Source organism: Lentzea sp. NPDC059081 (assembly GCF_042738015.1).
GTDB lineage: Bacteria > Actinomycetota > Actinomycetes > Mycobacteriales > Pseudonocardiaceae > Lentzea.
Genome location: NZ_JBHYGW010000026.1, coordinates 1 through 55042, shown reverse-complemented (window position 1 = coordinate 55042; position 55042 = coordinate 1). Strand labels below are relative to the sequence as shown.

Annotated in this window: 58 protein-coding genes (1 of these 58 cut by a window edge); 25 read left to right on the top strand and 33 right to left on the bottom strand. The window is 70.2% G+C overall.

All coding sequences use genetic code 11. The features are described from left to right. Nucleotides 1–1962, bottom strand: the 5' portion of a protein-coding gene (locus tag ACFWV3_RS36640) for a helix-turn-helix domain-containing protein (protein ID WP_382418407.1). Its footprint begins 1722 nt before the window's first position; 1962 of the gene's 3684 nt are visible here — the first part of the coding sequence; the start codon lies at nucleotides 1960–1962; its stop codon lies beyond the left edge, outside the window. 127 nt (nucleotides 1963–2089) lie between these two features. Continuing rightward, on the bottom strand, nucleotides 2090–2815 hold the full coding sequence (locus ACFWV3_RS36635; RefSeq protein ID WP_382418405.1) for a M50 family metallopeptidase: 726 nt from the start codon (nucleotides 2813–2815) through the stop codon (nucleotides 2090–2092). A gap of 123 nt (nucleotides 2816–2938) precedes the next feature. On the opposite strand from ACFWV3_RS36635, the gene ACFWV3_RS36630 reads away from it, so the two are divergent. After that, complete coding sequence (locus ACFWV3_RS36630) at nucleotides 2939–3280, top strand: iron chaperone (protein ID WP_382418403.1); 342 nt, start codon at nucleotides 2939–2941, stop codon at nucleotides 3278–3280. On the opposite strand, the gene ACFWV3_RS36625 is transcribed toward ACFWV3_RS36630, so the two are convergent. Next, entirely contained in the window at nucleotides 3277–4530 is a 1254-nt protein-coding gene (locus ACFWV3_RS36625; protein WP_382418401.1) for a LuxR C-terminal-related transcriptional regulator, read from the bottom strand. The two genes, ACFWV3_RS36630 and ACFWV3_RS36625, sit on opposite strands and share 4 nt — an antisense overlap. Nucleotides 4531–4669: 139 nt before the next feature. Here ACFWV3_RS36625 and ACFWV3_RS36620 point away from each other — a divergent pair, with 139 nt between their 5' ends. Then, nucleotides 4670–5575 carry an NADP-dependent oxidoreductase gene (locus ACFWV3_RS36620; RefSeq protein ID WP_382418399.1) on the top strand — a complete coding sequence of 302 codons (906 nt, stop codon included), beginning with the start codon at nucleotides 4670–4672 and terminating at the stop codon, nucleotides 5573–5575. Here ACFWV3_RS36620 and ACFWV3_RS36615 read toward each other — a convergent pair whose 3' ends face one another. After that, complete coding sequence (locus ACFWV3_RS36615; RefSeq protein WP_382418397.1) at nucleotides 5576–6421, bottom strand: polyprenyl synthetase family protein; 846 nt, start codon at nucleotides 6419–6421, stop codon at nucleotides 5576–5578. Nucleotides 6422–6599: 178 nt separating this feature from the next. Between ACFWV3_RS36615 and ACFWV3_RS36610 the strand changes: the two genes are divergently transcribed. Next, entirely contained in the window at nucleotides 6600–7565 is a 966-nt protein-coding gene (locus ACFWV3_RS36610; protein ID WP_382418395.1) for an aldo/keto reductase, read from the top strand. Between the two features lie 4 nt (nucleotides 7566–7569). On the opposite strand, the gene ACFWV3_RS36605 is transcribed toward ACFWV3_RS36610, so the two are convergent. The 8 genes from ACFWV3_RS36605 to ACFWV3_RS36570 all read right to left on the bottom strand — a co-directional run bounded on the left by ACFWV3_RS36605 (nucleotide 7570) and on the right by ACFWV3_RS36570 (nucleotide 14495). Next, a complete protein-coding gene (locus ACFWV3_RS36605; RefSeq protein ID WP_382418393.1) occupies nucleotides 7570–7725 on the bottom strand; it encodes a hypothetical protein in 156 nt (51 codons plus the stop codon). Between the two features lie 60 nt (nucleotides 7726–7785). Further along, nucleotides 7786–8976: an acyl-CoA dehydrogenase family protein gene (locus ACFWV3_RS36600; protein ID WP_382418391.1), complete on the bottom strand. Its 1191-nt coding sequence runs from the start codon at nucleotides 8974–8976 to the stop codon at nucleotides 7786–7788. After that, nucleotides 8976–9806, bottom strand: a complete 831-nt coding sequence (locus tag ACFWV3_RS36595; RefSeq protein WP_382418389.1) for a 3-hydroxyacyl-CoA dehydrogenase NAD-binding domain-containing protein — start codon at nucleotides 9804–9806, stop codon at nucleotides 8976–8978. The genes ACFWV3_RS36600 and ACFWV3_RS36595 overlap by 1 nt, the downstream gene beginning before the upstream one ends. Next, on the bottom strand, nucleotides 9803–10522 hold the full coding sequence (locus tag ACFWV3_RS36590; protein WP_382418387.1) for an acetoacetate decarboxylase: 720 nt from the start codon (nucleotides 10520–10522) through the stop codon (nucleotides 9803–9805). Before ACFWV3_RS36590 ends, ACFWV3_RS36595 begins: the two co-directional genes overlap by 4 nt. A gap of 2 nt (nucleotides 10523–10524) precedes the next feature. Next, entirely contained in the window at nucleotides 10525–11268 is a 744-nt protein-coding gene (locus ACFWV3_RS36585; protein ID WP_382418385.1) for a crotonase/enoyl-CoA hydratase family protein, read from the bottom strand. After that, nucleotides 11265–12413, bottom strand: coding sequence for a CaiB/BaiF CoA transferase family protein (locus tag ACFWV3_RS36580; RefSeq protein WP_382418383.1), 1149 nt, complete (start codon nucleotides 12411–12413; stop codon nucleotides 11265–11267). Before ACFWV3_RS36580 ends, ACFWV3_RS36585 begins: the two co-directional genes overlap by 4 nt. Before the next feature lie 110 nt (nucleotides 12414–12523). Beyond that, on the bottom strand, nucleotides 12524–13429 hold the full coding sequence (locus ACFWV3_RS36575) for a LysR family transcriptional regulator (protein WP_382418382.1): 906 nt from the start codon (nucleotides 13427–13429) through the stop codon (nucleotides 12524–12526). Between the two features lie 31 nt (nucleotides 13430–13460). Then, nucleotides 13461–14495, bottom strand: a complete 1035-nt coding sequence (locus tag ACFWV3_RS36570; protein WP_382418380.1) for a methyltransferase — start codon at nucleotides 14493–14495, stop codon at nucleotides 13461–13463. A gap of 105 nt (nucleotides 14496–14600) precedes the next feature. On the opposite strand from ACFWV3_RS36570, the gene ACFWV3_RS36565 reads away from it, so the two are divergent. Together ACFWV3_RS36565 and ACFWV3_RS36560 are read left to right on the top strand one after the other, a co-directional pair. Beyond that, the gene (locus ACFWV3_RS36565) at nucleotides 14601–15578 is read left to right on the top strand and encodes a hypothetical protein (protein WP_382418378.1); all 978 of its coding nucleotides are present in this window, start codon (nucleotides 14601–14603) and stop codon (nucleotides 15576–15578) included. Between the two features lie 16 nt (nucleotides 15579–15594). Then, on the top strand, nucleotides 15595–16968 hold the full coding sequence (locus ACFWV3_RS36560) for an FAD-binding oxidoreductase (protein WP_382418376.1): 1374 nt from the start codon (nucleotides 15595–15597) through the stop codon (nucleotides 16966–16968). Here the strand turns inward: ACFWV3_RS36560 and ACFWV3_RS36555 are convergent. After that, nucleotides 16878–19412 carry a BTAD domain-containing putative transcriptional regulator gene (locus ACFWV3_RS36555; RefSeq protein ID WP_382418374.1) on the bottom strand — a complete coding sequence of 845 codons (2535 nt, stop codon included), beginning with the start codon at nucleotides 19410–19412 and terminating at the stop codon, nucleotides 16878–16880. The two genes, ACFWV3_RS36560 and ACFWV3_RS36555, sit on opposite strands and share 91 nt — an antisense overlap. Nucleotides 19413–19528: 116 nt before the next feature. Here ACFWV3_RS36555 and ACFWV3_RS36550 point away from each other — a divergent pair, with 116 nt between their 5' ends. Both ACFWV3_RS36550 and ACFWV3_RS36545 read left to right on the top strand, forming a co-directional pair. Beyond that, nucleotides 19529–19993 (top strand): hypothetical protein, encoded by a 465-nt coding sequence (locus tag ACFWV3_RS36550; protein ID WP_382418372.1) that lies wholly within the window; start codon nucleotides 19529–19531, stop codon nucleotides 19991–19993. Continuing rightward, on the top strand, nucleotides 19990–20721 hold the full coding sequence (locus ACFWV3_RS36545; protein WP_382418371.1) for an alpha/beta fold hydrolase: 732 nt from the start codon (nucleotides 19990–19992) through the stop codon (nucleotides 20719–20721). Before ACFWV3_RS36550 ends, ACFWV3_RS36545 begins: the two co-directional genes overlap by 4 nt. Here the strand turns inward: ACFWV3_RS36545 and ACFWV3_RS36540 are convergent. Beyond that, nucleotides 20691–21290: a TetR/AcrR family transcriptional regulator gene (locus ACFWV3_RS36540; RefSeq protein WP_382418369.1), complete on the bottom strand. Its 600-nt coding sequence runs from the start codon at nucleotides 21288–21290 to the stop codon at nucleotides 20691–20693. The two genes, ACFWV3_RS36545 and ACFWV3_RS36540, sit on opposite strands and share 31 nt — an antisense overlap. An 81-nt stretch (nucleotides 21291–21371) precedes the next feature. Between ACFWV3_RS36540 and ACFWV3_RS36535 the strand changes: the two genes are divergently transcribed. Next, the gene (locus ACFWV3_RS36535; RefSeq protein WP_382418367.1) at nucleotides 21372–22316 is read left to right on the top strand and encodes a beta-ketoacyl-ACP synthase III; all 945 of its coding nucleotides are present in this window, start codon (nucleotides 21372–21374) and stop codon (nucleotides 22314–22316) included. Between the two features lie 937 nt (nucleotides 22317–23253). Here ACFWV3_RS36535 and ACFWV3_RS36530 read toward each other — a convergent pair. The 4 genes from ACFWV3_RS36530 to ACFWV3_RS36515 form a co-directional block, all read right to left on the bottom strand. Then, nucleotides 23254–24630, bottom strand: coding sequence for an NAD(P)/FAD-dependent oxidoreductase (locus ACFWV3_RS36530; protein ID WP_382418365.1), 1377 nt, complete (start codon nucleotides 24628–24630; stop codon nucleotides 23254–23256). Beyond that, nucleotides 24627–25454, bottom strand: a complete 828-nt coding sequence (locus ACFWV3_RS36525; protein WP_382418363.1) for a 4Fe-4S domain-containing protein — start codon at nucleotides 25452–25454, stop codon at nucleotides 24627–24629. The genes ACFWV3_RS36530 and ACFWV3_RS36525 overlap by 4 nt, the downstream gene beginning before the upstream one ends. A 166-nt stretch (nucleotides 25455–25620) precedes the next feature. Next, nucleotides 25621–26355 carry a DUF4142 domain-containing protein gene (locus tag ACFWV3_RS36520; protein WP_330853957.1) on the bottom strand — a complete coding sequence of 245 codons (735 nt, stop codon included), beginning with the start codon at nucleotides 26353–26355 and terminating at the stop codon, nucleotides 25621–25623. Between the two features lie 37 nt (nucleotides 26356–26392). Beyond that, entirely contained in the window at nucleotides 26393–26989 is a 597-nt protein-coding gene (locus tag ACFWV3_RS36515) for a hypothetical protein (protein ID WP_382418360.1), read from the bottom strand. A gap of 114 nt (nucleotides 26990–27103) precedes the next feature. Between ACFWV3_RS36515 and ACFWV3_RS36510 the strand changes: the two genes are divergently transcribed. From ACFWV3_RS36510 to ACFWV3_RS36495, 4 genes are all read left to right on the top strand, one after another. Further along, nucleotides 27104–27673, top strand: a complete 570-nt coding sequence (locus ACFWV3_RS36510) for a sigma-70 family RNA polymerase sigma factor (RefSeq protein WP_090055807.1) — start codon at nucleotides 27104–27106, stop codon at nucleotides 27671–27673. After that, a complete protein-coding gene (locus ACFWV3_RS36505; RefSeq protein ID WP_382418358.1) occupies nucleotides 27670–28407 on the top strand; it encodes an anti-sigma factor family protein in 738 nt (245 codons plus the stop codon). Before ACFWV3_RS36510 ends, ACFWV3_RS36505 begins: the two co-directional genes overlap by 4 nt. An 88-nt stretch (nucleotides 28408–28495) precedes the next feature. Beyond that, nucleotides 28496–28915 (top strand): hypothetical protein, encoded by a 420-nt coding sequence (locus tag ACFWV3_RS36500; protein WP_382418357.1) that lies wholly within the window; start codon nucleotides 28496–28498, stop codon nucleotides 28913–28915. 48 nt (nucleotides 28916–28963) lie between these two features. Then, nucleotides 28964–29482, top strand: coding sequence for a YkvA family protein (locus ACFWV3_RS36495; protein ID WP_382418355.1), 519 nt, complete (start codon nucleotides 28964–28966; stop codon nucleotides 29480–29482). Here the strand turns inward: ACFWV3_RS36495 and ACFWV3_RS36490 are convergent. Then, a complete protein-coding gene (locus tag ACFWV3_RS36490) occupies nucleotides 29369–29854 on the bottom strand; it encodes a GNAT family N-acetyltransferase (protein WP_382418512.1) in 486 nt (161 codons plus the stop codon). The two genes, ACFWV3_RS36495 and ACFWV3_RS36490, sit on opposite strands and share 114 nt — an antisense overlap. A 66-nt stretch (nucleotides 29855–29920) precedes the next feature. On the opposite strand from ACFWV3_RS36490, the gene ACFWV3_RS36485 reads away from it, so the two are divergent. Genes ACFWV3_RS36485 through ACFWV3_RS36475 form a run of 3 tightly spaced genes read left to right on the top strand, consistent with a single transcriptional unit; the run spans nucleotide 29921 to nucleotide 33016 of the window. After that, complete coding sequence (locus ACFWV3_RS36485) at nucleotides 29921–31066, top strand: PP2C family protein-serine/threonine phosphatase (RefSeq protein ID WP_382418353.1); 1146 nt, start codon at nucleotides 29921–29923, stop codon at nucleotides 31064–31066. Next, nucleotides 31063–32583, top strand: coding sequence for an ATP-binding protein (locus ACFWV3_RS36480; protein WP_382418351.1), 1521 nt, complete (start codon nucleotides 31063–31065; stop codon nucleotides 32581–32583). Before ACFWV3_RS36485 ends, ACFWV3_RS36480 begins: the two co-directional genes overlap by 4 nt. Beyond that, nucleotides 32576–33016 (top strand): response regulator, encoded by a 441-nt coding sequence (locus ACFWV3_RS36475; protein WP_382418349.1) that lies wholly within the window; start codon nucleotides 32576–32578, stop codon nucleotides 33014–33016. Before ACFWV3_RS36480 ends, ACFWV3_RS36475 begins: the two co-directional genes overlap by 8 nt. Before the next feature lie 57 nt (nucleotides 33017–33073). Here ACFWV3_RS36475 and ACFWV3_RS36470 read toward each other — a convergent pair whose 3' ends face one another. From ACFWV3_RS36470 to ACFWV3_RS36450, 5 genes are all read right to left on the bottom strand, one after another. Next, nucleotides 33074–33505, bottom strand: a complete 432-nt coding sequence (locus tag ACFWV3_RS36470) for a ClpX C4-type zinc finger protein (RefSeq protein WP_382418347.1) — start codon at nucleotides 33503–33505, stop codon at nucleotides 33074–33076. Between the two features lie 62 nt (nucleotides 33506–33567). Then, the gene (locus ACFWV3_RS36465; protein ID WP_382418345.1) at nucleotides 33568–33717 is read right to left on the bottom strand and encodes a hypothetical protein; all 150 of its coding nucleotides are present in this window, start codon (nucleotides 33715–33717) and stop codon (nucleotides 33568–33570) included. Next, nucleotides 33714–34439, bottom strand: coding sequence for a lysophospholipid acyltransferase family protein (locus tag ACFWV3_RS36460; protein WP_382418343.1), 726 nt, complete (start codon nucleotides 34437–34439; stop codon nucleotides 33714–33716). The genes ACFWV3_RS36465 and ACFWV3_RS36460 overlap by 4 nt, the downstream gene beginning before the upstream one ends. Beyond that, on the bottom strand, nucleotides 34436–35428 hold the full coding sequence (locus tag ACFWV3_RS36455; protein WP_382418341.1) for an MBL fold metallo-hydrolase: 993 nt from the start codon (nucleotides 35426–35428) through the stop codon (nucleotides 34436–34438). Before ACFWV3_RS36455 ends, ACFWV3_RS36460 begins: the two co-directional genes overlap by 4 nt. 35 nt (nucleotides 35429–35463) lie before the next feature. Then, on the bottom strand, nucleotides 35464–35733 hold the full coding sequence (locus ACFWV3_RS36450) for a GNAT family N-acetyltransferase (protein WP_382418339.1): 270 nt from the start codon (nucleotides 35731–35733) through the stop codon (nucleotides 35464–35466). A 39-nt stretch (nucleotides 35734–35772) separates the two neighbouring features. Here ACFWV3_RS36450 and ACFWV3_RS36445 point away from each other — a divergent pair, with 39 nt between their 5' ends. From ACFWV3_RS36445 to ACFWV3_RS36430, 4 genes are all read left to right on the top strand, one after another. Then, entirely contained in the window at nucleotides 35773–36750 is a 978-nt protein-coding gene (locus tag ACFWV3_RS36445; RefSeq protein ID WP_382418337.1) for an LLM class flavin-dependent oxidoreductase, read from the top strand. 46 nt (nucleotides 36751–36796) lie between these two features. Then, nucleotides 36797–37279: a hypothetical protein gene (locus tag ACFWV3_RS36440; RefSeq protein WP_382418335.1), complete on the top strand. Its 483-nt coding sequence runs from the start codon at nucleotides 36797–36799 to the stop codon at nucleotides 37277–37279. A 172-nt stretch (nucleotides 37280–37451) separates the two neighbouring features. Continuing rightward, entirely contained in the window at nucleotides 37452–38270 is an 819-nt protein-coding gene (locus ACFWV3_RS36435; RefSeq protein WP_382418333.1) for an ABC transporter ATP-binding protein, read from the top strand. A gap of 16 nt (nucleotides 38271–38286) precedes the next feature. Continuing rightward, nucleotides 38287–40782 carry an ABC transporter permease gene (locus ACFWV3_RS36430; RefSeq protein WP_382418331.1) on the top strand — a complete coding sequence of 832 codons (2496 nt, stop codon included), beginning with the start codon at nucleotides 38287–38289 and terminating at the stop codon, nucleotides 40780–40782. A 62-nt stretch (nucleotides 40783–40844) separates the two neighbouring features. Here the strand turns inward: ACFWV3_RS36430 and ACFWV3_RS36425 are convergent, their stop codons facing one another. The 3 genes from ACFWV3_RS36425 to ACFWV3_RS36415 form a co-directional block, all read right to left on the bottom strand. Continuing rightward, nucleotides 40845–41669 (bottom strand): hypothetical protein, encoded by an 825-nt coding sequence (locus tag ACFWV3_RS36425; RefSeq protein ID WP_382418330.1) that lies wholly within the window; start codon nucleotides 41667–41669, stop codon nucleotides 40845–40847. A gap of 3 nt (nucleotides 41670–41672) precedes the next feature. After that, the gene (locus tag ACFWV3_RS36420) at nucleotides 41673–42449 is read right to left on the bottom strand and encodes a hypothetical protein (protein WP_382418328.1); all 777 of its coding nucleotides are present in this window, start codon (nucleotides 42447–42449) and stop codon (nucleotides 41673–41675) included. 172 nt (nucleotides 42450–42621) lie between these two features. Further along, on the bottom strand, nucleotides 42622–43461 hold the full coding sequence (locus tag ACFWV3_RS36415) for a dienelactone hydrolase family protein (protein WP_382418326.1): 840 nt from the start codon (nucleotides 43459–43461) through the stop codon (nucleotides 42622–42624). 275 nt (nucleotides 43462–43736) lie between these two features. Between ACFWV3_RS36415 and ACFWV3_RS36410 the strand changes: the two genes are divergently transcribed. Beyond that, the gene (locus ACFWV3_RS36410) at nucleotides 43737–45659 is read left to right on the top strand and encodes a hypothetical protein (protein ID WP_382418324.1); all 1923 of its coding nucleotides are present in this window, start codon (nucleotides 43737–43739) and stop codon (nucleotides 45657–45659) included. On the opposite strand, the gene ACFWV3_RS36405 is transcribed toward ACFWV3_RS36410, so the two are convergent. Then, nucleotides 45643–47352 (bottom strand): discoidin domain-containing protein, encoded by a 1710-nt coding sequence (locus ACFWV3_RS36405; RefSeq protein ID WP_382418322.1) that lies wholly within the window; start codon nucleotides 47350–47352, stop codon nucleotides 45643–45645. The two genes, ACFWV3_RS36410 and ACFWV3_RS36405, sit on opposite strands and share 17 nt — an antisense overlap. A gap of 217 nt (nucleotides 47353–47569) precedes the next feature. Here ACFWV3_RS36405 and ACFWV3_RS36400 point away from each other — a divergent pair, with 217 nt between their 5' ends. The 3 genes from ACFWV3_RS36400 to ACFWV3_RS36390 are packed head-to-tail and all read left to right on the top strand — an operon-like array spanning nucleotide 47570 to nucleotide 49838. Further along, nucleotides 47570–48403: a DUF1996 domain-containing protein gene (locus ACFWV3_RS36400; protein ID WP_382418320.1), complete on the top strand. Its 834-nt coding sequence runs from the start codon at nucleotides 47570–47572 to the stop codon at nucleotides 48401–48403. Further along, nucleotides 48400–48861, top strand: coding sequence for a hypothetical protein (locus ACFWV3_RS36395; RefSeq protein WP_382418319.1), 462 nt, complete (start codon nucleotides 48400–48402; stop codon nucleotides 48859–48861). The genes ACFWV3_RS36400 and ACFWV3_RS36395 overlap by 4 nt, the downstream gene beginning before the upstream one ends. 5 nt (nucleotides 48862–48866) lie before the next feature. After that, a complete protein-coding gene (locus tag ACFWV3_RS36390) occupies nucleotides 48867–49838 on the top strand; it encodes a LacI family DNA-binding transcriptional regulator (RefSeq protein ID WP_382418317.1) in 972 nt (323 codons plus the stop codon). 8 nt (nucleotides 49839–49846) lie between these two features. On the opposite strand, the gene ACFWV3_RS36385 is transcribed toward ACFWV3_RS36390, so the two are convergent. From ACFWV3_RS36385 to ACFWV3_RS36375, 3 genes are read right to left on the bottom strand one after another with little or no spacing between them, the layout of a single operon-like run. Next, entirely contained in the window at nucleotides 49847–50503 is a 657-nt protein-coding gene (locus tag ACFWV3_RS36385) for a hypothetical protein (protein ID WP_382418315.1), read from the bottom strand. Continuing rightward, nucleotides 50500–51375 (bottom strand): ATP-binding cassette domain-containing protein, encoded by an 876-nt coding sequence (locus ACFWV3_RS36380; protein ID WP_382418313.1) that lies wholly within the window; start codon nucleotides 51373–51375, stop codon nucleotides 50500–50502. Before ACFWV3_RS36380 ends, ACFWV3_RS36385 begins: the two co-directional genes overlap by 4 nt. Continuing rightward, nucleotides 51375–51740: a GntR family transcriptional regulator gene (locus tag ACFWV3_RS36375; protein WP_382418311.1), complete on the bottom strand. Its 366-nt coding sequence runs from the start codon at nucleotides 51738–51740 to the stop codon at nucleotides 51375–51377. The genes ACFWV3_RS36380 and ACFWV3_RS36375 overlap by 1 nt, the downstream gene beginning before the upstream one ends. A gap of 65 nt (nucleotides 51741–51805) precedes the next feature. Between ACFWV3_RS36375 and ACFWV3_RS36370 the strand changes: the two genes are divergently transcribed. After that, on the top strand, nucleotides 51806–52624 hold the full coding sequence (locus ACFWV3_RS36370; protein WP_382418310.1) for a hypothetical protein: 819 nt from the start codon (nucleotides 51806–51808) through the stop codon (nucleotides 52622–52624). Next, nucleotides 52621–53301: an SDR family oxidoreductase gene (locus ACFWV3_RS36365; RefSeq protein WP_382418308.1), complete on the top strand. Its 681-nt coding sequence runs from the start codon at nucleotides 52621–52623 to the stop codon at nucleotides 53299–53301. Before ACFWV3_RS36370 ends, ACFWV3_RS36365 begins: the two co-directional genes overlap by 4 nt. Here ACFWV3_RS36365 and ACFWV3_RS36360 read toward each other — a convergent pair. Together ACFWV3_RS36360 and ACFWV3_RS36355 are read right to left on the bottom strand one after the other, a co-directional pair. After that, nucleotides 53291–53485 (bottom strand): MbtH family protein, encoded by a 195-nt coding sequence (locus tag ACFWV3_RS36360; protein ID WP_382418306.1) that lies wholly within the window; start codon nucleotides 53483–53485, stop codon nucleotides 53291–53293. The two genes, ACFWV3_RS36365 and ACFWV3_RS36360, sit on opposite strands and share 11 nt — an antisense overlap. A 10-nt stretch (nucleotides 53486–53495) precedes the next feature. After that, the gene (locus ACFWV3_RS36355; RefSeq protein ID WP_382418304.1) at nucleotides 53496–54743 is read right to left on the bottom strand and encodes a lysine N(6)-hydroxylase/L-ornithine N(5)-oxygenase family protein; all 1248 of its coding nucleotides are present in this window, start codon (nucleotides 54741–54743) and stop codon (nucleotides 53496–53498) included. Between the last annotated feature and the right edge of the window lie 299 nt (nucleotides 54744–55042).

Here is a 55042-nt window from a genome sequence, read left to right as displayed (position 1 = left end):
CGGTGACAACGCCAGCGCGTAGACCACCGCGCTCGCCGACTGCCGCGGCACGATCCGCCGCGCGCGGTTCAGTCCCTGCCCGCTCCTGGTGAACAGCTGCACGGTGCCGTCGGTGGCGTTGCTGACCGCCACCACGCTCCCGTCGGCGGAGGCGTCCAGCGCGGTCGGACCGGCGCCGCCGAGGTACCGGGCGGGCAGCACCTCCGCCGACGACTCCAGCAGCGCCGACCTGGCTTCGGTGGTCCGCGCGATCCCGTACCCGGCGATCGACAGCTGCGCCGCGAGTCCGGGATCGGTGTCGCGCAGCTTGCCCGCGGTGAGCGCGAGCTGCCGTGACAACGCGTTGTTGCGCGCCTGCAACGCCTCGGTCCTGGCGTTGCCGGCCACGACGGCGAGCACCCCGGCGACCACAGCGCAGACGACGGCGAACGCGGTCACCGTGCGCAGCCGCCGCGACCGCCGGCGGACCGCGGCCTCGGCCCGGCGGACCTGGGCGGTGCTCTCCTCGACGAACGCGCGCTCCTCCTGGCTGAGCCGCACCGGAGCCGTGTCCGACCCGGAGTAGGCGCGGAACAGCTCGAGCCGGGCGCCGGTCGCGAGCGTCGTGGGGTCGTGCCCGTGCTCCGACCAGATCCTGGTCGCCTCGACCACGGACCGGTGGACGCGCAACGCGTCGCGGTGGTCGTCGATCCACCCGCGCAGCCTCGGCCACGCGGTGAGCACGGCCTCGTGCGCGATCTCGACGGTGTCCAGGTCGACGGTGACGAGCCGCGCACACGCCAGCCGGTCGATCACCACCTCCGCTTCCGTTGCCACGCCGAGGAGTTCGGCGAGATCGACCCGGCGGCGGACCGCCGTCCCGGTGCCTTCGTCGAGGGTGAGCAACCGCAGCAGCAGTTCGGCGGCCAGCCCGTGCACCGCGGGGTCGAGCGCCCCGAACGCGGTCTCCGCGGTGCGCGCCACGGCGGCGTTGATGCCCCCGGCCGCGGCGAACCCGGCCGCGGTCAGCACGTCACCGCGCCGTCGCCGCCACGTCTCCAGCAACGCGTGCGACACCAGCGGCAGCACTCCCGCCTGCCCCTGCGCCTCGTTGACGACGGTGACCAGCAGCGCCCGTTCGACCGACAGCCCCACCGCCAGCGCGGGCCTGCTCACCGCGGCGCACAGCTCCTCGCGCCCCATCGGCCCGACCAGGACCTGGTTGTCCCGCAACACGTCGATCAGGCCGGCGTGCTCGGCGCACCGCCCGTAGAAGTCCGCGCGCACCCCCAGCACGACCCGGACCCGCTCCCCCGCGAGCGCCAGCAGCCCGTCGATGAACCCGGCCCGTTCGTCCGCGTCACCGAGCGTGTAGAGCTCCTCGAACTGGTCGACGACGACCAGCACCTCACCGTCCGGCAGCGCCTCGGCGACCGCGGCGAGACCCGCCAGCGGACGGCTGCCCGGCGTGAGGACGACCGATTTCATGCCGGTCTTCCGCAACGCCGGCAGCACACCGGCCGCGAGCAACGAGCTCTTGCCCGCTCCCGACGGCCCGAGCACCACCGTGACGGGCCTGGCCGCGATCCGGTCGACCACCTCCGCCACGAGCCGCTCACGCCCGAAGAAGAGATCCGCGTCCTCGGTCCGGAAACTGCTCAGCCCGCAGTACGGCGGCCGGCTTTCCCCGCTCGACGACCGCGCGGCCCTGCTCTCCGTCGCGGCGAGCGAGGCGCTCTGCCATTTCGCCGCCCATTCCTCTTTGTCACCCCCGCACGCCATCGCATAGGCGAGCGCCACGTCCAGCGTGGGCAGCCGCCGTCCCCCAGCCGCTTCCGCCACGGTCGACACGGCATAGCCACTGCGTTCGGCGAGCTGCCGGTAGGTCAGCTTTCCCGCGCTTCTGCGCAGCTCGCGCAGGTCGGCGGCGAAGTGCTGCACCGAGTCGCGGGCAGCGTCCAGCGGTCGTTCCGGTCGAGGCATTTCGACCCCCCACGAGTACGTGCGCCTCATTTCCCCATCGGCGACCATAGCCAGTTCGGGCTAATCCGACTACGCGGACGAGCGCATTCCAGGGGTCGCGAATAATTGCCACGCAGGATGGAATCTCTTACGGCCAGAGCAGCGGGACTGCCTTCCACAGCGACCAGACGAGCAGCGCGACCCAGGCCGCGATCCACAGGACGGCGGGGATGCCGGTCTTGCCCGCGAGGCTGCTCGCGTCGTCCGATCCGGGGTCCCCGGCGCCGCGGAAGCGGTTGCTCAGGAGCGCCCACAGACCTGCGCCCTCACCGAAAAGGAGCATCCACGCCTCGGTGTAGGCGACGCCGTGCTGGAGCCCCACCGTTCCCCAGCGCAGGACGGCGAACGCGACGAGGCCCACCGCGACGACGCTCACGAGCGTGATCAGGTCCCGTGTCACCACCAGGACCAGCGCCATGACCACGACGGTGATGGTCAGCACCATCGGCGCGTGGCCGCGGCTGAGCAACGAGGCGGCACCGAGCCCGGCGAGCGGCGGCACCGCGTAGCCGGCGGCGGTGGTGACGATCGAGGAGAACGCCGAGTAGTGCCACACGCTGGTGCGGCCGGAGTCGGGCGTGTAGATCTCGATCACGCGCACGCCCCCGCCGGTCGCACAGCAGGCCAGCGCGTGCCCTGCCTCGTGGAAGATCGTGCTCAGCACCGTCAGCAGGAACATCACGCGACGGACATGGGTGATCCTGGGCACGACCGCCGTCGCGGTGAGGAGCAGGGCCGCGGTCCCCGTCGCCGACACGAGCCACGACTCCGGCAAGCCGGTCGGCGCGGTGACGCTCCACTCGGTCTCGCTCATGGCCGTGGCTCCACGACGGTCGCAGGTACGTCCGGCGCATCGTACGGATCCGTACGGGCGACGCGGCGGCCTCCGGTTCACATCACCACGAACGGACGCGCTCCGGACGGGTAGCGTGCGCCCATGACCGCCGTCGACGACTACTTCGCCGGCCTCGACGCCCCGGCCCGAGCCGCCTTCCAACGCGTCCGCGCGCTCGCCGAGGAGTCCGCACCGGACGCCGAGCAGGGCACGAGCTACGGCATGGCCGCGTTGCGGCACAAGGGAAAGCCGCTGCTCGGCTTCAAGGCGGCGAGGGACCACCTCGCCGTGTTCCCGTTCAGCCCGGCGGCTGTGGACGCGGTGCGCGACCGGCTGGCCGGTTTCTCGCTGTCGAAGGGCACGATCCGGTTCACCGCGGACACGCCGTTGCCGGACGACGTGGTGCGCGACCTGGTCCGGCAGCGGCTGGACGAGATCGGTTAGCGGACGGCGCCCCATTCGTGTGCCAGCGCGGCTGCTTCGCCGCGCGAGCCGACGCCCAGCTTCTCCAGGATCTTCGCCACGTGGAACTTCACCGTGGACTCGCTGATGTGCAGGTCGCCCGCGATGTCGCGGTTGCGCCGGCCGCGGGCCAGCTGGCCCAGGACCTCCAGCTCACGGGCGCCCAGCACGGTCAGCGGGTCTTCGCGCGGGGTCTCCGGCGGGCCCAGCGGCACCTCGATCAGCACGGTCGTGCCCCAGCCCGGTACGGCGTCCACCTCGGCCTTGCCGCCGAGCGGGCCCAGGCGTTCGGCGGCGTGGCGGCGGTCGAGGCTACCGCACGACAGGGTGCCGGGGCCGTCGTCGCGCACGGTCGCCCTCAGCGCCGTGCCGACGACCTTCCAGGTGACGTGGACGCGGGTGACGTCGCGCTGGTCGTCCAGCATGGCGTGCACCGCGGACCGGACCACGGCGCCGGCCGTCGCGGCCACCTCGGTCGGCACGAAGCGGTCCGCGCCCTCCTCGGCGCCCGGTGTCCCCAGGTCCAGTCGCACGCCGCGGCCGCGCAGGACCCGGCGCAACGACTCGGCGAGGCGGCCGAACGCGTCGCCCGCCCGCTCCTCCGTCAGCGACCGCTCGATCTCGGCGCGGGACCGCAGCTCCGCCAGTGCGGTGACGGCCAGGTCGATGGCTCGCGACCGGGCAGAGGCGTCGTCCAAGGTGCGGTCGCGCAGCACGCCGAGCAACGCCGTCAGCGCGGTGCCGTGCGCGTCGCCCAGGTCCGAGAGGGTCATGGCACGCGCTGCGGCCGCTGCTCGCGACACCGCCAGCGTCGCGGGGATCGCCTCGTTGCGCAGGCCCTCCGAGTGCGCGGTCACCAGGTCCCACAGGGTGTGGGCCGGAGCCAGCACCTCCTCCGGCAGCGGCGTGTCGTCCTCCCGGATGAGCACCAGCAACGAGCTCAGCTCGGTGACGTCGCTCGTCAGCACCACCAGCGGGAACTCCACGCCGGCCAGGACCGCCCTGCCCTGCCACGCGCCCGTCGCCGGTACCCGCGGCCGCAGGGCGTCGATGTCGGCGATGGTGATCTGGGCACCGGGTGACCGGCCGCGGAACTTGAACGGCGCGAAGGTGCAGTTCGACAGCTCCGCCACCCCCCGGTGCGGGATCGTCTCGCCCAGCACCGACGACAGCCGCTGCAGCGTCTCGCCCAGGGGCGCCTGAATCACCTCGACGGCCGTCTTCAGGTCCATGACCTGAGCCTAGCTCGCCCGTCCGGGTGGCCGGCTGGCCTTTCGGCTAGCTGGAACTGTCCGAACGACTGGCACACCTCCGGTCCGCCGATGGCCACGGTTGACATGTCACCAAGACGAACGAGCACGGGAGCTGGACATGAAGGCGATCACCTACACCGAGTTCGGCGGACCCGAGGTCCTGCGGCTGGACGAGGTCGAGGAGCCGCACGCCGGGCCAGGACAGGTGCGGCTGAAGGTCGTGGCGGCGGGGGTCAACCCGGTCGACTACAAGATCCGCAACGGGTGGATGCCGCCGCAGATGACGCCGCCGTTCCCGGTGGTCCCCGGTCTGGAGCTGGCCGGTGTCGTCGACGAGGTCGGCGAAGGCGTCACCGGTGTCGCGGTGGGCGACGAGGTCCTGGGCTTCGCCGCCGGCGGCTCGTACGCGGAGCACGCGCTGTCCGCCGACTTCGGTCTGAAGCCCGCGGACCTCGACTGGGACCTCGCCGCGGCGCTGCCCGTAGCCGTCGAGACCTCGGTCCGCGTGCTCGACGCGCTCGGCGTCGGCGAGGGCGACACGGTGCTGCTGCACGGGGCAGCGGGTGTGGTCGGCGCCGTCGCCGTCCAGCTCGCGGTCGCCCGCGGCGCCACGGTCATCGGCACCGCGTCTCCCCGCAACCACGACTACCTGCGGTCGCTGGGCGCGATCCCGGTCGCCTACGGGGACGGGCTCGCCGACCGGGTCCGCGAGGCCGCTCCGCAGGGCGTCGACGCCGCGCTGGACGCCGCCGGGCAGGACCTGGACGTCCTGGTCGAACTGCGCGGCGGCACCGACCGGCTCATCACCATCGTGAACGCCGCCGCGGCCGAACAGGGCATCACGTTCTCCGGCGGCGGTGGCGGCGAGCCGTTCGGCGGCAGGCTCACCGAGTACGCCCGTCTCGCCGCCGACGGCAAGCTCACGGTGCGCGTCGCGCAGAGCCTGCCGCTGGCGGACGCCGCGAAGGCGCACGAGGTGAGCGAGACCGGTCACGCCGCCGGGAAGCTCGTCCTGCGGCCGTAGTCAGTCCCCGGTCGGCTGGACCGGGACGACGGGGGCGCACCGCGCGATGGTGACGGACCTGGCGAAGCGGGCCAGGTCCTCCGCCTCCCCCAGGCCCGCCTGCCGCAGGTGGCCGAGGGCACGGGCGTGCAGCAGGTCCGCCTGCTGCACGCACCACGCCCGCCCGTCCTCCGCACCGGCAGCCGCGGCCACGACCGGGAGGCCACCGGCGTCCTCCCCCTGGTCGAGCACGTCGTCCACGTGCTTGCGCGCCAGGCCGATGTCGTCGCCGAACTCCCGCAGGTGGTCCGCCCGGCTCCGGCTCGCGCCCGCCGCCAGCGCACCGAGCCGGCACGCCGCCGCCGTCAGCGCGCTGTGCTTCGCGGCCGCGACCCCGAGGTGCTCGGACAGGTCGGTGTCGTCGCGTTCGCCCATCTCGATCTCCTGGAGATATCCGTCCACAACGGACATCAGGGCGACGTTGAGGATCAGCGCCTGGGACTGGTCGAGCCGAGCGAAGGCCAGGCAGAGCAACGCGTCGGCGGCCGACACCACCCGGTCCCTCCCGAACTCCGCCCGCGCACCCGGCCGGCGCGACCGCGTCATCAGGTCCGCGTGCAGGCGTTCGTGCAACGAGGCGAACTCCAGCGCGGTCGCGGCGGCGGTCACGTCCGCGCCGCCGCACGCCTCGGCGGAGAGCAGCACCAGCGCGGCCGTCGAGAAGTCCTGCCGCCGCAGACCGGACTCGACCACCTCGCGGGTCTCGTCCGGCAGCTCCTCCAGCGCGGCCCGCACCGACGGCTCGACCGCGGCGCGAACCCGCGCCAGCACGTCCTCCTGCGGAGCGACCAGCTCGACGACCGTCATGCGCGTTCCTCTCAGACCCCGGGACAGCGACGCTAAACCCGCTGGTCAACCGCACAGGTCCGAATTCCACTGTCGTGTCCATTACGGGCACGATCCGGCGAGCCGGACTACGTTGATGTTGAACGGGTTGTCGCCACCATCACCCGACCGTGACCGTCGTTTTCCTGAGGGGCTGACCGTGCGCTACACCAAGCTCGCCGGCATGGACGTGTCCGAGATCTGTCTCGGCATGATGAGCTACGGAGATCCATCGCGGGGCAACCACGCGTGGTCGTTGCCGGAGGAGGAGTCCCGGCCGTTCATCAAGGCCGCGCTCGACGCCGGGATCAACTTCTTCGACACCGCGAACGTCTACTCCGCCGGGTCGTCCGAGGAGATCACCGGACGCGCCCTGCTCGACCTCGCCCGCCGCGAGGACGTCGTGCTCGCCACCAAGGTGCACGGCCGCATGCGCGAGGGGGCCAACGGCGCGGGCCTGTCCCGCAAGGCGATCCTCGCCGAGATCGACGCCTCGCTGCGGCGGCTGGGCACCGACTACGTGGACCTGTACCAGATCCACCGCTTCGACGCGTCCGTCCCGCTGGAGGAGACGCTGGAAGCGCTGCACGACGTGGTGAAGTCCGGCAAGGCGCGCTACATCGGCGCGTCGTCCATGTACGCCTGGCAGTTCGCGAAGGCGTTGTTCACGCAACGGCAGCACGGCTGGACGCGGTTCGTGTCGATGCAGAACCACTACAACCTCCTCTACCGCGAGGAGGAGCGCGAGATGCTGCCGCTGTGCGCGGACCAGGGCGTCGCCGTGATCCCGTGGAGCCCGCTGGCCCGCGGCCGCCTCACCCGCGACTGGGACGCGACGACCGCGCGCACCGAGACCGACGAGTTCGGCTCCACCCTGTACGTCGAGACGGACCGGGCGATCGTCGAGCAGGTGGCCGCGGTCGCCTCGGCACGGGGCGTGTCACGGGCGCAGGTCGCGCTGGCTTGGCTGCTGCGCAACCCCGTCGTGACGGCACCGATCATCGGCGTGACCAAGCTGTCGCAGCTCGACGACGCGGTCGCGGCGCTGGACGTGGACCTGACCGACGACGAGGTCGGCTCGCTCGAGGCGGCCTACGCACCGCACCGCATCGCCGGGCACTCCTAGGAGCTCACCGCACGTCGTGCTCGGCGGCCAGTCTCCGCAGGTTGGCGAGGTCGGCCTGGTGCACGTCGGCGGCGTAGGCGTCCTGCTGTTCCTCGGCCTGGCGCACGGCCTCCTCCGCCTGCTCGATGCGGGCGAGGAGGTTGTCCCTGAACTCGTTCACGCGGCACGACCTGTCGAATTGAAGGAGTCCTCAGTTCGACAGGTTACGCGCATGTTCCGGTCAGACGAACGCGCTCTGCCCGGTGATCGCCTTGCCCACGATCAGCGTGTTCATCTCGCGGGTGCCCTCGAACGAGTAGATCGCCTCGGCGTCGGCGAAGAACCGCGCCACGTCGTGGCCGAGCACGATGCCGTTGCCGCCGAAGATCTCCCGCGCCCAGGCCACGACCTCGCGCATCCGGGAGGTGACGAACGCCTTGGCGAGCGACGAGTGCTCGTCCCGGAAGACGCCGGCGTCCTGCAGGCGGGCGAGCTGCACGAGCATGCCCCACGACGCGGTGATGTTGCCGAGCGCCTGCACGAGCTTGTCCTGCACCAGCTGGAAGCCGGCGATCGGGCGGCCGAACTGCTCGCGTTCCTGCGCGTAGGCGAGGGCGAGCTCGTAGGCGCCGATCATCACGCCGAGCGCCTGCCAGGCGACACCGCCGCGGGTGGCGCGCAGGATCTCCGCCACGTCGCGGAACGAGGTGATGCCCTGCAGGCGGTTCTCCTCGGGCACGCGGACGTCGGTGAGGGTGATCTCGGCGTTCTCGACGATCCGGAACGCGATCTTGCCCTCGATCTTCTCCGCGACGAAGCCGGGCGTGCCCTTCTCGACGACGAACCCCTTGACCTGGTCGTCGTCGAGGTCGCGAGCCCACACCACCACGTAGTCGGCGAAGGTGGCGTTGCCGATCCACCTCTTGGCGCCGTTGAGCACCCACGCGTCGCCGTCGCGCTTCGCCGTGGTGCGCATGCCGCCCGCCACGTCGGAGCCGCCGAGCGGTTCGGTCATCGCGAACGCGCCGATCTTGTCCATCGCGGCCATGGCGGGCAGCCAGCGGTCGCGCTGCTCCTGCGAGCCGCCGGAGTAGATCGAGTACATGGCCAGTCCGTTGTGGACGCCGAAGAACGTCGCGACCGACGCGTCCGTGCGGGTCATCTCCATCGCCAGCATGCCGGTGAGGAGGTTGCTGACGGCGGCGGGGTGCTCGCCGTAGCCCTCGTACGACAGCGCGGTGAGGCCGGCGCCCTTGAACTTGCCGATGAGCTCGTGCGGGAACTCGCCCCTGGCCCAGTACTCGGTGACCAGCGGCTTGACCTCGGTGGTCATGAAGTCGCGGGCCTTGAGCAGGATCTTGCGCTCCTCGTCGCCCAGCAGCGCCTCGTAGTCGTAGAAGTCGGCGGTCAGCTGGTCTTCCAGGCGGTCCATCAGTTCTCCTCCACTGCGGTCAGAACGGCGAGCTGCCTGCGGTCGCGCGACTCGGCGAGCGCCGAGCGCGCGGAGGAGCCGTAAGCGTCTTCCACTGCCTTGATCAGCCGTTCGGGATCTTCGGACGGGGTGCCCGGCGTCAGGCCCCTCATGGAGGTTCCGATGTGCCGGGCGAGGTGGCGGTAGCCGCCGGGGCCACCGCCGAGGTGGGCACCGAGGAACGGTCCGACGGTCGCCCAGCGCGGGCCGAGCGAGCCCGTGACGACGGCGTCGAGCTCCTCCGGCGAGACGACGCCCTGCTCGACGAGGTAGGCGGCCTCGCGCGACAGCGCGGCCTGCAGCCGGTTGCCGACGAAACCGGGGATCTCCTTGCGTTCCACCACGGGCTTGCGGCCGAGCGAGCGGTAGAACGCGACGGCGCACGTGACCGACTCCTCCGTGGTCTGCTCCCCCGGCACGACCTCGACGAGCGGGAGCACGTGCGGCGGGTTGAACGGGTGTCCGATCAGGACGCGCGAGCCGTCGACGCCCTTCGTGAACGCGGTGGACGGGATCGCGGACGACGAGCTGAGCAGCAGCGCGTGCTCAGGGGCCGTCTCGACGAGCTCGGCGAACAGGGTCTTCTTGAACTCCAGGTCCTCGGGACCGTTCTCCTGCACGAAGTCCGCGCCCTCGACGGCTTCCGCGACCGTGCGCGCGATCCCGGCGCCCTCCGGGACGTCCAGGTCCTGGCGGGGGTCGAAGACGCGCACGGTCAGGCCGTGCTCGACGAACAACCTCGTCCAGGACAGTCCGATGACACCGGCACCGATGACCGCGACGGTCGTCATGCTTCCTCCAAGTAGTCGTGAACCGGCTTGGCGGGAGCGAGCGTCAGGTCGGTGATGAGATGGCTGGCGGAGACGACCTCCAGCACGGGGAGGTCGGCGAGCGGCGCGAGGACGTGCTGGAACAGCTGCAGGCGCGCGGGGCCGGTGTAGGCGGCCTTGACCACGACGTCCGTGATCTCCGTGCGCACGAGCTCCTGCACCCGCGGCGATCCGTCATGGTCGAGGATCGTCTTCAGCATGAAGGTCGGAACCGTGATCTCCGCCTCAGCCCGGCGGGTGTCCAGTTCGCACTGCTTGTAGCCCATCGTGGCCGTGGCCACCCGAACGGTGCCGTAGTCGAGCGTGCCGACCAGGGCGCCGTTGTCGGCGTAGAGCGTCGGCGAGCCCATGACCTTCGGGTAGGCGCCGACCTCGCGGCCGGCCGCCGTGGCGGCGAAGCTGTCGAGGTACATGGCGTGCAGGTACTCGCCGCGTTCGCCGTCGAGGACGACCTGGACCGCCTGCCCGGCCTCGGTGTACGGGCCGTAGCCGGTTACGTCGTTCATCCTCATGACCTCGAACCGGACGAGCGGCTCGTCGACCTCCAGGGGTGCGGGCACGACGGCCCGCAGCGCCCCGGGATCGGTGCGGTAGACGATGTTCAGGTACTCGCGGTCGAAGAACCGGGGCCGCACCGCGGGAAACGCGGGCGCGCCCAACGGGGTGATGCCGGGCATGGTCACTTCCCTGTCCACTGTGGAGCGCGACGCTCGGCGAAGGCGGTCATGCCCTCGCGGCCGTCGGCGGTGGTCATCAACCGGGCGTTCTCGGCACGTTGGGCCGCCCACGGGTCCTCCGACCGCACGACGGCCTTCACGGCGGCGAGCGCCAGCGGGGCGTTCACCGCGATCTGCTCCGCGAGCCGGAGGGCGACCGCGACGGCCTCGCCGGTCGGGACGACCCTGTTGGCCAGGCCCAGTTCCCCGGCACGGCGGCCGTCGACCGGCTCACCGGTCAGCAGCATCTCCATCGCGAGGTGGTGCGGGATCCGGTGCGGCAGGCGGACGACTCCGCCGGCGCCCGCGATCAGGCCGCGCTTCACCTCCGGCAGCCCGAACTGCGCGTCCTCGGCGGCGACGACGAGGTCGCACGCCAGTGCCAGCTCGAACCCGCCGCCGAGCGCGAAGCCCTCGACCGCGGCGATCAGCGGCTTGCTCAGCCGGGCCTCGGTGAGACCGCCGAGCCCGCGGTCGCCGACGACCGGCGACTCGCCGCGCAGCGCGGCCTTGAGGTCCATGCCCGCGCTGAACGACCCGCCCGCCCCGGTGAGCACGCCCACGCGCAGCTCCGGCGTGGCCTCCAGCTCGTCGAGAGCGGCGGACAGCGCGGTGGCGACGGCCGCGTCCACGGCGTTGCGGGCCTCCGGCCGGTCGATCGTGATCAGCAGCGCCGAGCCGACCCGTTCGGTGCGGACCTCGTTCATGCCAGCTCCTTCAAGACTTCGGCGGTGTCCTGGCCGGGCACCGGGGCGAGACGGCGGACGGTGGCGGGGGTGGCGGAGAACCGGACGGGGATGCCGATCGACCGGACGGCGCCCTCGCTCGGGTGCCGCACGACGTCGAGCAGGTGCCCGTCGCGGACGTACGGGTCCTCGTGCGCCTTGTCGAGCTCCAGCACCGGTCCGAACGGGATGCTGTGCTTCGCGCACACCTCGGCCCACTCGCCGGTGGTCAACGCGGCCGCGCACTCGTCGACCAGTCCCATCAGGTCGTCGCTGTCGCCGGGGTCGATGCGCTCGCCCGTGACGCGCGGGTCCTCGACCAGGTCGGGACGTCCGGCGGCGGCGAAGAAGTCGCGGAAGTTCTGCGGGGTGTAGGGCACGACGCACGCCAGGCCGTCCTCGGTGTGCACGGCGTGGTGGCCCTCGGCCATCGACAAGGTGAAGCCCGTCGGGCCCTCCTCCGGCACGAACGCGTGGCCCGCGAGGTGCTCGACCAGGTTGAACGCGATCATCGTGTCCGCCATGGGAACCTCGACCCGCTGACCCTCGCCCGTCCGGTTCCGGTGCACCAGCGCGGCGAGCACGCTGTAGGCGATGGTCAGCGACGACACCTTGTCGCCGAGGATCGTCGGCAGGTAGACGGGCCTGCCGAGAGCGCGGTGCGCGATGTCGACCAGACCGGACGCGCCCTGGATCGTCTCGTCGTAGGCGGCGGTCCCGGCGCGGTCCGAGTCGCCGCGGAAGCCCTGGGCGTGGGCGTAGACCAGCCCGGGGTTGCGCCCGGCGAGGTCGGCGTAGCCCATCCCGAGCCTGCTCAGCGCACCCGGACGCATGTTGGTGATCAGCACGTCGGCCGTGTCGACCAACCGGAGCGCGGTCTCGCGGTCGTTGTCGTCCTTCAGGTTCAGCGCGATGCTGCGCTTGTTCCTGTTGACGTTGAGGCTCAGCGGCGTCATGCCCGGCGTGGTGCGGTAGCGGCCGTTGCGGACCGTGTCCACCGGCGACTCGATCTTGATCACGTCGGCGCCGAGGTCTCCGAGGATCTGGGCCGCGTACGGGCCCATCACCACGGTCGAGAGGTCGATCACCCGCACGCCGTCCAGCGGACCGGCGGTGATGTCCTTCATCAGTTCGTCCCTTCGCACCTGGTCGTCCTGCACCACCGAAGTTAGTGACGGACGCCGGAAAGGGGAACGATCAGCTCGCGAACAATGGAATGATCGCAGCGGTCATACCATTATTTGACGATCGGTTCCGAGAAGATCTCGCGCGCGGTCTCGACGATTTCCGCGATGTCCTGCGCACCCCGGTCACGCCGCCACAGCAGGCCGGTGTCGAGCTGCGCGCGGAAGTCCTCGAACGGCAGGATCGCCATGTTCTCCAGGCGGTAGCCGCGCATGGAGCTGTTCTCGTCGAGCATCGACACGGAGAACCCGAGCCCGCTCGAGACGATCTCCGAGGTGCCCTGGTAACCGGTGTTGCTCAGCTGGATCCGCTTCTTGATGCCGAGCTCGTGCAATTGCCGGTCGAGCTGCTCGAAATACGCGGGCATCATTTCCTCGGGCGACTTCGCGTAGGCGAGATCGGCGAGGTCGGCCAGTTTCACCGACTCCTTGTTCTCGAACTGGTCGGCGGGCACCACGGCGCCGAGGCGTTCCGTCATCACGTGCAGGGTCTCCAGCGCGGCCTCCTGCACGGGCAGCCGTGCCAGCGTGAGCGCGAGCCTGCCGTCCTTCACCGCCGCGACGAGGTCCGTGGTCGTGCCCGGCCACCGCTTCACCTCGAACCGCTCGCCCACCCGGTCCGCCAGCACGGCCAGCAGCTCCCGCAGCACCGGGTGGACGCCGGCCGGCATGCCGACCAGGACGGTGGTGCGCGCGGGGCTCGCCGCCTGGTCGAGGCGCCACCGGATCGACCCGACCCGGTCGAGCACGTCCCGCGCGATCGGCAGCAGCGCGCTGCCCGCGTCCGTCAACGCCACGTGGTGGGTGCTGCGGTCGAAGAGCCGGCGCCCCAGCTCGTGCTCCAGGTCCTTGATGCGCTGGCTCAAGGGCGACGCGGCCATGTGCAGCTTGCGCGCGGCCGCCGAGAAGTTGAGCTCTTCGGCGACCGCGACGAAGTACCGGAGGTGCAGCAGTTCCACGTGCCCCAGACTAGGCCGTTCGGCTCATCCGCTACTTGACCGCGATGATCGCGGCGTTCGCGCCGGCCGCGCGCATCGGGACGGTCCTGATGTCGCCGAACCCCGCGCCGGTCAGCCAGTCGCGGTACTCGCCGTCGGTCCAGTTGTGGCCGCCGCGGGTCTCGACCAGCATGTTGAGGCCCATCATGGCGGCCGGCAGCGGACCCGTCTCGTCGTCGTCGAGCACGAGCTCGCAGATGATGACGGCGCCGCCGGAAGGCAGTGCGGCGTGACACTTCCGGAGGATCGCGCGGGAGGTCGGCTCGTCCCAGTCGTGCAGGATCATGCTGAGCAGGACCACGTCGTGCCCGGCCGGGAACTCCGCGTCGGCGAGGAAGTCGCCGCCGTGCGCGGTGATCCGGTCGGACAGCCCGAGACCCTCGACCTTCGCGCGCGCCTTCGCCGCGATGTGCGGCAGGTCGTACACCGTGGCGCGCAGGTGCGGGTAGCGGCGGCACAGTCCCACGGGGAACGGCCCCATCCCGCCGCCGACGTCCAGGAGCCGCCGGTGGCGCCCGAAGTCGTGCGCGTCGGCGAGGGCGTCCGCGGTGAACGACGAGATCGAGAACATCGCGTCCCAGAAGTTCTCCAGGATCGCGGACGACGTCTCGGCGACGAACGCGCTGTCCTGAGTGGACGCGTCCCAGGTCGTGGGGGCGTTGGTGCGCAAGGCCTCCTGCAGCCGACCCCAGGCCGGGTACGCGTGGCGGTCGGAGTACTGCACGAAGCCGCCGAAGTAGCGCTCCCCGCCAGGCACCAGGAACTCCGCCGCCGGCGGGGCGTTGCGGTAGCCACGGCCGTCCTTGTCGAGCAGCCCGAGCGCGGTGCAGCTGCCCAGCAGCATCCGCAGGGGGCGCGGCTCCAGCCCGAGATCGGCCACCAGGTCCGCGGCGGTGGCCTCACCGCGGCGGTGCACGGCGGCGAACAGTCCGATGTCGACTGCGGCGGCCAGCGCCTTGAACTTCCAGAAACCCGTCGTCAGTTCCATCAACGGGATCGGTGTGACGGGGGCGACGGTCGAAGTCACCAATTCGAGTAATCCTCACGTTCACGGCGGCTCTGCGAGACGAGCGCGACCTATCGTAATGATCGCTCACCGTCCGTAGTTCCACCGGGGTACCGGAGTTGATCAATGACCACTGGCGCTACACCCGGCGACCAGCTCTCGCTCACGTTGCCGCTGCCCACGGCGTTGCCGTCGTCCATTTCGGACGTTTCCACGCGAATCAGCGGACTGCTGCGCGACATTCCCGGTGATCATTTCGAGGCACTCCAGTTCCAGAACACGGCGGTCCGTGAAGAACTGATCGACTGGATGTCCGGTCACCTGGACACCGGCGCCGTCCCGCGCGACAGCTCGCCCGCCGCGTGCGAGGTCCACGACGACTTCTTCGTCGTCCGCAGGGCCGACGGCGACGCCGCGTCGTTGCTCGCCGGCGCGATCCTGCTCAGCGACCTGGTGGTGCGCCGGGACCTCGCGACGCACGGCACCACTGTGGACAGCGACCCGGACGGAATGCTGCTGGGCGTCAGCGGGTTCCTCACCGGCACCCCCGTGCCCGCCGGCAAGGACCTGGACTGGCGCGCGGACGACCCCGCCGCGGCGGCGAACCACCGGTGGCTGGCCGGGCACCAGCGGTTCTTCGTCCTGATGCAGCTGCTGGTCGTCGCGGTGAAGCAGCTGCGCGACCGGCCGGACTCCCCGGCGGTGCGGGACTTCGCGTGGCTGTGCCGCAGCAGTGCGCACGCGATGCGGTACGCGGCCGACTTCCCGCCCGAGCTCTACGGCGAGGTGCGCGACACGATGGCGCCGCCCGCGGTCAACGCCGGGTTCAGCGGCCTGCAGACGCGCGACCACCGCGAACTCGTGGCGCAGTTCCGCAAGCTCAAGCAGGACGGCGTGATGGCCCGCCTCGGCGAGCACGGGGCGGGCGCGGTCCGCGAGGCGGTGCGGGAGATGTACGACGCGCACCTGTGGGTGTGCGACAGGTTCGGCGGCAGCACCGAGCAGAGCCTGTTGATGGAACAGCTCGGCGGCAAGCACGAGACCGGGCTCGAGTCGGCGGAGAAGCTGGCCTGCCAGCGGCTCGCCGCCTTCGACCGGAACTGACCCCCAGGAGAGCCACGTGTCCCTCGACCAGCCGGCCGCGTTCCGCACCCGTGCGATCGCCGGCGTCCTGCACCCCACCACCGCCGACGAGGTCGCCGGGATCGTCCGCTCCGGTCCCCGGCCGCTGCACCCGGTCTGCACGGGCCGCAACTGGGGACTGGGCTCCGGCCTGCCGGTCGGCGACGGCGCGACCGTCCTCGACCTGGCGGGCCTCGACCGCGTCCGGTCGATCGACCTCGACCGCGGTTACGCCGTGGTGGAGCCGGGAGTCACGCAGGGGGCGCTCACGGACTTGGTGCGCGGCACGGACAGGATCTTCAACCTGACCGGTTCCTCCCTGCACACCAGCGTCATCGGCAACGCCCTGGAGCGCGGCGTCGGCGTGCACCGGGCGCGTACGGAGGACCTCGTCGGCCTGGAGGTCGTGCTGGCCGACGGGCACCGCGAGCAGGTCGGCTGGTGGCCGGGCACGTCGGCCGTCCCCCGCCAGCACGGGCTGGGCCCGACCCTCACGCACCTGTTCACGCAGTCGTCGTTCGCGGTGGTCACGGCCGCGGTGGTCCGGCTGCTGCCCCGGCCCGAGGAGGTGCGGGTGCTGCCGTTCACGTTCGCGCCCGACGACCTCGCCGACGCGGTCGACGTGCTGCGGTCGTGGACGGCGCAGAAGCTCGTGCCGCCGACCACCAAGGTCTACAACCCGGTCGCGGCCCAGGCGAACGGCGTGCGCGACGACTACTTGGCGCACGTCTGCCTGAGCGGGTCCGGCGAGGTCGTGGAGGCGCTCGGCTCGGTGCTGGCCGCTGCCGCACGACGGTCACCGCTCGTGCCCGCGCCCGCCTCCGCCGCCGACGAGGTGGTGCGCGGCACCTACGCGGGCGACCCGGACCCGGCCGACACGTGGTTCCTGCGCAAGAGCCAGGGCTGCCCGGCCGGTCGCTTCGACGCCGAGCGCGGCCTGCTGATGTTCCTGCCGGTCGTGCCGTTCTCCGGCGCGGCCGTCACCCGTGCCGCGGAGATGGTGCGGGCCTGCTGCGTCGCCGGTCCCGGCATCACGATGAACGTGCTCGACAGCGACACGGTCGACCACGTGATCGGCATCGGCTTCCCGGCCGGCGACCCCGCGGGCGTCGCCGAGGCGCGGGAGACGCTCGACCGGTTGCACCAGGTGTTCGGCGCGGAGGGGTTCCTGCCGTACCGGCGCGACGTCGACCGGCCGGGCACGGCGACCGCGCTGCAGGCGAGGATCGGGCAGGCGCTCGACCCCGCCGGGGTGTTCGCCGCCGGGCGGTACGCCTCGGGTCAGCCGTCGAGCGCGGCGAGCTTGCGCGACGCCTCCGACTCGCCCCAGCGGAACCCGATCCGGCGCGACAGCTCGACGGCCTCGGTGTAGGAGCTCCTGGCCCGGCCGGGCCGTCCCGCGAGGTCGTGCACGATCCCGCGGTCGAGCAGGACCCCGGCCTCGACCTGCCGGTCCCCCACCGACCGCGCGAGCTCCAGCGCCTGCTCCGCCAGCTCCAGGGCCCGGTCCAGGGACCCGAGCTGGCGGAGGGCGTCGGTCATGTTCGCCAGCGCGTGCAGCTCACCCGACCTGTCGCCGCGGGCGCGGAACGTCGTCAGGGTCTGCTCGTAGCAGGTCAGGGCGGCCGGGAGATCTCCCAGTGCCGCGTGCACGAGACCGAGGTTGGTGCGGACGTAGGCGGCGCCCTGCGCGTCGTCGAGCTCCTCGCGCAGCCGCAGCGAGGCCTCCAGCGCCGTCACGGCCGCGGGCAGGTCGCGACGGCGCCAGTGCACGATGCCGAGGTTGTTCAGCGTCACGGCTTCGAGCTGCCGGTCGTGCAGCCCGCGGGCGAGCTCCAGCGCCGCCGCCCAGTGCCGTTCGGCCTCGGCGAACCGGAAGCCGCGCTCGCAGGCCGCACCGAGCTCCTTCAACGCCAGGGCTTCCGCGCGGACGTCGCCCAGCGTCCGGGCCGCCTCCAGCGCGAGTGTGTTCAGCTCGGCCCAGTCCGCCACCTCGGACCGGCGGCGGAAGTACCAGGAGAGCCCGGCGGCGAACGCGATCGCGGCGGCGGGCGAGGCCTGGTGGGCGGCGGCGACGAGGTTGTCGCGCTCCTGGGCGAGCCAGAGGTCGGCCGGGTTGTCCGCCAGTGCTTCCAGGTAGTGCTTGTGGAGGCGCTCCAAGGCCAGGGAGCGTTCCTCGGACGACTCCGAGCGGCGGCAGCGTTCCCTGGCGAACTGCCGCAGCAGGTCGTGCAGGGCGAAGCGACCGGGCACCGGTTCCTCGACGAGGTGCGCGGCGACCAGTTCGGCGAGCAGCTCCTCGACGTCCGGCACGTCGGTCAGAGCCCGTGCCGCCGCGACCGCGAAGTCCGGTCCGTCCACGAGTCCCAGCAGGCGGAAGACCCGTGCCACGGCGGGAGAGCTCAGCTCGGCGTAGCTCACCTCGAACGCCGCGCGCACCGCGACGTCGCCGGCCTTGCGCTCGGTGAGGCGGCGGGTCTCGCCGGCCAGCCGGGCCGCCAGCAGCGATGCCGTCCACTGTGGACTCGCGGTGAGCTGCGCGGCCGCGATCCGCAACGCCAGCGGCAGACCACCGCACCAGCGCACGAGTTCCGCCGCGTCCTCGACCCCCGGCAGCAGCCGGACGGCCTCGTCGACGTGCAGGGCGCCGAGCTGCACGTGCGCCGCACCGGGCAGCGCGGTGAGCGGACGGCGCGCCGTGATCAGCACGACCGAGCCGGGACCGGTCGGCAGCAACCGCTTGACCTGGGACGCGGTGGCGACGTTGTCCAGCACCACGAGCAGCTTGCGCGACGCCGTCAACGACCGGTACCGCAGCGCCTCCTCGTCGCCGGGCCGTTCGCCCAGCGCGCGCAGGAACTGGCTGAGCACCCGGTCGGACGCGCCGTCGGACAGGTCGGCGTGCAGCTGCCCGTCGGGGAACCCGGACGCGATCGCGTGGGCGGCGCGGACCGCGAGCGCCGACTTGCCGACACCCGCCGGCCCGGTGATCACGCACACCGCGACCCCGTCGCCGCGCAGCCTCGCCCTGACCGTCCTGAGCTCGCGGCCACGGCCTTCGAACGCGGACACGTCCGGCGGCAGCTGCCGGACCGCCGCCGCGCCCACGGGTTTGGCGCGCAGGACCTCGGCCCGCAGCCGCCGCAACGACTCCCCCGGCTCGACGCCGAGCTCGTCCAGCAGCGCGCGGCGGCACTCCTGGTAGGCGGCCAGCGCCTCGGCGGGCCGTCCCGAGCGGTGCAGCGCGAGCATCTGCCGCTCGCGCAGCCGTTCGTCCAGCGGGTGTTCGCGCACCCACTCGGCGAGGTCCGCCACCACCTCGACGTGCCGGCCGAGGTCGAGCTCGGCCTCGGCGCACTCGACCCGCGCGGCGAGCCGCAGTTCCTCCAGCTGCGCCACGACTCCGCGCAGCAACCCCGACGCGGTCAGGTCGGCCAGCGCGGGCCCGCGCCACAACGCGAGCGCTTCCCGGTAGCGCTGCGGCGTGCGTTCGCGGCGCGCGACGTCGAGCAGCTCGGTGAACCGGGTGAGGTCGAGCTCGGCGGGGTCGACCGACATCAGGTAGCCGGGCGGCCGCGACAGCAGCCGCGACCCGACGATCTTGCGCAGCTGGTAGACGTAGACCTGCAGGTTCTTGAGCGCCGTCTTGGGCGGCGCGTCGTCCCACAGCACGCTGATCAGCCGGTCGACCGCCAGCACCCGCCCCGGCTGGGCGAGCAGCAGCGCGAGCACGGCGCGTTGCTTGGGCGGCCCGAGGCTCAAGCGCTCGCCGTCGTCGGCGTAGCACTCGACCGGCCCGAGCACCCGGAACTCCACGGTTCCGATCGTAACTACCGGACGCGCAACGAACACAGGGCACGCGGACTGACGTTCGACCGTCCGCCCGCCAAGTACTTGACGAATGCCGTCAAGTACTTGCTATCGTCTGTCAAGTGGCGACCACCTCGGAGCACGTGGACCTGCGCGACGACCTCGTCCGGCTCGTGACGGTCCGGCTGCTCGACCCGTTGGAAATCCTGCTGCCGCAGGCGGATCTGGCCGGCCTGCGGCAGTCCGTCCAGGCCGACGCCGAGATGTGGGCGGCGCAGCTGCTGGGCAGGGACGACGCCGTGGCCCGGCAGACCGCGGTCCGGCTGATGACGGTGCTGCACCCCGGCGACACCCCGTTCGACCCGCCCGACGCGTGGTGGTCGACACCGCTGGGCCGCGTCGCCGCGCGCCGGGTCGGCCACCCGAGCCGGGAGGGCGTGTCCTTCGGGGTGGCCGGGGCGATGCTCGGCATCACCCGCCAGGGCGTGCACGACCTGGTCAACCGCAACAAGCTCGCGCGGCACGCCGACGGCGGCGTGACCGTCGACTCGATCCGCGCACGACTCAGCCTGAGGAGACAGCCTTGAAGTTGACCGCTCGCGAGTACGGCTCCGGTCAGCCGTTCCTGCTCCTGCACGGTCTCGGCGGCGACATGTCGGCGTGGGAAACGCTTGCGCCCCACCTGAACGGCCGCGCGGTGGCGGTGGACCTGCGCGGGCACGGCCAGTCGCCGGACGGGCCGTGGGACTGGGAGGCGGTGCTCGACGACCTCGACGAGACCGCCGTCCACTTCGGACTCGACAACCCGGTCGTCGTCGGCCACTCGCTCGGCGGGATCCTGGCGGGCACGTGGGCGGTCCGCCACCCGGAGTGCCCCGCCGCGATCAGCTTGGACGGACATCGTTCCGCCACCACGGATCCGGCGAACTACGCAGGCCTGCCAGAAGAACAGCTGCACGCCGACCTGGACCGGCTCAACGACGTCTTCACCACCCAGGAGCAGATGCTCACCCGCCCGGACCGCTCGATCACGTCGGTCCTGCGCACCGCACCGGAGTTCCTCGACGCGCTCCCGGTCTTCGCGAAGGTGACCACTCCGTTCCTCCTGGTGCTCGCCACGCGGAACCTGCCGGTGCCGCCCGGCCTCCTGCCACTGATGGACGCCCACCGCGCGGGCCTGCGCCGCGACCTGCCGGTCGTCTGTCCGAACGTCCACGTGCACGAGATCGACGCGACCCACGGCATGGTCGTCGAACGACCGGCCGAGGTGGCCGCGGTCGTGAATCAGTTCGTGAGCAACCGCCGCAACGCCTGACGGGCCCGCTTCGGCGCGGCGGCGTCGCGTTCCAGCTGCAGGAAGTGGTTAAGCGCCAGCATGACGCCGAGGATCTCGTAGACCAGCTGGTCGACGTCCGTGTCGCGTGGCAGCTCGTCGTCGCGGACCGCGCGCCGGATGTGGATGCGCAGATCCCGGCGCCACAACGCGTTCATGCCCGCCAGCGCGTCCCGCACGGGCCCGCTCCGCCCGTCGAACTCGGCCGTCGCCGCCGTGAAGAAGCACCCGCCGGGCAACACGTTGCGCTCGAGGTAGGACACCCACGCCTCGGTGACGGCCTTCAGCCGCGTGAGCCCGGACGGCATCTGCTTCACCTTGCGCGGCACCTCGCGCTGGAAGACCTCCGCCGCCTGGTCGACGACCGCGAGCTGCAACGCCTCCTTGGTCCCGAAGTGCCCCAGCAACCCGGCCTTGCTCATCCCGAGCTCCGCCGCCAGCCGCCCGATCGTCAGCCCCTCCAGCCCCTCCGCCGAAGCGATCGCCAGACTCCGGTCCAAGATGCGCTGCCGCGTCTCCAACGTGTCGGCGACGGATCTCCGCGGGCTCATCGTCACAGTCTACGACCCTTTAGCTACCGACCGATCGGTTGCTATATTCGCCGCGTCACAGCCTCGCCGAAGGAGCAGCCCGTGTCCGGATCCCGTGTCGTAGCACTCGGCCACCACCAGCCGGAACGCGTGCTGACCAACGCCGACCTGGAGAAGATGGTCGACACCAACGACGAGTGGATCCTCCAGCGCACCGGCATCTCGACCCGCCGGATCGCCTCCGAGACCGAGTCCGTGGCGGACATGGCCTCCGAGGCGGGCGCCAAGGCCCTGGCCGCCTCCGGCCTCGCCCCCGCCGACATCGGCCAGGTCATCGTCGCCACCTGCTCGGCCATCGACCGCTCCCCGTCTATCGCCGCCCAGGTCGCCGCCCGCCTGTCGATCCCGGCCCCGGTCTGCTTCGACCTGAACAACGCCTGCGCGGGCTTCTGCACCGCCCTGGCCACCGCGGACCACACCCTCCGCGCCGGCGCGGCCCAGCACGCCCTGGTCATCGGCGCCGAGAAGATGTCCGACCTCGTCGACTGGACCGACCGCTCCTCCTGCATCCTGCTCGGCGACGGCGCGGGCGCGGCCGTGATCAGCGCCTCCGACACCCCCGGCATCGCCCCGGTGACCTGGGGCTCGGACCCCTCCCGGGGCAACGCCGTCCGCCTGGTCGACCAGTGGCAGCCGCGCTTCGCCCAGGAGGGCCAGGCAGTCTTCCGCTGGGCCACCAGCGAGCTCCCGGCCATCGCCGCCCAGGCCTGCGAACGAGCGGGCATCGCCACCACCGACCTGGCCGGCGTCGTCACCCACCAGGCCAACCTCCGCATCATCGAGGCCTTGACCCGCAAGCTGAAGCTCCGCGACGACGTGGTGATCGGCCGCGACGTGGTGGTCTCCGGCAACACCTCCGCCGCCTCGGTCCCGCTCGCGCTCTCGAAGATGGTGGAGCGCGGCGAACTCCCCTCGGGCCAGCCCGTTCTGCTCTTCGCGTTCGGGGGCGGCCTCTCGTGGGCGGGCCAGGTGATCACGACCCCGTAGGCAGAGGCGGGAACGAGGCAGGGCGCGGCGGGGGCCGACGGGCGCGGCCCCGCACGGGCGGATCGGTGTGGCACGTCGACGCGGGCGGATCGGTGTGGACGCATCGACGCGGGCGGATCGACGTGAGGCAGGTCCGCGCGGCACGCGCAGGCTGACGCAGGGGTCCCCTTCGATTTCAGCTCCCCCGCGACCCAACGTACGCGGAGGGTCTGACACTCGGGTCGCACTGGAAATGCCAAGGCGCGGAACGACGTCGGGATCACCACCCGAGGCCGCCGAGCAAGCCCCAGGTGCCGCACAACCGTCGACCCCCTCAATGGCGATGCGAAGCGAGCCGATAAGACCCCCGCACTGCCAACGGCGAAGCCGAGGCCCCAAGCGATGCCGAAGGCGAGCCGTCTTCCCTGACGCCGATGGGCAGCGGTGCACCCACTCGTTTTTTGCGATTGGGGCTTGACTTTGGGTGCGAGGTGCTACCCCTATCGGGATCGGCCGGTTGCGAAGCATCCGGCCTTTTCCGGCCGACAGAGCGCCTCGCAAGGGCCCCGAAGTCAAGCCCCAATCGCGGATCGTCGCGGAGCGGCGATGTACCCAGTCTTTCGTCCGAGGTGCACGCCCACGCTGGAACAGCCACCCGACCGCACTGGCGACCACGCTGGAACCCGCACGGTCCCCAACCACGCTGGAAGCCGAAACCAAAACAAAACCCGCGCCCCCAACGGGAACGCGGGTAAGAACACCGAGGTGTGGCGGCCCGGGAGCCCGCCGAGCCGCCACACCGCCGGTGACGCACGAAAGAAGTCCACACCCACCGACGCGGGGAACGAGCGCATCGTCCGCGTGACGTCATAGGTCCGCCACCTGGCCACGCGGGACGACGTCGGAGTTCGCCGTCCCCGCTTGCCCTGTGCCGGCGGGCTGTCCTCCTCGGACCTGGTTAGGGCCTCGCGCGTCCTCCGCCCGTGCGCACCATCTCCGGCCTCGACCTCGAGTGCCTCCGCCGCTGCAATGGCGGGGACATCGACGACGAGACTGACGGGGGAACCGATGATGCGAGGGCGGCGACCGGTTCTGGAACTGGGATGAGCGAGGTGGGCAGGACCTCCGGCTCGGCGGCAGCGGGTTCCTCCGGCTGCGTCCACACCGGGGTGTTGGTGTCCACCTGGTTCTGGCGGAAGAGCTCCGGGGTCTCGGTGATGATCTTGCCCGGTTCTTCCAGGCCCACGATGCCGACGAGCTTGCCGTTGGCGATGAAGCCGGTGAGCCCGTTGACGTCCGTGGTGTCGGTGCCCAGGACCGGGAGGCCGGCACCCTGGACCCGCATGCCGTACTGCTCGGTCCAGAAGCGCGGGACCGGCGTGTAGGTCTTGGCGTGGTTGCGGCCCACGAGGAGGTTCTCGGCCGCCGCACGGCCTCCCTCGACGGCGTTGAGCCAGTGCTCGACGCGGCGCGTGACGCCGTTGAAACGCATGTTGGGCCAGCGGGCCACGTCACCGCAGGCGACGATGTTCTCGGCGCCGACCACGTGGTTCGTCGCGTCGCACAGCACGCCGTCCTCGATGTCGAGGCCGGAGCCGCGCAGCCAGTCGACGGCCGGTGAGGCGCCGACGGCCAGCACGACGCACGAAGCGAAGTAGACCTGGCCGTCCGACAGGTGGATGCCGATGCCGCCGGGCTGGCGCACCCAGTGCTTGATGCCGACGCCGGTGGCCAGGCGCACACCGTGCTCGACGTGCGCCTCGGTGATCTTCTTGCCGATCTCGTCGCCGACGACACCGCCCAGCAGCGCGGGCGAGCGCACGATCAGCGCGACGTCGCGGCCCATGTGCCGGACCGAGCAGGCGAGCTCGCAGCCGATGAACCCGCCGCCGATGACGGCGACGAGGCCCTGCGACTGCCGGATGTTCTTGCGGATCGCGACCGCGTCGTCCAACGTCCGCAGCACGTGCACCCGCGGGTCGTGGCGCGGAGCCCCGCCCATCGCCCTGGCGTCGACGCCGGTGGCGATGATCATGCCGTCGTACTTGATCTCCTCGCCGCCGGGCACCCAGACCGACTGCTTCTTCGGGTCCAGGTGCAGGGCGGGGGAGTTCAGCCGCCACTCGGCGTCGAGGTCTCCCGAGAACGACAGCAACGAGTCGTCCGGGGTCCACTCACCGGTGATGATCTGCTTCGACAGGCACGGGCGGTGGTACGGGAGGTGCCTCTCCGCGGACAGGATGGTGATCTGCCCGTCGAAACCCATCTCCCGCAGCCGTTCCGCGGATCGGACTCCACCGAGCCCGCCGCCGACGACCACGATCCGTTCGCTCACTTCACTCGCTCCCTGATCTCGATCGCGCGCATCGGACACGCGCGTTGTGCCGCTCGGGCCTGAGCGAAGTGCTCCTCTGGCGGCCGACGGTTGTAGGTCAGGCGGTTGTCCTCGATCAGCTGGAAGACATCCGGTGCCTCCGCCTGGCAGGTGCCGTAGCGGTGGCATTTCTCGTTGTTGACGCTCACGTCCATCGCGTCGCCCTCGCCGATGCCGGGCTCCTTGCCGCGTTCGGCGTCGAGCATGCCGATGCGGACGAGCACCTCGGGCGGCAGGAACCTGGCGAGCGCCAGGGTCGCGGTGGGGACGAGGACGGTGAGTCCGGCGAGCCAGAGAACGGACAGGTTGCCGTTCGCGATGGCGCCGAACCAGGAGTGCACCACGGTGATCGTCACCGCGATGTACGCCGTCTGGTGGAACCTCAGCCACTTGCGGTAGAAGACCTTGTGCCTCATCGAGGCGAGCACGGCGATCGCGAGCATGACCTCCAGGCCGAGGATGCCCAGCGCGTGCCGGAAGAGACCGCCGTCCACGAACGGCAGGACGAGCTTGATGAAGCTGAAGGTACCGGTCTGGATCAACGTGAAGGCGAACGCGTGGATGCAGCCGAACGCGATCGCCAGGGAGGCGAGCACCATGTGCCCGTTCTTCAGTCCTTCACGGCCGGTGAGCTTCTCGGCCCACCCGGTCGCGATCAGCACGCCCCAGGACAAGGTGGCGCACATCATGACGTAAGCCAGCCTGGCAGACAGCTGTGCCATCTTCTTGACGCCCGCGTCGAACTCGGACGACTGGGCCACCAGGAGCGGAATCTGGCTCGACAACAACTCTTCCTCCGGAAAGAACTTTCTCGCGGGAACCCACCCGGCCCTGCAGGTGCAGGAGTGGACACATCAGGGCCGGGCGGGTGGGAACAGGTCCGCGTTGGAGTGCCTCTGACCTGGGGACACCACCTCCGTTTCCCGTTGGTGCAACGGGGTCTTGCGACAATCACCGCACCGGTCGTCGCGGGCGGAGTACTCGGAGCAGCAGGACCGTGAGGACGGCTCCCGCCGCGGTGACCGTGAGGATCACCCACATGTTCGGCCCCTCACCGGAGGCCAGGGTCGCGTTGATGATGCCGCCGGCCGGCTGGGGTTCCGCGAACGACGAGTCGCCCGCGAGGCCCGTGCTCTCCAGCAGCGTCATGTGCTTCATCACGACGTCGATGCCGGCCTGGGCGAACCCGCGGATGACGTCGTTGCGGGTCTGCGTGCGCACCTTCGCGATGAAGTTGAAGACCTGGCCGTGCGCGGCGCGCAGCCGGGCGACGAAGGCCTGGTCGAACGCGTCGCCTTCGAGACCGTTGAGCTCTTCCATCCACGACTGCTGCGAGGGGTTCGGCACGTCGGGGGTGGTCAGGCCGAAGCCGGCGGCCGTCTTCTTCGTCAGGGTGTCGAGCATCATGTGGTCGAGCATGATCATCTTGCCGATCTGCTTGACCCTGGCGTTCGACGCCTTCGTGGCCGTCAGCTCACCCATGGGCATCTCCCACAGGCCTGCCTGGCGCACCTTGTTCAGCAGTTCGCGGTCGTTCGCGGTCAACGGTCCGCTCGGGGTGTCCATCACTCCCCCGGTGTCCGCGGGCTGCGCTGCAGCGGTCGCGGAGAGGCCGGAGAAGAGGAACAACATCGCCAAGACGGTGGCGAGGGCTCTGGTCATCGTCTTGATGTCCTCGTTGTTCAAGGGAAGCCGGTAGGGGGACTGGGGTCTGAGCAGCGGCTCAGTAGCCGGGTGCGCTCGGTGGCGGGTCGGACTGCGGCGTCTGACCGGCCGAGCTGGGGGGTGCACTCGGCGTACCGCTGGTCTTGCTGCTGTTGTTCTGCGCCTTGCCGCCGGTGATCTTGGCGCCGTTGGGGGCGGTGGCGAACCACACACCACCCTTCGCCTGGCCCTTCATGTCGCCGGCGACCTTGTCCTCGGCGTAGGTGTACTGCGGCCAGCCGGCGATCGTCAGCTGCTTGCTGCCGTCCGCCCTGGTCACGGTGCCCATGGAGATCGGATCCACGCCGGTCGCCATCGCGGGCTTGTCCGCGATCACCGGCTTCCACGCCTTCGCGCACTCGCCCTCGCAGTTGGACTTGGACGGCTTCGCGACGTCCTTGTCGTAGCGGTAGAGCGGGAGCCCGTCGCCGTCGGTGACGAACCAGCCCATCTGCTCGGTGTTCGCGATGAAGAGCATCATCGACCCGGTCAGATCAGCGTTCTTCGCCTGCAAGCCGCCCGTCGCGGCCCCTCCGGGAGGGGTCTGGGTGCCGCCGCACGCCGTGAGGCTGAGAGCCAGTGCCGCCAGGGCGGTGATGGCCTGTCCACGTCGCATCGGCTGGTCCTTTCTCGGCTTGGGTACCGAGGAGTACGGACACGATCCGGCAACGGTTCACGAACTTCGTGAGGAATATTTGCCTCTCGACTTGAGACGGTTGATGGGGCAAGGATGTCCCCCGTGGCGCGGCATAGACGTCAACGTGAGTTAGACGAGCAATCACCAAGACCGGGGTCTCTCGAGGAAGAGCTGATCCGTCGGCTGTACGAGGAATTCGGCAGTGCCCTGCTGGGACACTGCATGAGGTTGACGGGCCACGATCGTCAGTGGGCCGAGGACATCGTGCAGGAAACCCTGGTCAGGGCATGGCGCAACGCCGAGAAACTCGAGCGTGACCCCGTGCTCTTGCGGTCGTGGTTGTTCACGGTGGCAAGGCGGTTGGTCATCGACGACAGGCGCAAGAGAAGCGTCCGTCCGCAGGAGTTCGAACTGACCCCTTCGGACGAGTCGCCCTCCGGAAGTGAAGAGGATCGCACCCTCGCGGCGATCGTCGTGGCGGAGGCGATGAACGGTCTCTCGGAGGAACACAGGGAGGCTATTCTCGAAACATATCTGCGGGACCGCACCGTCGGTGAGGCCGCGGCGGCACTGGGAGTGCCGCCGGGAACGGTCAAGTCGAGGGTGTACTACGCGCTCCGTGCGTTGCGGCGTGCGTTGCACGAACGGGGAGAGACGCGGTGACAACGGCACCAGATCACCTCGACGTCGCCGCCTACGTGCTCGGCATTCTCGATGCCGAGGAGGTGGAGGCGTTCGAGAACCACCTGACGGAATGTCGCCGGTGCGCTCTTGACCTGCGCGACTTCGCGGTGGTGCCGGACCTCATCGACGAGGCCGACGCGGGCGGCATGCTGCGCGGCACGGCCCCGGAACGTCCGGACGGCAAGTCGGTCCGGGTCATGCTCGACGCCGTCTCGGCGCGCAGGAAGCGCCGACGGTGGTTCGTCGCCCAGGGTGTCGCGGCCGCCGCCGCCGGCATCGTGGCGGTGACGATCGTCGCGACGACCCTGGTCGTGCGCAACGGCGACGACGGTTCCACCCAGGCAGCACCCCAGAACACCGCGACGTCCCAGACGCCCGTGGCGAACAACTCGAGCGACGCCTCGATGAAGGTGCAGCACCAAGACCCGAACAGCGGCGTGTCCACGAAGATCGCGGCATCGGACGAGCCCTGGGGAACCACGATGGACATCGAGGTCAGCGGCATGTCCGGCCCCAGCAGAGGATCGCTCGTCGCGGTGGGACGCGCCGGCCGCGTCGCCCAGGTCACGTCCTGGTACGCGCCCGAGAAGGTCGCCGGCGACTCCAAGACCATCCGGCTCCAGGCGAACGTGGCCATGCGCTGGCACGAGATCGCGACGTTCCGGATCGTCGACGAGAACGGCAAGACCCTGCTCGAGGCCGTCGCTTCCTGACGTTTCGCGACACCAGCCCACTGCCCCCGCGGGATCCATGAGATCCTGAGGGGGCAGTTGTCGTTTCGGGGAGGCTTTCTACGTGGCTATGGGCCCGTCAGCGGTCGAGCGCTGGCTCGATCTGTCCACTGAGGAGCTGCGCGCTCAGGTCAAGCAGCTCGTGGCCGCTCGGCTACCGGGTGATCACGCGGTGTGGCAGGCGGTTCGGCGTCATCCCGCTCTGGTCCCGCGCGTGCGAGGAGTCCTTTCCGGACTCGCGGCGTCGGCAGCCGGCAGCAAGGACGAGGCGATGCAGAAGGTCTGGATCTCGAAGGCGCGCGCCGCCCTCGACCAGCCCTACGTCGCGCCCGTCAGGGCCGCGCGCAAGCCGGCGGCCAAGGAAGTCCCGGTTGAAGACGCCCCCGGCGGGGAATCCGAACCGGTGATCGACCTGCGCGAGCCGGAGCCCCAGGAGCCCCGGCAGCCGCACAGGGCGATCCCCACGATGCTCTTCCAGGAACCCAACTAGGAGCCGCAGCGCTCCTCCGGGCCACACCAACTAGGAGCCGCAGCCAAGATGGTCGTCTTCGGGTCGCTCATCTCCCTGTCCGGTCTGCTGATCCTGCTGTTCCGCACCGCCTCGCTGGGCGGCCTGAGCCCCGCGGTGGTCGGGTGGGTGATGATCCCGCTCGGCCTGGTGTTCGCGGCCCTCGGCGTGCTGCGCAACCGCCGCAAGCGCGCCCAGAAGGGCCCGGGGCCGGTCGGGAACCCGATCCAGCGGGCCAAGGCGTTGCCGCGGCTGTGGAAGGCCTGGCGCAGCGGCAACTACCCCGACCTGCCCCGCAGCCAGGTGGTGCTGTGGGCGGTGGCGCTGGTCTACCTCGTGTCGCCGATCGACTTCGTCCCGGAGCTGCTTCCGGTGATCGGCGTGACCGACGACGCGGGTGTCCTCGTGTGGCTGCTGAGCAGCCTGTCCCTCACCTCAGGCGCGTACCTCCGCTGGGAGAAGGACCATCGCGACCCTGCCCGCGGGATCGAGGCCCCTGGCGGCCTCGGCGGTCATGATCCCGGTGAGGCCGGGCGAGGTCTCCGTTAACGCCTGGAAGCCCAGTCGCTCGTAGTAGGGCGCGTTCCACGGCACGTCGCGGAACGTCGTCAGCGTCACGGGACGGTCGCCGCGGGTCACGTGCTCGATCAGGGCGGCGCCGATCCCCTGGCGGGCGTGCGAGGGGTGCACGCTGACCTGGTGCACGTGCACGGCGTCGTCGACGTCCCCGATCGCGATGAACGCCACGGGCACGCCTTCCGCGCCGATGGCCACCCACACCTCGTGCTCGGCGAGGTCTTCCAGGGACATCGGGTCGTCGTCGGCGATCTCCGGCATGCCGAAGGCGCGGAACGGTTCCCCGGACGCGACTTCGATCTCCTGGAGGTACGTCAGTTCGGCTGGTTGGGCGAGACGGATCAACACGCCCACCATCCTGGTAGGTCAGACGCGAGCGCCGCAGCCCGGTCGCGTTAAAGTTCAGGCTTGATGCGAACGAAGACCGTGCGCGTCCTCCTGGTCGAGGACGACGATGGAGACGCCGTGCTCGTCGAGGCGCTGCTCGAAGAAGCGAGCGCGCCTTTCATCCTGTCGCGCGCACACACCCTCGCGGAGGCGGAGGGCAAGCTGTCCGACGCCCAGTGCGTGCTGCTCGACCTCGGACTGCCGGACTCCCAGGGCCTCGACGGCCTGCACCGGCTGCTCAAGAAGCCCAACGCGCCCGCGATCCTCGTGCTGACGGGCCTCGACGACGAACGCGAGGGCATCGACGCGGTCGCGGCGGGCGCCGAGGACTACCTCATCAAGGGCCAGGTCGACGGCGAGCTGCTGATGCGCGGCGTCCGGTACGCGGTCGAACGGCGCCGCGCCGAGGACGCGCAGCGGCTGCTGCGCGAGGCCGAGCTGAGCGCCGCCGAACGGTCCCGCCTGGAACGCGGCCTGCTGCCCAACCCGCTGCTGCACGACTCGGACGTGCAGCTCGACGTCCGCTACCAGCCCGGCGGCCAGCGGATGCTGCTCGGCGGCGACTTCTACGACGTGGTCGGCATGCCGGACGGCACCGTGCACGCGATCATCGGCGACGTCTGCGGCCACGGCCCGGACGAGGCCGCGCTGGGCGTCTGCCTGCGGATCGCGTGGCGCGCGCTGGTGCTCGCCGGTGAGCCGCCGGAGAAGGTGCTGCACACGCTCGACCAGGTGCTGGTCGCGGAGCGGCACGGCGACGGCATCTTCACCACGGCGTGCATGGTGACCGTGGCGCCGGACCGGCGGTCGGCGCGCTACTTCCTCGCCGGGCACCCCGAGCCGTTGCTGACGGTCGGCCGCCAGATCGTGGACCTGCCCCAGTCGAAGATCGGGGTCCCGCTCGGCGTGCTGCCCGACTACGCCTGGACGGGCGTGGACGTGCAGCTCCCGACCGGCTGGTCGCTCGCCGTGTACACGGACGGGCTGATCGAGGGCAGGGTGCCCGACGACACCGACAGGCTCGGCGTCGAGCGGTTGTGCGAGATCCTGGACAGACACCTGCGCACCGGTCCCGACTGGATGGACTCGGTCATCGCGGAGGTGACGGAGCTCAACGGCGGGCCGCTCGACGACGACGTGGCCATCCTGCTGTTGAAGGACGGAAAGTGACGCTGCCGGAAAGGCTGCCGGCGAGCCGCCTGCTCGCCGCCATCGTGGTGGTCCTGCTCGCGATGACGGCCGTGGCGATCGCGTCCACCGTCGTCGCCCTCGACGGGCTGGGCAACGCCCGCGCGCGCTCGGTCGACCAGGTGGAACCCGCCGGGCGCGTGGTGCGGGACCTCAACCGCGCCCTGCTCGACGAGGAGACGGGCCTGCGCGGGTTCGTGCTGACGGGCCAGGACGACTTCCTCACGCCCTACCTGGACGGCCGCCGGACCGAGGTGGAGTCCGCGGAACGCGTGCGCGACCTCGTCGGCGACGTCAACGGCCGGGTGCGGCGCATCGAGGAGCTCGCGCGGCAGTGGCGCGGCCAGTACGCGGAACCGGCGATCGCGGGCATCCGGCTCTCCGGGCCCGGCTCCGCCGCCACGCAGGACACCGACCGCGGCAAGGCGATCTTCGACCAGGTCCGCGCCGAGGTGGCGGCGCTGGAGACCGACGTCGCGAACCTCGGCCGCACCGCCCGCGCGGAGCTGGACCACGCGGCCCAGGTGGTGTTGTGGCTGGTCATCGGCATGGGCGTGCTGCTGGTCGCGGTGATCGGCGGGTTGTCCCTGCTGCTGCACCGCCTGCTCGTCACCCCGCTCGCCGACCTCGCCGAGCACACCCGGCAGGTCGCCTCCGGCGACTTCGACCACGCGATCGACGCGAGCGGGCCGCGCGAGACGGTCATGCTCGCCGAGGACGTGGACGCGATGCGCCGCCGGATCGTGCAGGAGCTGGAGACGCTCGCCTCGGCCAAGACGGAGCTGCAGCGGTCCAACTCGGAGCTGGAGCAGTTCGCCTACGTCGCCTCGCACGACCTGCAGGAACCGCTGCGCAAGGTCGCGTCGTTCTGCCAGCTGCTGCAACGCCGCTACGGCGGCCAGCTCGACGACCGCGCCGACCAGTACATCGAGTTCGCCGTGGACGGCGCCAAGCGCATGCAGGGCCTGATCAACGACCTGCTGGCGTTCTCCCGCGTGGGCCGGCTGACCCGCGAGCAGACGGTGATCGACCTCAACGACGTCGTGCGCCAGGTCGTCGACAGCTTCTCCGAGCGCATCGAGGAGACCCGCGCCCTGGTCGTCGCCGAGAACCTGCCCTCCGTGCGCGGCGAGGCGACGCTGCTCAGCGCCGTGTTCCAGAACCTGATCAGCAACGCGCTGAAGTTCAAGGGCGAGTCAGACCCGGTCGTCAACATCGAGGCCGAGCGCGACGGCGACATGTGGAAGTTCACCGTGCACGACAACGGCATCGGGATCGAGCCGGAGTACGCTGACCGGATCTTCGTCATCTTCCAGCGCCTGCACCCGAAGGACGCCTATCCGGGCACGGGCATCGGACTGGCGATGTGCCGGAAGATCGTCGAGTACCACGGCGGCACGATCTGGCTGAAGACCGATGTGGACTCCGGCACGAGTTTCGAGTTCACCCTGCCCGTGGTACCCGAGCTCGTCGCACAAGCTGAGGAAGTACATGTCTGAGTCACCGCTGAACGTGATCGACGTCCTGCTCGTCGAGGACGACCCCGGCGACGCCCTGATGACCCAGGAGGCGTTCGAGCACCACAAGATCCGCAACACGCTGCACATCGTCAAGGACGGTGTGGAGGCGCTGGAGTTCCTGCGCCGGGAGGGGCAGTACGTCAACGCGCCACGGCCTGGGCTGATCCTGCTGGACCTCAACCTTCCTCGCAAGGACGGGCGCGAGGTGCTGAGCGAGATCAAGGCGGACGCCGAGCTCCGGTCGATTCCGGTGGTGGTGCTGACCACTTCGGAGGCGGAGGAGGACATTCTGCGGAGTTACAGCTTGTACGCGAACGCTTACGTGACCAAGCCGGTGGACTTCGATCGGTTCATCGATGTGGTGCGGCAGATCGACGACTTCTTCGTGACCGTGGTGAAGCTTCCCCGGTAGTTGGTTTGGGCCTGCGGCGTCTGCTCGCCTTCGGCATCGCTTGAAATGCCTGGCCGGTCAAGCCGAGGCGGTCATCACCGCGGCGCTGAAGTCCAGGCACGACTGGCAGATCTGGGCTTCGGCGCCCGCGTGGACCGGCTTCGTCTCGCTGCAGAACGAGCAGTCGCCGGTCTCCCCCACCTGCACCTCGGCGACGCACAGGTCGCAGATCAGGGCGGCCGGTCCTGCCATCAGCTTGCCCACGTCGCCGGCCGTGCGCGAGCAGAACCAGCAGCGTTCGACGCGCTTCGACTGTTCGACGATCTGGTGGACGCGCTGGTGGCTCATCTTCAGCGCCTCGGCGATCTCGCGCATCGAGCCGCCCGCGCGGTGCAGGCGCAGGACGCTGTGGTGGTAGACGGCCTTGGCGATGTCGGCTTGCCCCTGCGCAGCGGCGGAGGCGGTGCCCGCCTTCCGTGCCGCTGCCAGCAGGTCCTCGTCCAGTGTCATGCCGTCTACGGTAGCTAGACAGCGTCTGGTGTCGATAGACGCCGTCTAGGTGAACTAGACGGTCAGTCGACGCTCCGCACGATCACCGGCTCCTCGTCCGCCTGCACGACCCACTCCTGCGGCTCGCGCGGCTCCGGGAAGACCGGGGCCCAGATGCCTGTGCCACCGGGGCGGTGGCCCTTGCGCAACTCGAATTCCTCTCGCGTGGTCATGCTTTTTGGCTACCCGTCTCAGCGGAACGTATGCCTGAGAGCATCGTCGTGATGGCGTCCATGACCCGCGCGGTGGCCTCGTCCAGGACCTCCGCGGTGAGCTCGCGGCCGTAGAGGTCGGACAGGTCCACCGGTGCGCCCGCCACGACCTCGATCTCCTTGCGCGGCAGCAGGCGGGGCAGGATCGTGCCCTTCGGCAGCAGGTTCTGCGTGCCCCACTCCGCGACGGGCACGACGGGCACTCGGGCTTCGAGGGCCATGCGCGCCACGCCCGACTTGCCCTTCATCGGCCAGTTCTCGGGGTCGGTCGTGAACGTGCCCTCGGGGAACGCCATCACGCACTCGCCCCGGCGCAGCGCCTCCACGGCCGGACGCAGGGCCTCCGAGGCCTTCACGGTGCCCCGTTCGACCGGGATGTGGCCTCCGGAGCGCATGATCCAGCCGACGACCGGAGCGCGCCACAGGGAGGCCTTCGCGAGTACGCGCGGGACGCGGTTCGACATCAGCGCGAACACGACGGCCGAGACCGCGTCGGCGTTCGACAGGTGGTTGAACGCGAGGATCACGCCTCCGTTGCCCGGCACGTGGTGCCTGCCGCGCACCCGGAGGCGGACGAACAGCACGACGAAGGGCCACAGGACGTCGATCGCCAGGGAGAACCAGAAGCCGCGGCCCCTGCGGGGCATCTTCCAGGTCCAGGCGGCCAGCTCGAGCGGTGTCACGCCGAATATTCGAGCACGCCAGCGGGCGCGGTTCTGGTCAGTTCGCCACGTTCGACGAGAACGTCCAGGTGCGCGGCCGTCTCGCCGACCGCCAGGACCTGGTTGAACATGTCCAGGTCGTCGAAGCGGCGCTGGCGGCGGGTCCAGCCGATCTTGCGGGCGGTCTCGAACGCCGTGCCGCTGACCGCCCGGTGGATCTCCTCCAGGCGCTGCTCGTGGAAGTCGAGCAGCTCGTCCACGCGGGCGTGCGAGCTGTCGGTCACCGGGCCGTGCGCGGGCAGCAGCTTCAGGTCCGGCAGCTCGCGGGTCAGGCGGAGCGAGGACAGGTAGTCGCCGAGCGGCAGTTCGGGGCGCAGCGGCTCGAACCCGATCGACGGCGTGATGTGCGGCAGCACGTGGTCACCGGAGAAGAGGACCTTCGCGCCGTGGTCGACGAACACGACGTGACCGCGCGTGTGTCCGGGGGTCGGGACGATCTCCAGCTTCCGGTGTTCGAGGTCGAGGACGCCGCGCTCGAGCCACTCGTCCGGCTCCTCGTAGTCGCGCAGGGCCGCGGCTCCGCGGTCGCCGTGGTGCATCACCTTGATCCAGAGCTCCGCCAGCTCGCTCGCACCCCATTTACGCAGGTCGGCGACGTTGCCGTCCTCCTGCGCGCGCATCAGGTGCCGCAGCGACGGCTGCTCGCCGAGACCCAGGCCGACCTTCGTGCCGAACAGGCGGCGGAGCGAGACGGCCATCGTGAAGTGGTCGCGGTGGACGTGCGTGACGAGGAACCGGCGGATGTCCTCGAAGCCCTTGCCCAGGGTGCCGAGCGCGGCCTCCAGCTGGTCCTTGGCCTCGTCGAGGGCCCAGCCGGAGTCCACCATGACGAGGCCGTCGCCGTCCTCGACCGCGTAGACGTTGACCGCGCGCAGCCCGTCGTTCGGCAACGGCAGCGGGATGCGGTGCACGCCTGGTGCCACCTCGAACGCGCCCGGTTCACTCCACAACGCCCGCTCACCTCATTGTTAGCGCTCGCAAGTATCTACCGGACGGTAACACGGTATTCCGGGTGCTTCTCGATGTACTTCGCCACGAACGGACAAAGTGGTGAAACCTTTACACCACGGGCCTGAGCGTCGTCGAGCGCGAACTTCGCGAGCTGGGCGCCGAGCCCCTGTCCGCCGTACTCCTCGCCGACCTCGGTGTGGACCAGCGCCAGGACGCCGCTGACGTCCCGGTACTCCAGGAAGCCGGCGAGCTCGCCGTCGACGTGGACCTCGTACCGGCTCTCGGCCTCGTTGTTGGTGACCATGGCGACCATCTTGCCCGTGACCGGGGGAAGATGACGGTCATGGACGTCTACCTGCTGATCCTGGGTGACCACCTGCCCAACCCGTGCACGGGCGAGGAGGTCTCCCAGGCCGACCGGCTGCGGGCGATGGTCGAGCAGGCGGTGGTGGCCGAGGAGGCGGGGTTCGCGGGCGTCGCGATCGGCGAGCACCACTTCACCCGCTACATCGTGTCGGCGCCCGAGCTGCTGCTGGCGGCGGTGGCGGCGCGCACGTCGACGTTGAAGCTCTCGACCGGCGTGACGCTGCTGGCGCACCGAGACCCCGTGCTGGTGGCCGAGGCGCTCGCGACGCTGGACGTGCTGTCCAACGGACGCGCGGAGCTCATCGTGGCGCGCGGCGTCGACCAGCAGACGGACGCGGCGTTCGGCGTGCAGCCGGGTGAGCTGCGGGCGCGGTTCGAGGAGCACCTGCGGTTGCTGCTCAAGCTGCTGGAGGAGCCGTCGGTGAGCTGGGACGGCCGGTTCCGCGGTCAGCTGAGCGAGGTGACCACGACGCCGCGGCCGGTGCAGACGCCGCGGCCCGCGGTGTGGATCGGGTCCGGGTCGGCCGTGTCGGCGGACCTGGGCGCGGAGCTGGAGATGCCGCTGATGCTGCCGTCGACGTTGCGCGACCCGTCGATCTACCGCGAGGTCGTGGAGCGCTACCGCGAACGCTTCCCCGATGGGCGGGTCGGCGTGCCGAGCCACGTGTTCGTGGCACGGGACGACGCACGCGAGCGGTGGCGGCCACACCTCGCCGAGTACGCGCGGTTCGCGGACATGTGGCGCGGTGACGGCGACATCGACGTCGACGCCATCATGGACGGTGCGGCGGTGTGCGGGACGCCGGAGGAGGTGGCGGACCGGCTCAACGCGTTGGCGGAGCTGCTGTCCATCGACACGCACCTCGTCATGGTGGACATCGGCGGCATGCCGCACGAGTCGGTCGTCGAGACGATCCGGCTGTTCGGCGCGGAAGTGCTCCCGAAACTTGTTTAACGCGAGCGCTGCCAGGGGTTAACACGCGCGCGGCAGGATGGGACACGTGGGCATCACCGTCATCGGCATCACGCATCCCGGACAGGTCGGGGCGCTTCCCGACGGCACGAACGTGCTGGTGCTGGCCGATGACGGCACGTACGCCGAGGAGTTCCTCGAGGCCGACTTCCGTGCGCACCAGCTGGTGGTGCGCGCACACGGGCGCGGGTCGGCGTTCTTCGGGGTGGCGGACACAGCTCGTGAGTGGGGTGCGGACCGGGTTCTCTTCGGCGGTTTCCGGCGTGGCGCTCCGGAAGCCGGGGAGGACCCGGTGCTCGCTCTCGACCCCGCCGGCGGCATCGCCTTCAACTCCTCCTTCGCCGGGCACCTCGCGGAGTGGGTCAGGCCCGCGAACGCCTACGGTGACGGCATCGTCACGTGGCTCGTCCAGAACTGCGTGCGCACGGGGATCCGCGTCGCGCGCGGCGACGTCGGCTGGAATCCATTGAGGACTGATGATGTCCCGTCGCTGCGAAAGTTGACGGCGTAGTCCTCGAAGGGCTGAAGACGCTGCCGCAGCAGTGAAATATCGTTTCCTCCACGGCACCTGGCGCAGCTGAGAGTTCTCTCAGCACGGCGAAGCGGGGCGGGGTCACCGGGGTTAATCTCAGGGTTCGTATCAGTGGAGAACCTGACCCTTCGGTGTGCCCGCGCAGCCGAAGATGGTGCGCACGAGAACCCACAGGAGGGGACAGACAGTGAGCGCGTCCGATGGAGTCGCGGCCAGAGCCGTTGACGTGTGGAAGTCCTACGGGTCCGGCGACGCTGCCGTGACCGCGCTCGCGGGGGTGAGCGTCGACCTGGAGAAGTCCAGGTTCACCGCGATCATGGGCCCGTCAGGGTCCGGCAAGTCGACGTTGATGCACTGCCTGGCGGGACTGGACGACGTCACCAGTGGCGAGGTGTGGGTCGGTGACACCAAGGTCACCGGGTTGAAGGACCGCGGGCTCACCGAGCTGCGGCGCGACAAGGTCGGCTTCATCTTCCAGCAGTTCAACCTGCTGCCGACGCTGACCGCCGAGGAGAACATCACGCTGCCGCTGGCGATCGGCGGCAAGAAGGTCGACCGCGAGTGGTTCGACGTCGTCATCGACACGGTGGGCCTGCGGGACAGGCTGACCCACCGGCCGACGCAGCTCTCGGGCGGTCAGCAGCAGCGCGTCGCGTGCGCGCGGGCGCTCGTCTCGCGGCCCGAGGTCGTGTTCGCCGACGAGCCGACCGGCAACCTGGACTCGCAGTCCGGCGCGGAGGTCCTGGGCTTCCTGCAGCGGTCCGCGCGCGAGTTCGGCCAGACGATCGTGATGGTCACGCACGACCCGAACGCAGCCTCGTACGCGGACCGCGTCATCTTCCTCAAGGACGGCATCATCGTCCGCGAGCTGCTGTCGCCGTCGGCCGACGAGGTCCTCGACACGATGAAGCACCTGGACCAGCCCGCCCTCGAGCCCAGCCTGCAGCACAGCGCGGTGCCCGGTGCTTAAGGCGACGATCAAGAGCTTGCTCTCGCGCAAGCTCCGGCTGGTGCTGTCCGCGCTCGCGGTGGTGCTGGGCGTGATGTTCGTGTCCGGTTCGTTCGTCCTGACCGACACGCTCCAGCGGTCGTTCACCGACCTGTTCTCGTCGGCGTTCGCGAACGTCGACGTGTCGGTGTCGCCCAAGCAGGAGAAGGGCAAGCAGCCGGAACCCCTGACGCCGCAGGCGATCGCGGACGTGAAGTCCGTGCCCGGCGTGGCGTCGGCGGTCGGCGACGTGCAGGGCTCCGCGCGGCCGATCGGCAAGAACGGCAAGGTCATCACCACGTCCGGCGCGCCGCGGTTCGGCACCAACTGGACGGGGACGGGCCAGGAGAAGATCCGCGACGGCAGGGCTCCCGCGGCGGACGACGAGGTCGTCCTGGGCGCCTACCTGGCGTCGACCGGCGGGTTCGAGGTGGGCGACGACATCGCTCTGCTCACGCTGGAGCCGAAGAAGACCTTCAAGGTCACCGGCGTCTACGAGTACGCGGGCGGCCGCGAGTCACTGGGCGGCGAGCTGTCCGTGGCGTTCACCGAGCCGGTCGCGCAGCAGTTGTTGCTGGGCAAGAAAGACGCGTACTCGTCGATCACGGTGACGGCGGCGCAGGGCACCTCCGACGACGCGCTGCGCGACGCGGTCGCGGCGAAGCTCGGCTCGTCCTACGACGTCAAGACCGGCGCGGCGCTGGCGAAGGAGCAGGCCGACCAGATCAACGAGGGCCTGAAGTTCTTCAACTACGTGCTGCTCGGGTTCGCCGGCATCGCGTTGTTCGTCGGCATCTTCATCATCCTCAACACGTTCTCCATCATCGTCGCCCAGCGCACCCGCGAGCTCGCGCTGCTGCGGTCGATGGGTGCCTCGCGCGGCCAGGTCATCGGCTCCGTGGTGATGGAGGCGTTCGTGATCGGCCTGATCGCGTCGATCGTCGGCCTGGGCGCGGGCGTGGGCGTCGGCGCGCTGCTCGCGACGATCTTCAGCTCGGTCGGCGGCACGAACCTGCAGCTCGCGGGCATCGGCGTGCCGATGTCGGCGGTCATCTCGTCGTTCGCGGTCGGCATCGTCGTGACCATGATCGCGGCGGTCATGCCGGCGCTGCGGGCGTCGCGGATCGCCCCGGTCGCGGCGATGCGCGAGGCCGCCACGCCCGACCGCCCGCTGACCAAGATCACGGTCATCGGCGCGCTGGTGCTGGCCGCGGGTGGCGCGTCGCTCGGGTTCGGATTCAACGCCGCCTCGCTGCCGCTGATCTTCGGCGGCATCCTGGTCGCGCTCGTCGGCGTCGCGCTGCTGACCCCGTTGCTGTCCAAGCCGATGGTGTCGCTGATCGGCAGGCTGCTGTCGTGGTCGATGCCGGGCCTGCTGGGCCGGCGCAACTCCGCCCGCAACCCGCGCCGCACCGCGATCACCGCGGCCGCGCTGATGGTCGGCATCTCGCTGATCACCGGCGTGAGCGTGGTGCTGACGTCGGCGACCAAGTCGATCGAGAAGCTCGCCGCGGGCCAGCTGCAGACCGACCTGATCATCTCCGGCGAGGGCCAGATGGAAGGCCAGCCCGCGACGTTCAAGCGGGACGTGCTCACGCAGGTCGAGAAGACCGACGGCGTCGACTCGGCGTTCGGCTGGGCCTCCGACGGCGTGCTGCAGGGCGACGACCAGATGTTCGCCACCGCCATCACTAGCGTGCCGGCGATGAAGGACATGTTCGCCCTCAAGCCGCTGTCGGGTGAGATCGCGCCGCTGAAGGACGACCAGATGGCGCTTCCGGAGGGCGTCGCGACCGAGAAGGGCTGGAAGGTCGGCAGCACGGTGACGCTGCAGCTCGCCAAGAGCGAGCCCCGCACGTTCACCGTCGCCTTCATCTGGGCCAAGTCGCAGGTGCTGCAGGGCGCGCTGGTGCTGCCGGAGTCGGCGGCGAAGGACTTCCGCTCCGACCAGATCGGCCAGGCGTTCGTGAAGGTGAAGCCGGGGACGAACGCGACGGACGTGCAGAAGCGCGTCGAACCGCTGTTCGCCGACAACCCGGAGATCACCGTCCAGGACCGCAGCGCGTTCGTGAAGCAGACGACCTCGCAGTTCGACACGGTCCTGCTGATGATCCAGATCCTGCTGGCGCTGGCGATCCTGATCGCCGTGCTCGGCGTCATCAACACGCTGGCGCTGTCGGTGATCGAACGGACCCGCGAGCTGGGCCTGCTGCGCGCCATCGGCATGCGGCGCGCCCAGGTGATGCGGATGATCACCGTCGAGTCGGTGGTGATCTCGGTGTTCGGCGCGGTGCTCGGCCTCGCGGTCGGTCTCGCGCTGGGCGTCGCGACCGTGCAGGCACTGAAGGACCAGGGCATCTCGGAGATCGGGTTCCCCTGGGCCACCATGGTCCAGTACCTGGTGGTGGCGGCGGTCGTCGGCGTGGTGGCGGCGATCCTGCCGGCGATCCGCGCGGCGCGGCTGAACGTGCTGGACGCGATCGCCTACGAGTGACGCACGAGAAAGGGCCGCCAACCGTCTTCTGGACGGGTGGCGGCCCTTTCTCCCGTGCGGGGTCACGCCAGGTTCGCCCCGATCCTCTCCAGCCACTGAATGCAGTTCTTGCAGGCTTTCCTGCCTTCCCACCGGTGCTTCTCGTCGCTCCAGGTCTCGGCGTGGCTGAACAGTTCGCCTCCGGGGATGTCCTTGACGGACTGGAAGCCCATGTCGATCAGGTATTTGTTGATCGCGTCGACCTCACCACAGGCATGCACCTCCCAGTCCTCCTTCTTCACGACGTCCGACAGGAGCTGCCACGTGACGGCGATCAGTTTCTTCTTGACGCCTCTGCTGGTTCCCGTCCAGCCGCCGCCGTCACTGTCGGCCAGCCCCGCAACCACGCGCCCCACCTTCTTCGAGTCACCGTGGGGGTACTGATCCCGCAAGCTCACCGCCAGAGCTGTGGCTCTTTGCTTGTTGCTGTTGAAGGCGGCCTGCCGTTCCTGCTCGTCGACGATCTTCCTCGACTCCTCGGCCAGGGGCTGCTGCAGCGTGGTGAAGAGGTCCCAGGCCCGCCAGCCGTCGCCGGTTCGCCACTCACCGAAGGCTTTTATCGCACTGGGGCTGCCCATTCCACCGGACAGTCGGCGAAATGCCGACGCAACGTCGTTCAGCATGTCCTGCTGGCTGTTCAGCACGACCTTCTTCGCCCACGCCATCGCGGCCTGGCGACCCAGCTCGGCCCACGCCGTGATCTCCCCGGCCGTGCTCGGCTTCTCCGCGGGCTTGATCTCGAACAGGTCTGCCGGCGGGACCTGCCTCTTCTTCTTGTCCTCGACCGCCTTGACCGCCTTGAGCTTGACGGTGTTCCTGAAGTCGTCGTGTGAACGGTTCGGGTCCACGGGTCACGCCTCGCTTTCCGACAGCGCTTCGAGGATGAGCGCGTTGATCTCCTGCACGGTCAGGAACTCGGCCGCGCCGGGCACGTCGCGCAGCACCTCCGCCACCAGGTCTGGCATGACCGGAACCGCCTGCCGCACGGGAAGCAGCCCGGCGATCGCGTCCGCCAGCAGACCGACCTGGTGGGAGGTCCACTGGTCGGCCAGCTCCTGGTGCGCCTCGAACACCGCGTAGAACTCGCTGCCCGTCCCGGGATCGGTGTGGAGCCGCACCTCGATGAAGTGCGCCAGCGCCGTCGACAGCCCGTCCTGAGCGGGGTGCCGCCCGGTCAGCCTGGTGGCCAGCACCGCGGCGAGCGCCGCCGACACCTGCGCGGGGTCGTACCCGTCGACCAGGTCGGGCCGGGACGTCACCAGGTCGGTCAGCGCGGGCAGGCCGAGGAGGTTCACCGCGTCCGCGGACACCTCCTCGGGGCTGCGAGGCGGCTGCGCGACGGCGGGATACATCGCCATCACCTGTGCGGCGACGACCTCGGCGAGCTGCTTCTCCGGCGTGCCGGCCAGGTGCGCGACCGGGTCCTCGCCCCTGCCGGACACCTCGGTCAGGTGAGCGACCAGCCACTCCGTCAGCGGGTGCTGGTCGGCGGACAGCAGGCCGAGCGCGGCGAGGAACCGCGTCACGCGCTCCGGCCAGTCGAGGTCCGGCTCGTTCTCGCAACTGTTCCTGAAGTCCAGCAACGGTTGCCGCACCCAGGCCCAGACCTGTTCGGCTTCAGTGGGCATGGTTCCCTCGCTCCGTCGGCTTCACTCTGCGAAGCATCGGGCCGGAGGGCGGTGCGCGAGGAGGTCGAGGGGGTCGAGGAACGGGCAGAACCGGTGCACGATCGCGCGATCCCGGCTGGCAGAAGGGGCTGCACCGGGCCGTCGCGTGCCGGTGCAGCCCCTTCACGTTCGCTCAGGCGTGCGGGCAGGTGTCCCGGTACGCCGAGATGAGCGAGTCCGGTGCAGGGGCCGGACACAGGAACTGGTCGTAGCGCAGGTCGTCGTCCACGAACCGCTTGAGCCACGACAGCGTGTACTTGCGCACCGTCACGCCGTCACCGCGCGGGGTCGAGTGGTCTCCCCCGCGCAGTTCCAGGAACGCCTTGTCGGGCGCCGCCGTGATCGAGTTGTAGAACGGGGTGGAGTGCTGCGAGTTCGGGGCCGTGGGGTCGTTCTGGCCGCCGAGCACCAGGGTCGGCACCCGGACCGACGACCAGTTCTTGGTGGTGTGCCAGCCGGCCATCGGGATCGAGGCCTGCAGGGCGGGCCGTGAGGCGGAGGCGCGCAACGCTCCCCCGCCGCCCATCGAGTGCCCCATCACGGCGAGGCGCGAGGCGTCGACGCGGGGGTTGGTGCGGACCACGTAGTCGAGGGCCGCCAACAACTGGCTGCCGCGGCTGTCCGGGTCGTCGAGGGTGGACAGGGTGTTGATGGTGATCACCACGAACCCGTAGGACGCGAGCCTGGGGCCGAAGTGCGCCACCGAGGTCTGGGTCGCGGTGAAGCCCGGCGAGATCGCGATCGCGCCGAACGTGAGGTCGCTGGTGGGCGTGTAGACCGTGCCGCCGCCGAAGTTCGACTGGCGGGCGACGGCGGTGGACGTGACGGTGAACGTGCCGCGGGAGGCTTCCACGGAGGTGGCCGTGGGGGCGGGACCGCGTTCGTAGGGGTTGGCCGCCGCGGTGGCGGTGGCCGGGGCGGTGGCAGGGATCAGCGCCAGGACGAGCGCCGCAAGCACTGTTTTGATGCGCACGACGAAGACACCTCGATTGGTTGCAGGGAACCAAAAGCGACGGTCGAACTCACGCTACCGCCCGGTAGCGAACGCGGAACTCGCCCACTCGGATGGTTAACGGGACGTTTCGGCGTACTGCACCCGACTGTGACGTGCACGGACGTCGAACGGACGGGGTCGATTCGAGTCGAACGGGTCCGGTTACCCAGCGCAGCAGAACGGGACATTGTCGTCCTGTCCGGTCACCGCAGCGGCGGTATGCGGCGAATCAGATGGCCCACGAGGGTGATCACGTGCCCACACGGAGACAGTTCCTCGTTCTGAGCTCCACAGCAGCACTCACCGGTCTGCTGTCCGAGACTCCCGCGTCCGCTGCCGAGACAGCGCAGCCGTACGCGTCGTACTGGCACCCGGCCACGATCCTGAACTGGGATCCGTCGACCGACCGGGACGCGAAGTACAACCGCAGCACCGTTCCTCTCGCGAGACGCGTCGTCCCGGCCAGACCGGCCAACGCGCACGCGCACCCCGGCGAGGCGCGCGTGCAGGCGTTGGTGGCGTACGCGCCGACGAGTTTCAACCCCGCGCAGGGCTCGCTCGACATGAACTACTACGCCACGAACTACTGGCAGTACATCGACGAGCTGGTGTTCTGGGGCGGTTCGGCCTCCGAGGGCCTGATCCTCGCGCCGAACCCGACCGTCACCGACGCCGCGCACCGCAACGGCGTCAAGGTGATCGGCAACGTCTTCCTCCCGCCGACCGCGTACGGCGGCCAGATCCAGTGGGTCCGCGACTTCGTCAGGCGCGACGGCGACCGGTTCCCGGTGGCGGACAAGATGGTCCAGGTCGCGCGCCACTACGGGTTCGACGGCTGGTTCCTCAACCAGGAGACCGCCGGCGGCACCACGCAACTGGCGAACGACATGCGCGACTTCATCGTCTACATCCGCAAGAGCGGCCTGCGGATCATCTGGTACGACGCGATGACCGACACCGGAAGTGTCAGCTGGCAGAACGCCCTGACCGCGCGCAACAGGACGTTCTTCGAGCAGTCCGACGAGATGTTCCTGAACTTCTGGTGGAGCACCTCGGGGCTCGCGAGCTCGGCGGCGCTGGCGCAGCAGATGGGCCGCAGCCCGTACGACCTGGCGTCCGGTGTGGACGTCGAGGCCAGCGGCTACAACACGAGCGTCGGCTGGACCTCGGTCTTCCCGGAGAACAAACCGCACGTGACGTCGCTCGGCTTCTACCGTCCGGAGTGGACGTTCAAGTCGTCGACGAGCCCCGCCGACTTCTACGCGCGGGACAACAGGTTCTGGGTCGGCCCGAACGGCGACCCGGCGAACACCACGACGACGGCGAGCTGGAAGGGCATCGCCCACTACATCACCGAGCTGACGCCGATCACCTCGCTGCCGTTCGTCACGAACTTCAACACCGGCCACGGCAGGAAGTTCGCGGTCGGCGGCACGGTCCGTTCGACGCAGGCGTGGAACAACCTGTCGCTGCAGGACGTGCTGCCGACGTGGCGCTGGAGCGTCACCGGGACCGGCACCAAGGTCACCCCGTCGCTCGACTGGGACGACCCGTACGACGGCGGCACGGCGTTGAAGATCACCGGCACTCCCCAGGACACCAACGAGGTCCGGCTGTTCGCGACGTCGCTGCCGATCACCGGCGCGAGCCAGTTCGAGATCGTCCACCGCACCGGCGACGGCCCGTCGCGGCTGCAGGTCGTGCTCAGGTTCGGCACGACCGAGACCGTCCTCGACCTCGGCGGCGTCAGCGCGGGGTGGCGGCGCAGCGTGTTCCCGCTCGGCGAGCACTCCGGCACGACGCTCACGGAGATCTCGCTGCGCGTGCTGCCCGGTGCGACCGTCACCGCGCTGATCGGCCGGATCGGCGTCACCAACCCGGTCCTGACCTCGCCGGTCGCTCCCAGGAACATCCAGGTCGAGCAGGTGAGCCGCACCAACTCCACGACGGTGTCGGCACGGCTCACCTGGACTCGCGCATCCGGTGCCGTGAGGCAGTACCGGGTCTACAAGGCCGGCACCGACCGGATCTTCCTGGGCGGCACGACGAACGACGCGTACTTCGTGCCCGCGATCCCGCTCGCGAACGGCGAGACCGCGCAGATCGAGGTGGAGGCCGTCAGCGAGGCGTTCGACGTCTCACCGCCGGCCGTGGTCTCGATCACTGGTACACCCTGACGTAGTCCAGCACCATGTCCTGCGGCAGCTGCGTCCCGGCCCCCGGCGGGCCGGGCCAGTCACCGCCCACCGCGTTGTTGATGATGATGAAGAACGGGTGGTCGAACACCCACGGGCCGCGGGTGGTCTCCAGGACGTTCCGGTCGACGGTGAAGAACCTGTTGCCGTCCACGCTGAACGTCATGTGGCTGGAGTCCCACTCGACCGCGAAGGTCCGGAACGCCGACGACGCCGGCTGGCCGAGGTCGAGCGGTGAGCCGTAGCCGCCCGCACCGTTGTAGGCGGGAGCGTGCAGCGTCGAGTAGACCTTGTTCGGCTCCTTGCCGACGTGCTCCATGATGTCGATCTCACCGGTGTAGGGCCACGGCCTGCGCTGGTCGAAGAAGTCCGCGCCCAGCATCCAGAACGCGGGCCACAGACCCTGCGTCGACGACACCTTGATCCGCGCCTCGACCCGGCCGTAGGTGAAGTTGAACTTGCCGTAGGTGTTGAGCCGCCCCGACGTGTACTGGCAGGTCCCGCTGCCGCTCACCGGGTCCACCGGGCACGCGCTGCCGGGAGTGACCTCACGCCGTGCCTGGATCACCAGGTTGCCGTTGCCGTCGTGCCGGGCGTTGTTGTTGTTCGTGTAGTACTGCAGCTCGTTGTTCACGCCCGGCCCGGTCTCCGGCGTCCACTTCGAGGCGTCCGGTGCGGTGCCCGCGGGCAGGTTGAACTCGTCCGACCACACCAGACGTCCCGGGAAGGACGGGTTCGGCGGCAGTGGCGGAGGCGTGGTCGGCGCGCCGCCCGTGCCGTAGACCTGGAACTCCCACAACGAGTAGCCGTAGCCGTTGGACCTGGCCGTGCCGTACATCCGCACGTACCGGCCGGTGCCGCTGACGGTCAGCGTCTCCTTGAACCCGCGACCGGTGGTCGTGGAGTAGATCTGCCGCCAGTTCGCGTTGTCGTCGGAGACCTCCAGCCGGTACGCCGTGGCGTAGGCCGGGTCCCACTGCAGGACGACCTTCGAGATCGTCGCCCGCGCACCGAGGTCGACCGTGATCCAGCCGGGGTCGACCCAGCCGTTGGTCGGGCTCGTGGCCCAGCGGGTGGCCGGGTCGCGGTCGAACGCCTTGGCCGGGGTGCACCCGCCGCAGTTCGCGTCGTCCTGGTACGTCGAGGCCGACCCGGACTTGCCGTAGGACAACAGCGTCTCCCCGCCGCCGGTGCCGCCGGACGTGCCGAACACCTGGAACTCCCAGAGCGAGTAGCCGTACTGGGTGGCGCGCTGGGTGAGGTCGAGCCGCACGTACCGGCCGGTGCCGCTGACCGCGAGCGTCTCGGTGCCGCCGGGGCCGGTCGTCGTTCGACGAAGCTCCTGCCACGAGGTGCCGTCCGCGGAGATGCTGAGCGTGTACGCCTTGGCGCTCGCGGACTCCCAGGCGAGCGTCACCTGGTCGACCTTCGCGGACGAGCCGAGGTCGATCTGGATCCACTGCGGGTCGCTGAACGCGCTGGACCACCGCGTGCCCGCGTCGCCGTCGACCGCGGCGGTCGCGGGGAACGCGACGTTCTCGCTGCTGGACGCGGTGACGGGGCGGTTCTGGGAGATCAGCGGACCGGCGGCGTGCGCGACCGGGGTGAACGTGGCGGCGACGACGGCCGCCGCCACCAGCAGGGTGAGTCTTCCTCGGTGAAGCCTTCCTGACATGGGGTGCTCCTGAGGCCGGAGAACTGGGCGACGAGTGTGAGAGAGCGCTCTCTCCGACAGGAGTTCAGAGCCGAGGGTCGAGCCACCGGGGCCGCGCTGTCAAGAAAACCGGGACTTCTGAACGTTTCTTGCGGATTGACGCCTCGTTACGACCTGCGCCATGCTCGATGAGCGTGAGAGCGCTCTCCCAATCCTGCTGCGGAGAGGAAAAGCTTCGATGAAGAAGTTGTTCCACCTAGCGACAATCCTCGCCCTGGCTGCGGGTGTGCTGAGCATCCCCGTTGCGGCACAAGGAGAACCGGTACGCGTCGCCGAGTTCCTCGCCGAGTGCCCGATCAGCCACCGCCTCCCGGACGACCCGATCGTGTTGCCGAACCTCCCCGGCGCGTCCCACTCGCACGACTTCTTCGGCAACCACTCGACCGACGCCCGGTCCACCCAGCAGTCGCTGGAGGGCCAGACGGGCAACTGCAACCCGGCCGCGGACATCTCGTCGTACTGGGTACCGACCCTGTACCGGGACAACACGGCGATCGCCCCCACCGGCGTGACCTTCTACTACCTCGGTGAGGGCGTGAACAACCCGGCGGCGATCCAGCCCATGCCGTACGGGCTGAAGATCGTGGCGGGCAACGCGAAGGCCACGGGCGACAACGACAGCATCGCGCGCTGGTCCTGCCTGCACGCGGGGCAGGTCAACCCGTCCAAGAACTTCGTGGTGTGCCCGTCCGGCACGATGCTCGAGACCTACCTGGACTTCCCGCAGTGCTGGAACGGCAGGGACCTCGACTCGTCCGACCACAAGTCCCACCTGTCCTACCCGGTCGCGGGCGGCTGCCCGTCGACGCACCCCGTTCCCGTGCCGAAGCTGCGCATGGTGCTGAGGTACCCGGTCAACGGTTCCACGGCCGGCCTCAGGCTCGCTTCCGGTACGGGGCAGACCATGCACGGGGACTTCTTCAACGTGTGGCCGCGGTCCGAGATGGAACGTCGTGTCCGCAACTGCATCAACGTGGTGCTGAAGTGCGATCACGCCGGCAACCACGGATGACAGTGCTCCTGCTGGCAGGCCTTCTCGCGGCCTGCCAGCAGGCTCCACCCGCGCCCCAGGCCCCGTCCACGACCCAGCAGAACGGTTACGGCGCAACGGAACGGGCGTTCGTCGAGCTGTCCATCGCCACCGACGAGCAGGCCCTCAAGCTCGTCGACCTGACCGACCGCGCCGAGCTCAAGCAGAACCGCGCCGCCGAGCTCGTGGAGCTGCGCAAGCTGCTCGACGGACCGTACGTCAACAACCACGCGGGGCACGACATGCCCGGCATGCCCACGGACGCGGAGATCGAGCTGGCCGCGACGAGCCCGGACGCGTTGAGGCAGTTCGTCCACACGCACCTCACCGAGTCGCTGCAGGTGCTGCGCTCGGCCGGGTCCGCCATCACCCACCAGCCGACCGCCGAGGTGGTCAAGCTGATGGAACGCCACCGCACAGCGGAACTGGCGGCCGGGTGAAGCGCGTGACGCTGGAGGAGGTGGCTCGGGTGGCCGGGGTGTCGCGCGCGACCGCGTCGAGGGTGGTCAACGGGGCCGCCAGCGTCGACGAGTCGCTGCGCCACGCGGTCGAGAAGGCCATCTCCACCACCGGCTACCTCCCCAACATCGCCGCCCGCTCCCTGGTCACCCGCCGGGCCGACGCGATCGGCCTGGTGCTGCCGGACGAACGGCGCATGCTCGGCGACCCCCACCTGGCGAGCGTCGTCAGCGGCGTGACCAGGGTGGTCCGGCCGCTCGGCGTCCAGCTCGTGCTGATGATGACCGGCCCCGGCACGCGCGAGCAGGCGCTGAGCGACCTGCGGTGCGGACGGCTCGACGGCGTGATCCTCGTGCACACCGACCCCGCGGACCCCGTGCCGGGCCAGCTGATCGAGGCCGGCCTGCCGGTGGTGCTGGCGGGCCGGCCGCTCAAGCCGATGCCGATCACGTACGTCGACGTGAACCAGACGGCGGGTGCCGCGCTGGCCGGCCGCCGCCTGAAGGAGCTGGGCCGGCGCCGCATCGCCACGATCACCGGCCCGCAGGACACCCCGGCGGGCCAGGACCGGCTCCTGGGCTTCCTCGCCGAGGTGCCGGACGCGTGGGTCGTGCACGGCGACTTCACCCGGCAGTCCGGCGTGGCCGCGATGGAAAAGCTGATCGCGCTGTGCCCGGACGTCGACGGCGTCTTCATCGCGTCGGACCTCGCGGCCAACGGCGCCATCCCGGTGCTGCACCGCCACGGCCGCAAGGTGCCCGACGACGTGGCGATCGTCGGGTTCGACGACAGCACCGCCGCGCTGACGTGCGAACCCGAGCTGACGACGGTCCGCCAGCCGATCGCCGACATGGCCGCCGAGATGGCGCGCCAGCTGCTGCGGCAGATCACGGAGGAACGGGCGTCCGTCACGTCCGTGATCTTCGAACCGACGCTGGTGGTGCGGGACAGCGGTTAGGACAGCGGTTAGGACCGCACCCGGACCGGCATGTTCCGCGCGAGTGCCCACATCCCCGCGAGTGCCACCACGAACGCCGCCGCCGACAGCCCGTACCACCCCGCCCCGAGCTGGGCGGGACCGTCTGGGAAGAGCGGCAGGTCGCCGGAGCCCGGGAGCTGGGCCCTCGTCACGGCGATGAAGACCAGCGCGGCCGGGAGCACGAAGGCCCCTCCCGCGCCGAACCGGTCGAACCCCGCCGCGCACAGCGCCCCGGTCACGAACCACACCAGGTACATCAGGAAGTGCACGACCAACGAGCCGTGCGCGTCGGCCTGCCAGTCCATGAGCGAGTAGAGCGCTCCCTCGGCGAGGAACCCCGCCCACGCGATCACGATCCCCACGACCGCCAGCACGACGGCGAGCAGGGACGTCCCGATGAGGAACTCGCGCCGCGTGCGGCCGTGCGCGACGGCGATCGGCAGCATGTTGTGGATCGCGTAGACACCGACCCACAACAGGAACCACGGCCCCACATGCGAGGCGACGACGTTCCACGCGCTGATCTCGACCGTGCTGAAGAACGAGAGGACGAACGTCAGCGCCACGGCGAACGCGAACGCGCCGCCCGCGACCATCGCGGAGAACGACACCAGCGTCTTGGCCAGGTACGGGAAGGTCTTCACCGCTTCCCCCCGACGGGCTCGGTGAGGTGGACGAACAGGTCCTGCAACGCGATCGGGCCGAGCTCCAGGCCGAGCTGTCGCGCGCGGACGAGCTGTGCGTCCTCCAGCGCGCCGTAGACCATCGCGGACTTGGTGCGTCCCAACGACTTCTCGCTGAGCACGGTCAGGCCGGCGGTGAACTCGTCGACGTCCGCGGTGTTCCCGGTGACCTCGGTGCCGCGCGACCGCAGCACGTCGGCCTCCTCCTGCAGCACGAGCCGGCCGGCGTCGATGATCACGACCTCCTCCAGCAGCGAGGACAGCTCCTCGATGAGGTGCGTGGAGATCATGATCGTGCGCGGGTGGGCCATGAAGTCGCTGAGCAGGGTGTCGTAGAACGCGTACCGGGTCGGCGTGTCCATGCCGAGGTGCGACTCGTCGAGCATCGTGAGCGGCGACCGGCTGGCGAGCCCAATCACGACGCCGAGCGCCGACCGCTGACCCAGCGACAGCTCGCCGACCTTGGCCTTCGGCGAGATCTTGAACAGGTCGACGAGCTCCAGCGCGTACGCGTTGTCCCACGTGTCGCGCCATGCGGCGCCGTACTCGAGGACCTGGGAGACCTTGTCGCCCTTGTCCGCGGCGTCCGCGGCGTGCCGGACCAGGCAGACCTGGCGCATCGCGGCGGCGTTCTCGAACACCGGCACGCCGTCGAGCCGCACCGACCCGATCGGCCTGCGGTAGCCCGCGAGCGCCGACATCATGCTGGTCTTGCCCGAGCCGTTGCGGCCGAGCAGACCGTAGATCTTGTTGCCGGACAACGAGAAGCTCACGTCGTCGACCGCCGTGACGTCCCCGTACCGAACCGTCAGACCCGCTACCTCGACCCGCATCACACGCCCCCGTTCTCGTGCTGCTCGATGCGCCGGATGACCTCCGCGAGCGGAATGCCGATCGCGCGCGCCTCCGCCACCATCGGGTCCACGACCTCCCCGAAGAAGGTCTCCCTCCCCTGTGCCCGCAACATGTCGCGAGCCTGCGTGCTCACGAACATCCCGATCCCCCTCTTCTTGTAGAGCACCTGCTCGTCCACGAGCTGCTGGAAGGCCTTCGCCGCCGTAGCCGGGTTGATGCGGTAGTACGAGGCGTACTGGTTCGTCGACATGACCTGCTCGTCGGCCTTCAACGCCCCGCTCAGCACGTCCGCCTTGATCCGGTCGGCGATCTGCCGGTAGATCGGGCTCCGGTCGTCGAACACGGCATCACTTCCTGGGTTCGTTACTCATGTAATGAACCATAGCAGTAGCGAGGTAGGATCGGCACGTGGTCGGGGTCGCGATCGTGTGCGCGGTGCTCGCGGCGGGGTGCAGTGCCCTCGGCGCGATGTGGCAGCACGCCGGTGTGCGCGAGGTGACGGACCTGAAGCTCACCTCGGCCCACCGCCTGGTGTCGTCGCGCCGCTGGGTCCAGGGCTTCCTGGTGCTGGTCGCGTGCGCGGTCCTGCAGGTCCTGGCGCTGGCACTGGCCCCGGTCTCGGTCGTCGCCCCGTTGAACGCGCTGGCCATCCCGATCATCGCCGTGGCCCGCGCCCGTCGGCTGACCGGCCTGCTCGCCGTGGCGGTGCTGGTGGCGACGGCGGGCATCGTCGCCTTCGTCTCGATCACGGCGGGCGAGGCCGTCCCGACCACCGTCTCCCCGAAGGTGGCCCTGCAGGCAGGCCAGCTGGTCGTGGCGGGCGTGCTCGTCTGCGCGGTGGCCGCGACCTTCACCACCGGCGCCCTGCGGGCCCTCGCTCTCTCCACCGGCGCCGGCATTCTCTACGGCCTGGTCGCGGTGTTGGTCCGCGACGTCACCACCGCCCTGCCGGTGGTCGAGTGGGTGTCGCTGGCCGGCCTGGCCGTCGCGTTCCTGACCGGGGCGTGGTTCATCCAGCTCGGCTACGCGGCCGGCCCGCCCGACCTGGTCGTGGCGGGTCAGACCGTCGTCAACCCGATCGTCGCGGCCTGGATCGGCATCAAGCTGCTCGGCGAGGGCACCGGCATGAGCGGCCTCGCGCAGGCGGGCCTGGCGGTGAGCGCGATCGCCGCGGTCTCGGGAACCGTCGTGCTGGCCTACTACCACCGTGTCGGGGTGGAGGCATGACGTATGCGGTCACCGGCGGCACCGGCGCCCTGGGCAGGCACGTCCTCGCGGCCCTCCCCGGCGCCAGGTCGGTCTCCCGCGCCACCGGCACCGACCTGCTGCGCGGCACGGGCCTGAACGCACTACGAGCAGACGTGGTCGTGCACTGCGCGACGTCGTTCCACCACGAGGTCGCCATGGCGAACGCCGTGCTGTCGACCAGGCCGGCGCACCTGGTCTACATCTCGATCGTCGGCTGCAACGAGGTCTCGCTCCCCTACTACCGGCAGAAGCTGGCGGCCGAGCGCCTGATCATCGACTCCGGCACCCCGCACACGATCCTGCGCGCGACCCAGTTCCACTCGTTGCTGCGCTCGATGTTCGACCGCCTGTCGAAGCCCCCGCTGATGCTCGTCCCGGGCTTCCGCTTCCAGCCGGTGGACGAGGCCGAGGTGGCCGCGGAGCTGGCCGCACTGGCCCAGGCCTCTCCGGCGGGCCGCGCACCGGACCTGGGCGGCCCCGAGATCAGCGAGGCCACCACCTTCGCCCGGACCTACCTGGCAGCAACGGGCAAGCACCGCCGGATCGTCCCGCTGAAACTCCCCGGCGCCACCTACCGCGCCTACCGAGCAGGCGGGAACCTGAGCCCCGCCCACGCAGCCGGCACCCGGACGTTCGCCGACTACCTCACCGGATAGACGCAGGCCGCAGGTCGGTCCAGTTCTCCTCGACGTACGCGAGGCACGCCTCCCGGCTCTCCTCGCCGTAGACCTTGGTCCACCCGGCGGGCACGTCCGCGAAGACCGGCCACAGCGAGTGCTGCTGCTCTTCGTTGACCAGCACGAAGAATCGGCCCTGCGGGTCCTCGAACGGGTTGGTCATCTCGTTCCTCTCACTTGACTGCCTGAAGCTTCGACACCGGCACGGCGGCAGGCCGCCGCAACACCGACTCGAGGATCTCGCCCACACGCACAGCCGTGTTCGACAACAACGACGACGTGATCCCGTGCGTGTGCTCGGTACCACCCTGGAGGTAGATCCCGCCGCGGATCTCCTCCCCGGTCACCACCCGGTAGTCCCGGGTCACCTTCAACCGCCCGAGCTCGTCCCGCACGCAGTGCTCAGCCAGGTCCCCGAGCACCCGAACGGGGTTGGCAGGCCGGTACCCGGTCGCATAAACGATCACGTCGGCGTGGATCGGCACCCGCCCGCCATCAGCGAGCGACTCGACCAAACACCGCCCGTCAGCCTTCACCTCAGCAAGGCGCGACGTGTTGTGCAACAACAACCTCTGCCGCCCCACGACCTTCTCCCGGTAGACCCGCCGGTACAGCTCCTCGATCAGGTCCCCGTCGACCACGCCGTAGTTGGTGTTGGCGTGGTACCCCATGAGCCGAGCCTTGACGTCCTCCGGCGCGGCATAGAAATCATCCACCGCAGCAGGATCGAAGATCCGGTTCGCGAACGAGCTGTCATCGGCAGGGCTGTACCCGTACCGCGCGAACACCCCGTGCACCTCGGCCCGCGGGAACCGGTCGTGGAAGAACGCCACCGCCTCGGCCGCACTCTGCCCGGCCCCCACGACCACGACCTGACGCGGGTCCTCCACCGACTCCACCCGGTGCAACAGGTCCTTGTTGTGCCAGATCCGCTCCCCGGTCTCGATCCCCGCCGGCAGGTTGGCCTCGAGCCCGGTCGCCAACACGAGGTTGCGAGCCTGCACCCGCCCCTCCCCGGCCACGAACGAGAACCCGTCCCCCTCCACCCGCACGTCACCGACAGCCGAGCCGTACGACACGTGGTGCGCCACCCGCTCGGCAGCCCACTCGAAGTAGTCGTGGAACTCCTTGCGCAACGGGAAGAGGTTCTTGTGGTTGACGAAGTCGATCAACCGCCCCCGATCCCGCAGGTAGCACAGGAAGCTGAAAGAGCTGGTCGGGTTCCGCAACGTCACCAGGTCCTTGAGGAACGACACCTGCATGGTCGCGTCCTCGAGCAACATCCCCCGATGCCACCCGAACCGCGCCTGCCGCTCGAAGAACCGGGCCCGGACGGGAAGAGGATGCTCCTCCACGGCGATGGCGAGAGCGAGGTTGGACGGCCCGAAGCCGATTCCGGCCAGGTCTAACACCGGTTCCATCGCGATCCTCTCCGAGCACACCCGACAGCGTAAAGTAACCCTAACTTAACTAAGGCATACCTTAGCTAGTGCATTCGGACGTGATCCACGTCCTAGACCGGGAGACCGCCCGAACGCGACCAGAACTCGACCATTCGCGAAGCCGAAGGCAGCGCGCGAAGCCGAAGGCGAGCACGCATGGCGACGGCGAAGCCGAGCTGCCTTGGCTTGAAACGAAGGTTCCGGTGGGGCCCCCGTCACGAGTCGTGCCACAGCACTCGCTGCGACAACGGAGGGGTGTCAAGTCGACACGCTTTTCG

What these genes read in the sequence shown, in the direction of transcription:
- ACFWV3_RS36635 (WP_382418405.1), bottom strand. Translation starts at nt 2,815, where the DNA reads ATGAGCGAGACCGAGTGGAGCGTCACCGCGCCGACCGGCTTGCCGGAG.
- ACFWV3_RS36630 (WP_382418403.1), top strand. Translation starts at nt 2,939, where the DNA reads ATGACCGCCGTCGACGACTACTTCGCCGGCCTCGACGCCCCGGCCCGA.
- ACFWV3_RS36625 (WP_382418401.1), bottom strand. Translation starts at nt 4,530, where the DNA reads ATGGACCTGAAGACGGCCGTCGAGGTGATTCAGGCGCCCCTGGGCGAG.
- ACFWV3_RS36620 (WP_382418399.1), top strand. Translation starts at nt 4,670, where the DNA reads ATGAAGGCGATCACCTACACCGAGTTCGGCGGACCCGAGGTCCTGCGG.
- ACFWV3_RS36615 (WP_382418397.1), bottom strand. Translation starts at nt 6,421, where the DNA reads ATGACGGTCGTCGAGCTGGTCGCTCCGCAGGAGGACGTGCTGGCGCGG.
- ACFWV3_RS36600 (WP_382418391.1), bottom strand. Translation starts at nt 8,976, where the DNA reads ATGGACCGCCTGGAAGACCAGCTGACCGCCGACTTCTACGACTACGAG.
- ACFWV3_RS36595 (WP_382418389.1), bottom strand. Translation starts at nt 9,806, where the DNA reads ATGACGACCGTCGCGGTCATCGGTGCCGGTGTCATCGGACTGTCCTGG.
- ACFWV3_RS36590 (WP_382418387.1), bottom strand. Translation starts at nt 10,522, where the DNA reads ATGCCCGGCATCACCCCGTTGGGCGCGCCCGCGTTTCCCGCGGTGCGG.
- ACFWV3_RS36585 (WP_382418385.1), bottom strand. Translation starts at nt 11,268, where the DNA reads ATGAACGAGGTCCGCACCGAACGGGTCGGCTCGGCGCTGCTGATCACG.
- ACFWV3_RS36580 (WP_382418383.1), bottom strand. Translation starts at nt 12,413, where the DNA reads ATGAAGGACATCACCGCCGGTCCGCTGGACGGCGTGCGGGTGATCGAC.
- ACFWV3_RS36565 (WP_382418378.1), top strand. Translation starts at nt 14,601, where the DNA reads ATGACCACTGGCGCTACACCCGGCGACCAGCTCTCGCTCACGTTGCCG.
- ACFWV3_RS36540 (WP_382418369.1), bottom strand. Translation starts at nt 21,290, where the DNA reads ATGAGCCCGCGGAGATCCGTCGCCGACACGTTGGAGACGCGGCAGCGC.
- ACFWV3_RS36515 (WP_382418360.1), bottom strand. Translation starts at nt 26,989, where the DNA reads ATGCGACGTGGACAGGCCATCACCGCCCTGGCGGCACTGGCTCTCAGC.
- ACFWV3_RS36510 (WP_090055807.1), top strand. Translation starts at nt 27,104, where the DNA reads ATGTCCCCCGTGGCGCGGCATAGACGTCAACGTGAGTTAGACGAGCAA.
- ACFWV3_RS36500 (WP_382418357.1), top strand. Translation starts at nt 28,496, where the DNA reads ATGGGCCCGTCAGCGGTCGAGCGCTGGCTCGATCTGTCCACTGAGGAG.
- ACFWV3_RS36495 (WP_382418355.1), top strand. Translation starts at nt 28,964, where the DNA reads ATGGTCGTCTTCGGGTCGCTCATCTCCCTGTCCGGTCTGCTGATCCTG.
- ACFWV3_RS36485 (WP_382418353.1), top strand. Translation starts at nt 29,921, where the DNA reads ATGCGAACGAAGACCGTGCGCGTCCTCCTGGTCGAGGACGACGATGGA.
- ACFWV3_RS36475 (WP_382418349.1), top strand. Translation starts at nt 32,576, where the DNA reads ATGTCTGAGTCACCGCTGAACGTGATCGACGTCCTGCTCGTCGAGGAC.
- ACFWV3_RS36470 (WP_382418347.1), bottom strand. Translation starts at nt 33,505, where the DNA reads ATGACACTGGACGAGGACCTGCTGGCAGCGGCACGGAAGGCGGGCACC.
- ACFWV3_RS36465 (WP_382418345.1), bottom strand. Translation starts at nt 33,717, where the DNA reads ATGACCACGCGAGAGGAATTCGAGTTGCGCAAGGGCCACCGCCCCGGT.
- ACFWV3_RS36450 (WP_382418339.1), bottom strand. Translation starts at nt 35,733, where the DNA reads ATGGTCACCAACAACGAGGCCGAGAGCCGGTACGAGGTCCACGTCGAC.
- ACFWV3_RS36445 (WP_382418337.1), top strand. Translation starts at nt 35,773, where the DNA reads ATGGACGTCTACCTGCTGATCCTGGGTGACCACCTGCCCAACCCGTGC.
- ACFWV3_RS36435 (WP_382418333.1), top strand. Translation starts at nt 37,452, where the DNA reads ATGGTGCGCACGAGAACCCACAGGAGGGGACAGACAGTGAGCGCGTCC.
- ACFWV3_RS36420 (WP_382418328.1), bottom strand. Translation starts at nt 42,449, where the DNA reads ATGCCCACTGAAGCCGAACAGGTCTGGGCCTGGGTGCGGCAACCGTTG.
- ACFWV3_RS36405 (WP_382418322.1), bottom strand. Translation starts at nt 47,352, where the DNA reads ATGTCAGGAAGGCTTCACCGAGGAAGACTCACCCTGCTGGTGGCGGCG.
- ACFWV3_RS36400 (WP_382418320.1), top strand. Translation starts at nt 47,570, where the DNA reads ATGAAGAAGTTGTTCCACCTAGCGACAATCCTCGCCCTGGCTGCGGGT.
- ACFWV3_RS36395 (WP_382418319.1), top strand. Translation starts at nt 48,400, where the DNA reads ATGACAGTGCTCCTGCTGGCAGGCCTTCTCGCGGCCTGCCAGCAGGCT.
- ACFWV3_RS36380 (WP_382418313.1), bottom strand. Translation starts at nt 51,375, where the DNA reads ATGCGGGTCGAGGTAGCGGGTCTGACGGTTCGGTACGGGGACGTCACG.
- ACFWV3_RS36365 (WP_382418308.1), top strand. Translation starts at nt 52,621, where the DNA reads ATGACGTATGCGGTCACCGGCGGCACCGGCGCCCTGGGCAGGCACGTC.
- ACFWV3_RS36360 (WP_382418306.1), bottom strand. Translation starts at nt 53,485, where the DNA reads ATGACCAACCCGTTCGAGGACCCGCAGGGCCGATTCTTCGTGCTGGTC.
- ACFWV3_RS36355 (WP_382418304.1), bottom strand. Translation starts at nt 54,743, where the DNA reads ATGGAACCGGTGTTAGACCTGGCCGGAATCGGCTTCGGGCCGTCCAAC.